The sequence below is a fragment of the Microcoleus sp. Pol8_D6 genome (assembly GCF_036700965.1).
Classification (GTDB): Bacteria; Cyanobacteriota; Cyanobacteriia; order Cyanobacteriales; family Microcoleaceae; genus Microcoleus.
Window position 1 is genome coordinate 1 of sequence record NZ_JAUBPW010000061.1, and the last position, 43,928, is coordinate 43,928.

The window sequence follows — 43,928 nt, forward strand, 5'->3', positions numbered from 1 at the left end:
ATTTTTGACCCCACCCCAACCCTCCCCTTATCAAGGGGAGGGAGTAAGAAATTCACAAATGATTTAGGATGGCTATACAAGTTAAATACACAACCGCTTAGTCATTAGTCATTAGTTATTAATTGTGTAATTGTTGGTGGTGCGTCGCTTGAAGCTTGGCATTGTTGCCTTCCAGTCTCTACCGCAATTCCCGATCCCCGATGCTCAATTCCCAATTCCCAATTCCTAATTCCCAATTCCCAATTATCAATGTCTCGACCAACATTATATATTGCCATCACGAATCACGGATTCGGCCACGCTGTCCGAGTTGCGTCCGTAGCTGCAAAAGTTCAAGAATTAAATCCAGATATCTTACTAATTATTACAACAACAGCACCTCGCTGGCTGCTAGAATGTTATATTGGTGGCGACTTTATCCACCGTCCCCGCGCTTTTGATGTGGGTGTCGTGCAAGCTGACAGTTTGAATATGGATAAAGACGCAACGCTGGAAAAATTACGGGAAATTCGGAAAAAGCAAAATTCCCTAATTGCGAGCGAAGTTAATTTTATCAATCAAAATCGGGTGGGTTTGGTGCTGGCAGACATTCCTCCTTTGGCAACGCGGATGGCGGCCTCGGCTGGGGTTCCTTGCTGGATGATGAGCAATTTTGGGTGGGATTTTATCTATCGCGATTGGGGCGGGGAATTTCTAGAAATGGCAGATTGGATTGGTGAATGTTTCGGAATGTGCGATCGGCTTTTTCGTCTTCCTTTGCACGAACCGATGGCAGCTTTCCCCAATATTCAAGATGTGGGCTTGACTGGCGGCAATCCTCGCTACAGTAACGACCAGGTTCGGGAAGTATTCGGCATCGAAACACCGCTGGAAAAAACTGTATTGTTGACTTTCGGCGGATTGGGTTTAGAAGAAATTCCTTATCAAAATTTACAGCTATTTAGCGACTGGCAATTTATTACTTTTGATGCGGGAGCTCCCGATTTGCCGAATTTGATTTATGTCAAAAATCAGGAGTTTGCACAATCTTTCCCGATTTTACCGCGTCCGGTTGATATTATGCCTGTCTGCGGGCGCTTAGTTTCTAAACCGGGATACAGCACTTTTGCGGAAGCTTTGCGCTTGGAAATACCTATTGTTTCTATAATGAGAGAAGGTTTTGCAGAAGCTGCGGTGTTGCTGGAAGGGATTCAAAATTATGCGGAACATCAAATCTTGACGGCGACGGAGTTTTTTGAGGGGGATTGGGAGTTTTTGCGACAACCGCTGCATCCGCCCTGTTTGTCGGATAAATTGGATAAAAATGGTACGGAGGCGATCGCCCAAGCTGTTGTAGACTATTTTTCATAAGTGCGATTAGAAATCGATCTTACACAAACAAAGTCTACCTCCGCCGACAGAAGGCTTTTGCATCAGTCTCATCCAAAATCTAAAAGCTAAAATCGAATGAATCACTATCAACAGATACTCAAGATTCAAACTACAGGGAAATCTCTGTGCAAAATCACTCCTAAGATAGAAGATGTGGTGGCGAATTCAGGTATTAAAACGGGACTTTGTAGTTTATTTTTGCGCCATACTTCTGCTAGTTTGGTGATTCAAGAAAATGCTGACCCGGATGTACTTAAGGATTTGGCTAACTTTTTGGCTAAACTGGTACCGGAGGGCGATCGCTACATTCACGATGCGGAAGGCCCAGATGATATGCCAGCCCACATTCGCACTGCGCTGACTCACACTTCCGAACAAATCCCGATCGATCGCGGCAGGTTGCTGTTAGGAACTTGGCAGGGAATTTACCTGTGGGAACACCGCCAGCGGGGTCACATTCGCGAATTAGTTGTTCACGTCAGCGGCACTTGATCGGAATTTGTACCTCGCTGATTTTAGTTGCTTCCGGCGTCATCGGGGAATTGTAAAAAAAGCGGCGCGGCGGCCCGACTATTTCGTATTCGGGATGTTCTTGAAGCCAATCTTTGAGTTTCTGGAGGTTGTTTTCGTAGCTTTCCCAAGTGTAGGCCCCGCGCACGCCGATGCTGACAACTGTCATCGGAGAAGTATCTGTGACTTCTACAGCGGAGTTAACGCTGCTGGGGGCGATATTTGGTTCGGGATAGAGGAACGAAACTTCTGCTTGGGGAACTGCATCGATTTGCCCGGAAGTTTCGGTGTAGCGCGCTTCTACTGGCGTTGTCATCGCAATTTGGTTGTTGCTGATGTGTTGAAATAAGGGATTGAAGGCGATGCCAGTTGCTTGTCGCAAATCGCCCGCGTGGGTGTAGGTGACAGCGCGGTAGTGAGGATATTGCTTAACTTCTATGACCCCAATCTGTGCGGGTTCAGGGAATCCAGTAGGTAATACCATTTGAGATTTAAAAGTTGAGATTTTACATTGAAGAATGGGGAAGACTGACTCCGCAAGGGTTTGGAACTTGCTTGCAGTTGCATTATTTTTGGCAACTGGTATAAATAGGCTGAGATTGTTTGCAGACAATCGTTCAGGTGGCACAATTAGTTTAGCAGTTATTTAAGGCGCTGCTAACTATCGATCGCCTAGAATTAGTTGAGAGATTATTAATTAACCTCGTAATAATACGGACGGCACTGACTAAACAGAGAAACATTAATCTAGTTGTGCTTGAAAAATTAGTTTTTCAGGCGTTTGCTATTTGTATCGGAAAATATTCGGCTGTTGGGCCGATCGAGCTGTGCGTTCTCAGTTATTGCCACGCTGATCGCGTTCAGTAACGCCTATCAATTATGTCGCTTTCAGGGAATGACGTATGAAAAAGATTCTAGTGATTGAGGACGAGCAAGTAATTCGGGAGAATATTCTCAAACTCCTCAAAGCTGAAGGTTTCGACGTGACGGGTGCAGAAAATGGAGCAAAAGGTTTATATGCGGCGGTATCAAATCTTCCCGATGTGATTATTTGCGACGTGATGATGCCAGAACTTGACGGGTATGGGGTGCTGATGGCCTTGCGATCTAATCCTGTTACTGCTACAGTACCTTTTGTTTTTCTCACCGGTAAAGCCGATCGCTCTGAAATGCGGCAAGGTATGGAATTGGGAGCAGATGATTACTTGACTAAACCTTTTAGTAAAGCTGAACTTGTGGGCGCGATATCGAGCCGCTTGAAAAAACAAGAAGCTGTCGCCGAACAGTACAATAGTTTACGCTCGCCAAGCAGCGAATTTAACCAAGATGCCACCGACAAATTAGAGCAGATAAAAACAAGTTTGCGCGACGCACTGGAACGAGAAGAATTCCAAGTTTACTATCAGCCGCAAGTCAATGTCCAGACAGGTAAAATTATGAGCGCAGAAGCTTTAGTGCGCTGGCTACATCCAGAAAAAGGGCTGATTTCACCCGCCGAATTTATTCCCCATGCCGAAGAAACTGGCTTCATTGTAGAGTTAGGCGAGTGGGTTTTGCAGACAGCTTGCAAGCAAATGCAAGTGTGGCAAAATGCTGGTTTTTCGGGGCTGCGGGTAGCGGTGAACCTGTCGCCGCGCCAATTTCACCAACCGGATCTCAGCAGCAGAGTTGCCCAAATTTTAGCAGAAACTGGTTTGCAAGCGAGCAGTTTGGAATTAGAGCTGACAGAAAGTTTGATGGTAGAAGATGCCGAAAGTGCGATCTCCACTTTGCAACACTTGAAAAATTTGGGAGTTTGTATATCTCTTGACGATTTCGGAACGGGGTATTCTTCTTTAAGCTATCTGACGCAATACCCCTTCGATACTTTAAAAATAGACCGCTGTTTTATCAGCAATATCACCGATGGTTGCACCAATGCAGCGATTGTGAAAGCTATTATTGAAATGGCGCACAGTCTCTGTCTTGAGGTAATTGCCGAAGGAGTTGAAACAGAAGCAGAAAAAGATTTTCTCTGGCGCTATAAGTGCGATATAATGCAAGGATATTTGTTCAGTCCTCCTTTGGCGGCAGCGGATTTTGAACAGTTGTTGGTGGCAGGAAAATAAAATATTTATTAAGTCAATATTTGTCCTATAATTAAGTGCGATCGTCGGGGTGGCTTATGGTGGGAGAATCTAGCAGTAACGTTGACTCACTCAAATCAAGCAATAAAAAAAATAAAGATTTTTACCGAGCTGTTCAACTAGCTCTCGTGATAGTTTTTTTAGCTATTTTGTCCAGATTTTTTGTCATTGTCAACGCTGGAGAACGGGGCGTGCTGATGCAGTTTGGCAAAGTGCAAGAACAGGTACTCGAAGAAGGAATTCACGTAATATTTCCCACAGTTTATACTGTAAAAAAGTTGACTGTTAGGGTACAAAAACAGGAAATTTCCGCTGAAGCTTCCTCAAAAGATTTGCAAGATGTTTTCACGGATGTAGCGCTCAATTGGCATATTATACCAGCAGAAGCAAATGCTATTTTTCAACAAATAGGTGACGAAAGAGAAGTTATTGATCGCATTATCGATCCGGCAGTTGAAGAAGTATTAAAAGCAGTTATGGCAAAATACACGGCGGAAGAAATTATTACTAAACGGGGAGAAGTTAAAGCCGCAGTTGATGATTCTTTGACCTTGAGGCTGGTTACATATCACATTGCCGTTGACGATGTTTCTTTAGTACACGTTCACTTTTCTGAGCGGTTTAGCGAGGCAGTGGAGGCGAAACAAATTGCCGAACAGGAGGCAAAAAGAGGGGAGTTTTTAGCGCTGAAAGCAGCAAAACAGGCGGACGCTAAGGTGAATTTAGCCAAGGGAGAAGCCGAAGTGCAAAGGTTGCTGCGGGACAATTTGACTCCGGAACTTTTGGAAAGGCAGGCTATAGAAAAATGGGATGGGAAATTGCCGCTGATTATTGGTGATGGGGGTAAAAATTTATTGGACTTAAGGAAATTGGTTGAGAGATAATTATAATCCTAGATGCAGGGGTTGCCAGAAACCGGGTTTCTTTACGAAAATACAGGGAGTTTAGCTTTTTATGTGGGTAAAAAACCCGCTTTCTTGAGTATTCGTGCGGCAGTCCTGAATTACCAATTACCAGCACCTTAAGTTAATATCTGTTCAAAAGCTTTAGTAATTCTAGTTTGAAAACGCTGTCGGTGCTTCAGTTTTAAAACAGGTTTAATTATTTCCATACCTACATTAGAACTTGGTTGGCTATCTATAATTTTAATCGATCGCAGTGTAGATAGCTGCAATTCTTTTTTTACCATCAATTCAGGAATAGCCGCTGCACCTGTGCCGCTTTCCACCACGGCTTTTACCATTTCGCTGCTATTCAAAACTAAAGTTACATTTAATTCATTTGGATTAATGCCCCAACTTTGCAAAGCTTGTTCCAACATTTGCTGAACTCCAGAACCAGCTTCTCGCATCACCCAATCCGTTTTCGCAATTTCCCCTAAACTCACATATGTTCGTTCAAACCAAGGGTGAGATTTGCCAACTACAATCAGCAAGCGTTCGCTGCCTACAACTTCTTCTTCCAGAGTGATTTTAAGCGAAGCTTTGATGTCTCCCGTCACTAAACCCAAATCAAATGTTCCTGTGGCCGTCCCCGCACAAATTTCTTCGGCATTTGCCAAAGTACAATTCACGCAAATACCAGGATATTTCTGTTTAAACTTGCTAATTTTATCAGGCAACCAATAATTGCCAATTGTCAGACTACAACCCAAGTTTAATTCGCCTCGCTGCAAGTCATTCAACTCCCGCAAACCTCTCTCAGTCAAAGCAACTTGGTCGAGAATTTTCTGAGTTTCAACTTGCAGCAACTTCCCAGCATCTGTGATTTCGATGCGGCGGCCGATGCGGTGAAATAGTTTTACTCCGTATTGCGCCTCTAAGCTTTGGATTGCCGCGCTGACAGCGGGTTGCGTGATGTAAAGTTCTTCCGCTGCGCGGCTGAAGTGCAGGTGTTCCGCGACAGCTAGAAAAACTCGCAGTTGATCAAGCGTCATTCCGGCCATGCTGAGTACCCTTTTACTAAATACAGTTATTTTTTGACATTAAAATCTCTGGCGGCTAAACTTTGACCTGAACTTTTCGATCGAGTCTCTGGTACAGGCTGGAATTCCCCAAAAAGCACGGTTGTCAGCCGCTATTTAAATTTTCCTTTTAACATCAAGGGTTTGGGCTGGTGGCGACAGATAGGTCTCGTCTTCCAACAGTTCTTTTGCCACGGCACTGCATCACTTGTATTTATTAATTCGATAAAAAAGACCATTTGATTCTACCTGTCAAGAGCCTTAAGGTGATACTTAAGCTTTTAACGCAGAGCCCGACGCTGAAGCAGCACCGACAAGTTTAAGCCGATCGCCAAAAGTCGATCGACAAAAAGAGAGAAGATAAATGACCAAGAAAACGCCAAAAAATCACAGTACCCACGGCTTAAAGCCGGACTGCCTATCCTTCGGGGAGGTTTTAGCTCAATCCTTTGCCGTCATTGCACCTACAACTATACCCGCATCTAATATAGGTTTAATCGTCGCTCTTTCGGGTAACGGGGCTTGGCTGAGTTTTGCGATCGGCTTGATCGGCCTAGTATTTGTCAGCATCAATATCAACCAATTTGCCAGCAGATCGGCTTCTGCCGGTTCTCTTTATTCTTATATTGTTAAAGGACTAGGCCCGACGGCCGGCGTAATTTGCGGCTGGAGTTTGGTACTGGCTTATCTATTTACTGCGATGGCCGTTTTGTGTGGTTTTGCCAACTTTACGGGTACTTTCATCGGTCATTTAGGCATCCATCCGTCACCGATTACGCTGTTATCGATTGGGGCCGGGGTTGCTTGGTATGCAGGTTATAAAGATATCCAACTCTCAGCTATGGCGATGCTGTGGCTGGAGGGAGCATCAGTGGCGGCGATCGCACTTTTAGGAATGATCATCTGGGCGCACAAAGGTTTTGCCCTGGATATGTCCCAACTGACTTTGGAAGGCGTAACTCCGGGGAACATAGCGACGGGACTTGTCTTAGTAATGTTTGGTTTCTCTGGCTTTGAAAGTGCGACATCTCTGGGCGACGAAGCGAAAAAACCCTTAAAAAATATCCCCAGGGCTGTCATGGGCAGTGCTGTGATGGCAGGCTTATTCTTCATTTTGATGACCTATATTGAGGTTTTGGGTTTTAGCGGTACTGGAGTTTCTATTACTCATACTGAAGAACCTCTGAGTTTTCTCGCGCAACAAGTGGGCATGGGTTGGCTGGGAGAGTTAGTGGCTTTCGGCGCTTTATTTAGCTTTTTTGCTTGCGTACTCGGCAGCATCAATCCAGCGGCGAGAGTGTTTTTTATGATGGCGAGGCACGGTTTGTTTCACTCTTCATTAGGTGTAGCCCATTCGTCTAATAAAACTCCCCACGTTGCAGTAACGATGTGTACATTTCTGACATTTTTAGTGCCTGCTGTGATGTCTATGTTTAACATCAAACTGTTCGATTGTATGGGTTATTTGGGGGCAATTTGCAGCTACGGATTTTTAACCGTGTACGTCTTAATTTCGATCGCCGCCCCGGTGTACCTGCACAAAATTGGTAAATTGCGTGTGCGAGATGTGCTGTTCTCCGTGGTGGCGATCGCATTTATGATGATTCCGATTGCGGGCAGCGTGGGCATTCCCGGCAGCACTATGTTCCCACCTCCAGAAGCTCCTTACGATGCGTTTCCTTACTTGTTCTTGATGTACTTGGTGGTTACTTGCGGATGGTTTTTCTGGCAGCGCCTGCGTTCTCCTGAACTCGCGGGCTCGATGCAGCAGGGTATTGACGCAATTCATGCCAAGTTCGAGGAAGAAAATGCAATTTACGGCGGTGTTCGATTGAAAGCCGTCCCCTTTGACAGTGAGCGTTTTTGATTAGCAGTTACCCGTTCGCTGTTCGGAGAAAGAGTTTTTAAGCAACTGGGTTTTTACTGAGATATTGCAGAATTGTCAATCAGCATTTCAAGGGCAGTGCTCAGCTCAATAGCTCGCAATAAAATTTAATTTTTGTGGAACGAGCCGGAGAGCCCGTTCCGAAGATACGATCCCAGCAAGTACAACGAAATAAAAAATCTGAGGAGACACAGAAATGAATGAATTACTAACAGCATTTTCTACGGCAATAACAGCTTTTACTGCTACGAATCTAGACGATATTCTGATTCTGCTGCTGTTTTTCTCGCAGGTAAATGCAGTATTTCGGCGCAGGCATATCGTCTTCGGTCAGTTTCTGGGCTTTACTGCACTGGTTTTGGTTAGCCTTCCCGGCTTTTTTGGCAGCTTAATATTTCCGCCAGATTGGATCGGAATGCTGGGTTTGCTGCCAATTGCGATCGGGCTTAGCCGCTTGCTGAATCCAGAAACCGACGATTCCGAAGTTGAGGCAGAAGTAGAGCAATCTGAGAAATCTTTTTTTAGAAGTTTTTTGTCTCCTCAAACTTACAGCGTAGCAGCGGTGACGGTGGCAAATGGGGGCGACAATATCGGGATATATATGCCGCTTTTTGCTAGCAATACTCTAGAAGGTTTGGCGGTGGTTCTCACTGTATTCTTCGGGATGGTGGGCGTTTGGTGCTACGCTGCTTATCGGTTAATTCAGATGCGGGCGATTGCGGATAATTTGACTCGCTACGGCAATCAGCTTGTGCCTTTTGTTTTGATTGGATTGGGAATGGCGATTCTGGTCAAAAGTGGCACTCTGGCTAGTCCAACTTTAAGTATAATATCTTTAGTTGGTTGCTGTTTCTGCTTGATAACTATGAGCAGAAGTAATGCCAGCGAACCTGAAGTTGAGAAAAGTTTAAGGGACAGCACATGAATTGGATTGCAGCAGCGATTATTGCCGGGATGACATCTTTTGCCGCAACCAATATCGACGATATGGTGATTTCGATGCTGTTCTTCGCCCAGGTAAATGATACTTTCCGCCCCCGGCATATCTTTTTCGGTAAGTACCTCGGATTTGCAGCACTCATCGCTGCTAGTTTGCCCGGTTTTTTTGGCGGCTTAATTGTTCCGAAAGCTTGGATTGGCTTGCTGGGTTTGGTTCCGATCGCGATCGGCCTCAGTCACTTAGTCAAGAGAGAAAATGAGGAAAATGACGTACAAGCCGTATCGGGCGAATTTAACCGTCAATCTAACTCATCTGTGCTATCAAAACTAGCAAATCTTTTCAATCCCCAAACTTTGAATGTGGCTGCGGTAACAGTGGCGAACGGGGGAGACAACATCGGCATTTATTTGCCACTGTTTGCTAGCAGCAATTTGCCGAGCTTGATGGTGATTTTGGCGGTTTTCTCGGTGATGGTAGGTGTTTGGTCTTATGCCGCTTACTGGTTAACTCGTCACAGGGCGATCGCCCCTCTTTTGACTCGCTATACCAAGGCTGTTGTCCCTTTTGTATTGATTGGCTTGGGAATATTCATTCTGATTGAAAGCGGTACTTATCGCCTGCTCCCGGCATTTCAATTTAACTAAAAATTAGCTTCGGTTCCGCTACTTACATCCCTCTCTAGGTAGATAACTTTTCCGAGGTTTATAATTTACAACTCATCAGTTTTACCTTACCAATTGTTTTCTTAAAATGGTGTCTAAATTACTTGCCATAGATCACAAAATATGCTAAGTTAATAATGAACTAATTAACCGAGCTAAAAGCAGCTTCAAACTAATTTAGCCTCGAATTTTTACGAAAGTTCAAGCCATTTTGTGAGCTAGCAAGTTGCCAGACTTAGGCAAGAATATACCTGTCATTTCACTAAATCCTGTAGTGGTGAATCCAACTCAGCTAAAAACTTGAGGAGGAATCCTTAAAATATCGCCCGAACACTTTGCCACTACCCCACACCGATCGACTTTGACAATAGGTATAATCCTAAAAAACCCGAATTTTCGATTCTGCAAAATTTGGTTTCTCAGGCCAACCAGTTAAAGAGAGTTCGTTTTTGCCTAAGTCTTAAGATAGCAAGCAAACAGAAAGTTGAAAAAAACCTGACAATCTAGAAAAGGACAAAAATTGTGAAAATCTTCAAATTTGTTTTAGTGCTCTTAGTAATGACCGCCAATTTAGTATTCGTTCCCCCCTCCTGGGCCGACGCTCCAAAAACGCCGAAATATGCGAGCAATCCCGACTACATAGAGGTGACTCAAGCTCTAAACACTCTCAGGACAGCGAAAGATGCACCCGATACCGCCCAGACTTATACCCCTGAGCAACTTCAGCAAAAAATCGCTCAATTGGAGTTTCAAAAATACACTTTAGAAACGGGAAAACCTTGGGGTCAGTGCCGCAACGAGACAGGAAAAACCCTGGCTGTCTACGGCCCGAAAGGCAAAAAAGCTGCTTCTTCTACTTACGAGAATGCCCTTTATTTTCTAGCTGACGGCCAAACAACTGAACATAAATGGGATTGCGATGGAATTTATCTACCCAGCGATATCAAAGCAACCGATTTAAGAACTACCGATCAACCTTCAGAAGAATTGACGGGCGGTATAGCTGTTAAGATAGTTGACGGAACTCAAGTTGTAGCCAGAGCTAATCCCGATACGGGGGCTGTAGAATTCAACGTTCCTACTGCTAAGGTTTTCCAGCCTGGGGATGCGAATTGGTTTGTTCCTGATGTGACTCAGGCTTACATAGATACGCAAGTTCCCAACGCACCAACTGAGGAAAATGATTAGTTTTGATGAAGTTGTAATGCGATCGGCTGTGTAAAGCCTGTTCCAACGCAACAACCCGCCGGGGATAGATCCCCGGCGGATAATCGTCCCAGCGGAAATATATCAGTTTACCTTCATATTTGGAGTTAATCTTAAAAGGCTAATCTATGCTATTAAATTGGAAATCCACGAAAGTAAATACAGAAAAGATTAGGCGACCAAATCCGTCGCGGGTGCGGGATCACTTGGCAAACGAGCGCACTTATTTAGCATGGATGCGGACAGCAATATCGCTGATGGGTTTTGGCGTAGTTATCGTCCGTCTTCGCACCTTCCATGCCCCTCTGCTGCCAACTCCCGGCAATGGTTGGAAGTTGGGTTTGCTTTTTTCAGCAGTGGGTTTGCTGACGGTGTTATTCTCAACTAAGCACTACTTCGGCGTCCGCCACGATATCGATTACGATACTTATGAACCTACGGATCGCTGGGTAATTCTTTTCAGTCTGGCGATCGCCATTTTAGGCGCTGGGGTAATTTATTATATGTTCACCGTTCCTTCTAGCTTAGAAGGTTTGATGGCACCTGAATAATGGTGGCCGTTTAATATGAATATTAAAGAGTTCGATCGCGTGCAATTATCGTTCCAACCGATGCAAGTAGATGATGAGAAACCAAAGCAGCCCAATCTGTCGCGGGTGATCGATCGATCGGCAAATGAGCGCACCTTCTTAGCATGGATGCGGGCCGCAATCGCCCTCATGGCTTTTGGCGTCGTCATCATCCGACTTCGCGTCGTGCAAATGCCCGTACATTACCGTCAGGCGATGGGGTGGAAGTTGGGTTTAATCTTCTCTCTAATAGGTTGGGTGACAGTCTTAATCTCAACTAAGCACTACTTCACCGTTCGCCACCAAATTGACCACGATACCTACAATCCCCCAGACGCCATGGTTTTATTTTTCAGTTCCGCTGTGGGCTTATTGGGAATTGGAGTAATTTATTCAATTTTGGCAACCGCCCTGAGCCCAAGTAGTTTTGTAATACCCGATTGATTGTCAACAGGAGTTAATCATGAATAGCGATATAGTTGCCACGAGTGCTTCCATTCTCATCTTAGGTGCTGCTATTTGGGCCGCATTCGTAGTGCTGGAGACGGTCGCGAAAATAGTCCCTAAATTGCTAGGCGTGACAGTCGCGATCGGGCTTTTGCTCGTTTACCTGCAATTTTACTGGGGTATCGATGTTGCATATCTTTGGCAAACTGTCAAGCATTTGCCTGAAGCTTTCAATTTCTCGATCGCAGCCTAAACTCACACCAGGCAGTATTCTCAACAACCCCTCCCGGATAGATATTTTTCTACCAAAAACAAAGTATATTCAGCCGATCGCCAACAAAATACGGTAAGTCGATTGACTTACTAGACATAACTCAGCTTTGCTGTTAAACTACGGTAAGTCGATCGAGTAATGAGCTATTAAAGTGGAAAACGCTAAAAAAGTCATTGAAGAGTACCAGCTTGCCGGACAACTCACCCAACAGTTGCCAGCAGCTAAGGGCTTGAAGGAAGTCTGGTTTAAAAAAATCCGAGGCGGGTTGCTTCTGGCAATTGGATATTTGCTATCACCGCTGTGTTGGTGGAACGACATATTTTTCAATCTGCCAATTGCCTACGCCTTTGGGTATATCTTTAGTTGGCTTTCCCCAGATTTACTGTTTCCTTGCACAATTGTCGGCTACTGGCTTTCCAATATTGCGGGAATTCTGTTGATGCAGCTAGGAACTTTAGATGTTTTGGCCGACAAACCCAAGGAAAAAAACCTCAAAAAAGAGTTATTGACGGGTTTAGTTTCCTCAACAGTCTTCACTATTGTCATTGTGGCATTGATTCATTTTAATGTTCTCGATACTCCTGATTTATTTGCCGGCAAGCAGTCGGTTAACCTCAGCTCTACTTTACCTATGACGATCGTTACTTCCAGGTAGAAAGTAGAATCTAAACCCTCAATAAATCTAGAATTTTCAATCAGTTACACAGGTAGATTTAAGAAAATCAGGGAGCTTTTACACTACATTTTTTGTAGCTTTATTTATTTGCATTTACTTACGATTGCCAAGAATTTTGTATCTAAACGCGCGTAAAAGTCAAGCGTTAAAAAGCAAAATTTATAGCGGTAAATATTGAAATGCGAGTGATCTTTTGCCTGTGTAGCTGTGTTGCAGGAGCCACCCAAGTTATCTATTTGTTGGTTTCCAGCGCTTAAATACACAGTTTTTGGGCATAACCGTGAACTACTTATTACTATCCTTTCTCAGCTTTTTTGTGGGCATTATCGTTGGTTTGACCGGAGTTGGGGGAGCCTCACTCATCACCCCAATGTTAATTTTTGTTTTCCAAATTCCAGCATCAATTGCTATTAGTTCTGATGTCGTAGCTGCCACATTAATGAAAGTTGTTGGCGGCTTCAAACACTGGCAGCAAAAAACCCTCGACTTGCAAGTAGTTAAGTGGCTGGCTGTGGGCAGCGTGCCGGGTTCGCTGACTGGCGTGTGGATTTTACACTGCATCAAATCCAGCGTAAATCAGGACTTAGACAGCATATTGCTGCGGTTTCTGGGAGTAGCGATCGCCCTAATTGTCGCTTTATCGTTGACCCAATTAGTGGTCAAAACATTTTTCCCTAATTTTAAATTACCTTCGCCCCCTGAATGGGACTTAAATACTAATTATGGTCGTTTTTGTACTGTGGGTGCAGCAGCAATTTTAGGCTGCATAGTGGGAATCACTAGCGTTTCTTCCGGTTCGATGTTTGCACTGCTGCTGATTGCTTTTTTCCGCCTGGATACTTCTAAATTGGTGGGTACAGATATTTCGCAGGCGGCAATTTTGTTGATGTTTACATCTCTGGGACACCTCAGCCTCGGAACAGTAGACTGGAGTTTAGTATTGCCAATTTGGTTGGGTTCGGTGCCGGGAGTTTTAGTAGGAGCTAAATTCTGCCAGATTATGCCTCAACGCCCGCTAAAGTTTGTGATTTACGGAATGTTGGCAATGGCGAGTTGGAAGTTGTATCAAGTCTGAAAATTAGGGGTAGTGCCAAGAATACCTACCCCTAATTTGCAAGGGCAACCACGGGGATTGCCCCTACTACGTATTAATAATTGCTGACTAATGCTTCGAGTTCGCGGACTGAAGGCAATTCTAAATCTTTGAACAAGACTGTGCTGAGGTAGCGTTCGCCATAAGAAGGCTGCACAAAAACTATCAGTTTTCCAGCATTTTCGGGACGCTGGCCGACTTGAATTGCAGCACACAAAGCGGCGCCGGCAGAGATTCCTGACAACAATCCTTCTTCTCTGGCAAGTCGGCGACTGTAGGCGATCGCATCTGCGTCGCTAACTGCGATAACCTCATCAATTAACTCTGGTTTCAAGACTTCTGGGATGAATCCTGCGCCAATCCCTTGAATTTTGTGAGCACCAGATTTACCTCCAGAAAGCACGGGGCTGGTGGCGGGTTCAACTGCGATCGTCCTAAAACTCGACTTTCGCTGTTTAATTACCTCAGCAACTCCAGTAATCGTACCGCCGGTGCCAACTCCAGCAACTAAAAAATCTACTTTACCTTCTGTATCTTCCCAAATTTCCTCGGCCGTGGTTTCCCGGTGAATTTTCGGATTAGCGGGGTTGCGAAACTGTTGCAGCATGAAAGCGTCGGGGGTTTCTTCTACAATTTCTTCCGCACGGGCGATCGCGCTTAACATCCCTTCATGTCCGGGAGTTAATTCTAACTGAGCTCCGTAAGCTTTCAGCATTGATCGGCGCTCTAAACTCATCGTATCCGGCATTGTTAAAATCAGACTGTACCCTTTCGCCGCCGCGATCATTGCCAAAGCAATTCCAGTATTTCCTGAAGTCGGTTCAACTAAAATAGTTTTCCCCGGTTGAATTAACCCTGCATCTTCTGCAGCCTGAATCATGCTCGCTGCAATCCGATCTTTCACCGAAGCAGCCGGATTCATCCCTTCCAATTTGGCCACAATTTGAGCAACTACTCCTTCGGCTTGGGGAATTTTGTTGAGCTGAACTAAAGGAGTTCTGCCAATTATTCCTGTAACATCCTTAGCAATTTTCATGGCTTAATTTTTCTCCAATTAAATGTAGTACATGGGATGTGCTTGTTTGCGAACATCCCGCTGTTCGCACAAATCTTGTAATGTGTATTTGCCCAAAACAGCCCAAGATGCCTGTTGAGCTTCCTGCCAGATTTCTAGCACCGCAGTTTTTTCTATTGTTACAGATTCCGAAACTTTTTGGATCTTGCCGCTCCCTTCGCCTTCGAGACTCGAAAACACCTCTAGCAAAGTAATCTGCCAAGGCTCTTTCGCCAGCAAATAACCGCCTTTAGCACCCCGCAGACTCTGGACAATACTTGCACGCCGCAACACGGCCAGAATTTGGTCTAAATAGCGTTCCGGTATCTCTTGAGAAGCAGTAAGTTCGTTCACTGTTAGGGGCGAATCATTCGGGTGGTGACTCGCCAATTCCAAGAGCGCTAACAGGGCGTATTCTACTCTAGAAGATAGTTCCACATTCCCCACTGGCGATCGAGTTTAAATTGTACATTATATAATAGTACACAATTCCGGTAGATCTACAGGTGTTAGTATATTTTTATTACAAAAACGGTTGGAGAAATCCCGTGAGCAACGTAAATGTAGGTTTAAGCTGTCGGCACTGTCGGTATTACGAGCAGCACGGGCACAGGGGCGGAAACTGCCTGATGCTCGGCGTGGGGGTACAGGGTGGGTGGAAAGCTTGCCCATTCTTGGTTCCACCCTTTGCACCGTCTTGGGAACACCCCGAAGCGGGTAGAGCCCGAAAGTCTCAAATTTTGCAGGGAGCGAGTATTTTACAGGCAATACCGCCCCCTTAAAGTAACTACTAAGTAGGTAGGCGGATATATGCTGTGTCATAGTTAAGTTTATCCAGACTCACCTACTTAACCGCAGTCAACAGGTGCGAGATCTCGCATCTGTTGGCAGTGAGAAGAAAGAAATCAACACAAACAAAAAAGCAAGGGCAAAAATCGCACTTGCTTTTGAACTTATTGACGAGTCGATGAGAAAATTTAATAAACGCACATTCGATACAAATTATCTGTTGCCCAGACCATTCTGAATTTGAGCGAAGATTGCACCGTCACCTTTGAACAGGGACGATTTTAACAGAGCGGCTGATTTAAGAGAAAATACTGGCAAACCAGTTTTTTTCTTAAATGGCTGCAAGACACTATCTGCGAGATGATGATTCCGCATAGATGCTTCTTAGTTCCTCTGGTTTTTCTCAGATCGATTGATCGCATAATTAAGTTTAATGCGCTTGATATAGGGCAAATGCAGCCTGATGAGATTTGCCCGGATAATCTATAAGATTTCGCTGATGTGGCAATTCTTATTAATGGCAACAGTGGCAAGATTGAGAGACTGTTTTGCTAGCAGTTTGGCGATCAATCTTTGAGTGCGATCGCCACCTCTCTCTACTTAATCTAATACATTACACTGTTAAATACTAAATGTTTATAGGAAAATCGTAGTTAATTTTTTAAGGCGCGCTTGGCGGGAAAACGCGACATCTGTAGGGACAAAGGCTTTGCCTTTGTCACTACCCGCAGGTCGATCGCCTATTCATGTTGGAAATTAATTCTCAAGTCGCAAGAGCGATCGCAATTTAATTCCCGCAACGCTGCCCAACAAAGCAGTCGCAATCCACAGCCAACCGTGCAAACTGGTAGAAGCAATACCGCTAAAAAAAGCGCCGACATTGCAGCCAAAAGCCAGCAACGCTCCGTAACCCATCAGGAAACCGCCGCTCAAAACCGCTGTAACTTTGGGTAACGACAGGTTTGTTTTGACGGTGAATTTGCCAGCCAAAGCCGCCGCTAAAACTGCTCCCAAAACAATGCCAAAATTCATCACGGAAGTAACATCAGCAAAAATGCCTTTTTGCAAGGATTCCAACTTGTCGGGAGTATTCCAAAACGGGTTAGTTGCGGGATTCCAGCCGAAAGCACTAGCAAGTTCTGCGGCCCACAAAGTAAACCCCCAAGTCACTCCCCAAGGCCTGCCGTCAATTAACAGTTTTACCCAGTTGAGAAAGGCAAGGGCAAAGGCTCCGGCAGCGAGAGACCAAGGCCCGTAAAGCCATTGATTCTTGATGTGAGATTGAGGAGTTTTAATGATAAAATCTGCTGTTAAGGGTTGCTTGCCATTGGTGCGATTCCACTGCCAGAGGGCGATCGCAATTAACAGAAATACGCTTAGCTGCAAGATGACTGCGGGCATCCATCCCAAAGTTTTTCCTAAAGATATCGGTGGTAGCGAGGGCAAATGCCACAAATGTCTGGTCAAACTTCCTGCAAATGAACCGATGCAAAAAGTCAGCAGCGTTAACAGCATTGACGTGCTGCCGCCACCAATTGTCCAAAGCGTGCCGCAAGCGCAGCCGCTGCCCAATTGCATTCCAATTCCGAATAGAAAAGCGCCGATCGCATTTTGCCAGCCCACAGGCGCAACAACTCCGGCTATTTTGTGTCCGAATGCCTCTCCTGATGCAAGTACGGGAGCAAAAAGTACAGTAGCAATTCCTAACATCAACAAGTGCGCTAAAACACCTGTAATATCGCGATCAGCAAATAATTTGCGGTAAGCAGAAGCAAAGCCAAAACTTGCATGATACAAACTCGCGCCCAGCAAGCCTCCAATCAGAAATAAAACGCTCTGCCGCCAGCCGTAGGCGCTCAAACCGGCCGCACCAGCAGCAAATAGCGTCAGTATCAGAGCTAAAATCGGACGCTGCGATCGGGGCTGCGAAGTTTTTGTCAGCGGTGAAAGAGCAATTTCTGCGGTGTTATTCACAATAAAATACTTGACTCCAAAAACAACTGTAAAGCGAGGCAGAGCCTCCATTTTAGCGCTAAGTTTTTCGCGGCGAAGTCTCCGATTTTTCATCGGGTTGTTCGCTAGGAGTGCAAGCAACGGAATTATCTGCTTGTCTATGCTCAGCTATTGTGGATAAACCAAAGCCAATCGCGCTGATTATTCCGAGTATTGATATCGAGATAATTACTGTTTTCATTCTACATCTTCGGTCAACTTTTAGCCAAAATTGCTGTTAACTACAGATTTATTTTCTACACTGCTTGTTCCGGACCAGTTTCTACAGGTAAATTAGTCTGACTGTATTCAGTCCAAGAACCTTCGTAGATTCTGACTTTCGGATAGTTCAGCAAGTGTTTCAAAACTACATATTGCAGCGTTGCTTCCCGCCCCGTACTGCAAGTAACGATGATGTCGCTGTTGCGATCGATATTTTTAGCTGCCAAAATCTGCTTGATTTCGTCGAGAGACTTCAACTTGTGCGGGTTTTCAGCATCGGTAAAAGTCGGCCAGGGAATGTTGCGAGCGCCGGGAATGTGTCCGTTGCGCGTCCAGATTTTTTCTTCCCCTTGAAATAGTTTTTCCGGTCTGGGATCGATGAATGTGACGCCTGCTTTGCCAATTAAATTTTTGACTTCATCCAGGGTGACACGAATTGATTTGTTGTCGCGCACAGTCAGTGTACCAGCCACGTATTTTGGAAACTCTTTCGTCACAGTTTGAGCTGCTTTGTAACCCGCATAACCTCCGTCGATAACGGCGATATCCGAGTGTCCCAATCGCTCCAATACGTAAGCAACCATTGTCGCGCCTAGAATGTCTCTGCCGTCGGAATAAACTAAGACCCGGCTTTTGTCTGTTACTCCTGCCCGCGACAGTAATTGCCCCAGTTTATCTGGCGTTAGATACTGTACTGGCAAACCGCTGTCCGGCCCGCGCAAGGTGTTGTCGGCGATGTTGACTGCGTTGGGAAGATGCCCGATAAAGTAGTCCATTGGATTGGTGCGGACATCGAGAATTCGCAGGTTGTTGTCGCTGGAGTTTTGGGCAACCCACGCGGGGGAAACGAATTGAATTTTACTTTTTGATTCCGCTGCTTGGGTTGGAAAAAATGGGAACAGAGGAATTGCGATCGCTAGCACTGCTAGGACGGCAATTAATGCCCCTATTTTGTTTCTTTTAAATCGAGCTTTCAGGAATTTAGTTTTCATTTTCTTTCCTCTTGCATTGTCTCTGTCGAAAAGCACAAAAAGCTCCTCGCTCCTAGAGAGCCGATCGCTCCCTCCCGGAATCACCTTAAATTTGATTGACTTACCGTATATTATAGGTATAGCTGTTGATTGTTGCACAGACAGTCTCAGAAAGTCAATAGTTTTTTTTTAGTAGCGAAGGATACAGGAATTTTGGGGCGATTCCCTCCGGAATAGCTTCGCACGCGCGTGCGAATTTGCCCGTGTCAGCAACGGGCTCGCGAGCACGGGGCGAGACATTGATTCTACCCTTAGATTTCGTAGTGCCACACCTCGGAAGGTTGCAGAATAATCCGGTGGAGCGGCAGACGATCTATCAAGCCTTGCTGCTCAAAATGACCGAGGGTGCGAGTGACTGTTACGCGACTTGTGCCGATGATTTCTGCAATGTCCTGATGCGTTAAAATCATATCTATCAGATGTCCTTGCTCTACCTCAGAACCAAACCTCTTAGCCAGCCAAGTTAATAGTTGATAGAGCATAAAATCAACTCTTTTGTAACCTCGCATTACCATAAAAGCTTCAGCCTGCTGAATGTGAGTGAGCAAAATATCTCTATTTAGCCAGCGATCGCCAGATAATAGAATTGCCTCGACTTTAGTGAGGCATTCAATTTGAAAAGGATCGCATTTTGATATCGGTTTGCCGATCGTATCACCAGGCCCCCACAATCCCAAGGTGATAATTGTGCCATCTTCAAGCCACGTTACAGTTCGCACTACTCCAGTTTCAATTCGCCACAAAGCATTGCTTCTGTTCGGCAAGTGCGAGCGGCGAGAGAATATATGTCTGCTCGTTTCATCAAATGTTTTAGTGGAGAGAGAAGCAATAGTCATAGCCAGTTAGTGAATAAATTAAAGTTAGTTTGTACCAGGGTAGCAGGATAGTCTTGTCGGCAAAACTCTATATAAATTAAAATTTAACTAGATTCCTGCACCATCTAAAAAATCTGTAATGAATAAATTAGAATACATAAATAATTCATGTTTTTCTGCCTCTTTTTGCTCTAATCCAGTTGGTGTTAGCGGAGATAATTGAGAGTTCAAAAAAGCAACCTGCTGTTCTAAATTCTTAATTCTATCGAACAAAGCTCGAATCGCTTGAGCTTCCAAATCCGGTAGACCTTGAGAATTTTGAGCATCTTCCACCTGCTTTTTCCGAGAGATGATGCGGCCGGGGATTCCCACAACTGTGCAATCGCTAGGGACATCCCGCAGTACTACCGAACCCGCACCAATCCGAACATTATTGCCAATTTGAATATTGCCTAAAACTTTAGCACCTGCTCCTACCACTACATTTTCTCCCAGCGTTGGATGCCGTTTTCCTATTTCTTTACCCGTGCCGCCAATGGTCGCTCCTTGATAAATTACAGCATAATCTCCAACGATCGCCGTTTCGCCAATGACCACCCCCATACCGTGGTCGATAAACACCCCCCTACCAATTTTTGCTCCTGGGTGAATCTCAATACCTGTTAAAAAGCGACTCAGTTGGGAAATTAAGCGCGGTATAAACGGCAGGCCAGCCGAATAAAGCCAGTGTGCTATCCGGTGCAAAAAAAGTGCTTGCAGTCCCGGATAGCAAAATAATACTTCCAGCCAGTTACGCGCCGCAGGGTCGCGTTCGTAAATAATTTGCAAGTCACTGAACATATTTACTCTCGCCGTGTTTTGGTTATACAGTATCGGCCGTGCCGACGGTTTAAGCTGCTTAAAGCAGTATTGGTTTTGGCATTATTACATATAATACTGTAATCCGACCAAATTACAGTAGTTAATGAGAAAAAAATTTTCCTTTCCCAGCCCCTTCTATGCTGCCTCCGATATTTTCCGCGAAACAAACGGTAGTGCTTGTCTGACTTCTTGTCGCAGCGGAATCTCGATCGAGAATTCCGTCCCCAATCCCGGTGTCGAATCGCAGCGCAGCGTACCTTTGTGCTTTTCTACGACAATTTTATAGCTGATGGACAGTCCCAATCCTGTCCCTTTTCCGACCGGTTTCGTCGTAAAGAAGGGGTCAAACAGCCGTTTTTTGACATTTTCTGCCATACCGGGGCCGTTGTCAGATATCCGCACAATTATTTTGTCGGGGATCGAATATTCTGTGGTTATGGCGATCGCGCTCGGATTGGCTTTCGCTGCTGTGGGCCCGCGATCGAGGTTGTAACTCTCAAGGGCGTCGATCGCATTAGCCAGAATATTCATAAACACCTGATTTAATTGTCCGGCATAGCACTCTACTAAAGGTAAATGGCTGTAGTTTTTAATAATCTCGATCGCCGGGCGATCGGCTGTAGCTTTCAGGCGACTTTGCAGAATTAGCAGAGTGCTGTCAATGCCTTCATGGATATTGACAGGTTTCATTTCGCTTTCGTCTAAGCGAGAGAAATTCCGCAAAGATTGAACAATTTGAACAATGCGATCGGCTCCTATTTTCATCGAAGACAACAGTTGGGGCAAATCTTTGCTGAGAAAGTCAAAGTCAATATTTTGTAAAAATTCTGAAATTTCCGACTGAGGGTATAAAGAGTGTTTTTGGTAAAGTTTTACCAACTCTAACAAATCGCTAGTATATGCCCTGACGTGGTGGATATTGCCATAAATAAAATTTATAGGATTGTTAACTTCGTGCGCGACACCAGCAACTAATAAACCCAAACTCGACATTTTTTCCTGCTGAATCAGTTGAGCTTGAGTTTGTTGCAACTCTTGCAAAGTTTGCTCTAGTTGTTTAGATTTAGCCGTGCGTTCTGCTGCTATTTTTTCAATTTTTTCGGTATAATTTAACAAACTCATTAGATAAAGTGTCGCCACCAAAGTTAAGATAATCCCCAAAATCAAAACAGTCAAAGAACGCCAAAACTTTAGAGGATTAATGTACTCGGGCGTTAGCCGTAATTGCAGCAACCACCTGCGATTTTCAATATTGAGAATTCGGGTGCAACTGCTGCCGTCCGGGCAGTAAGCTCTTTCCCCAATTTGGATGTTATTTTTAATATTTTCATCGGTAATTATCCTTTTTGTCTTGGCTTCATAAAAAGCTAGAAATCTTTCTGCTTCAGGAGCCATAGCATCTTGAAGATAAACGTTAACAAAGTTGAGGTTAGTTTCCTGTAAAGCCGATTTGACAATAGCATCAACCAGCAAAACGCCAAAAGTAAAACCTTTCAAATTTTCTGGTGAGCGAGCAGGTAAATTTGGCTCCAATTCTGCGCCATCTTCAGCAGAATTTTGAGTAAAAATTGGCATGAAGACGAAGACGGTGGGTTGATTTTGGGAAGACCATTTTTGGCGATCAGTCGCGGTAATTTCTTGTCTTTTTGTGGCGTTTTCTAACGCTAGCCGATTGGCATTTAAATCTAAACCTAAATCTATTTCATCTGTTAGGAATTCGGGAGAGTCAGAAACACGGGGCAGCCAAGCGATCGCCTTCAGGCTAGGATGGCGGTAGAGGGCAGGCCCAACAAATGTCTTCACTTCTGGTTTTTTAACGCCGTCAAATACGCTGTAAAATGCTCCAGCAGCCCGAATTATTTCTAAATTACCGCTAACATCTCTCTGAATGTCTGTAGCTATTTTGTCCAGGCGGTCTTGCAGTTCGGCTTGCATGGATTTGTATTCCCAATTGTACGCAACTGAAGAGGCGATTGCAGACAGTCCCAATCCTGCACAAAGTGTTAATCCTGCCTGGATGTAACGGCGATAAGCAAGTAAAGTGCTAGTTGCTAAATTCAAGAATTTGTTAGCAGTCATATTCTTCACCTATCTTGTTTCTAGTTCTCCGTCCCAGGCTCTGCCTGAGATTTCTCTTTTTTCTCGTTTTCTCGTTCCCAGGCTCTGCCTGGGAATGAATTTCAGGAGGCTCTGCCTCCGATTTAGAGCCATGAGACAGCTTTACCAGGCACGAGCCTGGTAACGATGTGGCAGCAGTGTTTTGTAGAAGCTCCCGGATAGTATTTTGAGTAAGATGCAGCCGCTGATTTAAATTGAATAAACAGGGAAAGTCATCGCGTGTTTGGGCTTGACGTAAACCTGCTGATCTCGCGTTAACTGTAGAGAATCGAAGCGCTCGCGACTCACGTAAGCTGTTACTACCTGATCCGATTCTAACACTAACTCGGTTTGTATTTCCCGCCCTAAATGAATGATGCGGCTGACTTTTGCTAATGCAAAACCAGACTGCGGCTTAGTTTGAATTTCCACATCGTGGGGGCGCAAAAACACTACTTCAGAATGAGCTGCTCCGTTCTTGTGAGCCGTTGTGCCGTTGCTGGCGAACAAACCCGCAGCATTCGACAGCACATTGACCGGCCCAATAAAACTCATCACAAAAGCTGATGCCGGTTTGTCATAAATTTCAGCAGGAGTGCCAACTTGTTCGACTCTACCTTTGTTCATCACCACAATTTCATCGGCTACTTCCATAGCTTCTTCTTGGTCGTGAGTCACAAAAACTGTGGTGATATTAACTTCTTTGTGAAGGTTGTGCAGCCACGATCGCAATTCTTTGCGGACTTTAGCATCTAATGCTCCAAAAGGTTCGTCTAGCAGCAGCACTTTCGGTTGAACTGCGAGAGCTCTTGCCAAAGCAACCCGCTGCCGCTGCCCGCCGGAAAGTTGCGAAGGATAGCGATCGCCCAAACCTGTCAACTGCACTAAATCCAAAAGTTCATCAACCCGCCTGCGAATAGAGTCTTTAGGAACTTTGCGAATTTCCATCGCAAAAGCAATATTTTTCCGAATACTCATGTGTTTGAACAAAGCATAGTGCTGAAACACAAAACCAATATGCCGTTCCTGCACCGACTGCTGGGTAGCATCCTCCCCGATCAGGTAAATCTGACCGCTATCCGGCGGTTCGAGTCCCGCAATCATCCTCAGCAGAGTCGATTTCCCCGAACCGGAAGGCCCTAAAAGCGCGACTAGAGAGCCGTTTTTTATTTTCAAACTCACGTTGTCAATGGCGTGGAAGGAGCCGAAGTGTTTCGATACGTTCTCAATTGTAATGCTCATGACTTTGTGTACCTATTTTAGGAGTTGACGATATTAACTCCATATATCTGACCGATTTACAGTAGTATATCCTGAAATTAATATTTGGCAAGGCCTGTAACTTTTTGTATTGTATTTCGAGCTCTGCTGATGGGGACGGCACTGGAAAGTTGACGCTGGCGGGTCGTCCGAGTTAACCCGCGAGGGTTTCCAGATGTGGGATTATCGGTAAATGCGATCGTCGGAGAATAAGCCAATGCTGAAATTACGTAGAAACCGGGTTTGATGGACGAAAATACTGCCTCATAACCTTTAAAACCTTTAATCCCCGTAAAAAACCCGGTTTCTTTGCTGTCGATCTATCTATATTTTACGGCTGCCGACAATTCCCCGACTCCCGGGGATATTAAAGATTTCATGTACAAATTGCTCAATCTGAGGTGCGATCGCACACAATTTAGATCACAATAGTTAATTCAGAAGCGCGCCAGCTTCACCTTTGACAAACTACCAGAATAGTAAATTCTAACCAGAACACCACTATGGGAAAACCAACCGGCTTTATCGAATTCTTGCGCGAATTGCCCTCCGAACTCTCACCAGTCGAGAGAGTCCACAACTGGGACGAATTTCACCTGCCGATGGAAGAGGACAAACTCCGCACCCAAGGCGCGCGCTGCATGGATTGCGGCATTCCGTTTTGCCACACGGGTACAATTATCAGCGGCATGGCAAGCGGCTGCCCGATTAACAACCTCATCCCCGAATGGAACGACCTCGTATATCGGGGACTGTGGAAAGAAGCCCTAGACAGACTCCACAAAACGAACAACTTCCCCGAATTCACCGGCCGCGTCTGTCCCGCACCCTGCGAAGGCGCTTGCGTGCTCGGCATCAACAACCCGCCAGTCACGATTAAAAACATCGAAGCCGCAATTATCGATAAAGGCTGGGATGAGGGCTGGGTTACTGCCGAACCGCCAGCCAAACGCACCGGCAAAAAAATCGCCGTCATCGGTTCTGGCCCTGCCGGTTTGTCCGCCGCCGCGCAACTCAACAAAGCCGGTCATTGGGTAACAGTATACGAAAGAGCCGATCGACCAGGCGGCCTGCTAATGTATGGCATCCCCAACATGAAGCTAGACAAAGAACAAGTCGTAATGCGCCGCCTCAAAGTCCTAGAAGACGAAGGCGTGACATTCGTCTGCAATACCGAAGTCGGCAAAGACTTACCAGCAGAACAACTGCTAAAAGAATACGACTCCGTTGTACTCTGTACCGGTGCCACCAAACCCCGCGACTTGGGCATCCCCGGCCGGGAATTGAAAGGCATCCACTTCGCAATGGACTTCCTGACTGCGAACACCAAAGCAGTTTTAGACAAGAGCACCAACGATAACTTCATCTCCGCCGAAGGCAAAGATATCGTGATTATCGGCGGCGGCGACACCGGCACCGACTGCGTGGGCACCTCCATACGCCACGGCTGCAAAAGCCTGGTACAGCTAGAAATCCTGCCGAAACCGCCCTCGGAACGGGCCGCCAACAATCCCTGGCCGGAATGGCCGAAAGTCTACCGCCTCGACTACGGCCAAGAAGAAGCAGCAGCCAAATTCGGCGACGACCCGCGCGGCTATCTCACCACGGCGACAAAGTTCGAGGGCGACGAAAAGGGCAATGTCAAAGCTGTGCACACCGTTGAGGTGGAGTGGACGAAAAACGAGAAAGGGCAGTTTATTCCGAACCACATCCCGGGCACGGAAAAAGTGTTGCCGGCACAGCTTGTGTTGCTAGCGATGGGCTTCCTCGGCCCGGAACAGCCGTTGCTGGATGACTTGGGATTGGAACGTGACGCGCGCAGCAATGTGAAAGCGGATCATGAAAAATATACAACCAGCATTCCGGGAGTTTTCGCCGCTGGTGACTGTCGCCGGGGACAAAGTTTGGTGGTTTGGGCGATTAATGAAGGGCGCGGCGTGGCCCGGGAGTGCGACCTTTATCTGATGGGGAGCACTGATTTGCCTTAGTTGGTAGGTGTGGGTCGATCGAGATTGTTTGATTTCTGATAATTTATTAGGCTTCTAGGGGCGGGTTTACAATATTTTGATTGAAAAACCAAAAATATTGTAAACCCGCCCTTTGTACCTTGAAATAGGTAGATTGCTATTTACCGTTGGGTGGGGGCGGGTTTACGAGATTATGGATTTTAGGCAAATATTGTTGCTGAAACCCGCCCCCACCCCACCAATCAACCAAAATTTAACGGATCGACATCAATAGTTAAACTAACAGAACGCGGGGTACGATCGCGCAATCCGATCAAATCCGACAAATCCACCGACTCATCCAAAGGCAACTTCAGCAAAATCTGCCACCGATAGCGATTTGCCACCCGCATAATCGCCGCAGGTGCAGGCCCCAACAACTCACATCCCGGTACAGACAATCGCTGAATATACTCGTGACAAACAGACGCTAATTGTACCGCCGTCACCGCCACTTCCGCCGCATCTACACTGCTCAATCGCAACAAAATCAGCCGCCCCGAAGGTGGATAATTCAGCGCCGCTCTTTCTGCTAATTCTGTTTCCACAAAATCTGCATATTCGTGCCGCCTAACTGCTTGAATTACCCGGTGTTCGGGAGTGTAAGTTTGAATAATTACCCGCCCCGGATCGTCGCCTCTACCCGCACGGCCCGCGACTTGAGTTAATGTTTGAAAAGCTCGTTCGCTTGCGCGATAATCCGATAAGTTCAGCAACCCATCAGCAGACACAACTCCCACCAAGGTAACTCCAGCTAAATCTAACCCTTTCGTCAGCATTTGCGTACCCAACAAAATATCAGCTTCCCCATTAGCAAATTGCGTTAACAATCTGCGGTGATCGCCCTTATTTCTAGTTGTATCGCTGTCAAATCGAATTGCCCGCAATTCGGGAAATAATCTCGTTAATTCCTGTTCGACTCGCTGAGTGCCACTACCAAAGTTTTTGAAGTAAGGAGAACGGCATTCGGGGCAGTTTTGGGGGTGTCGTTCCGTGTGGTTGCAGTAGTGACAGCGCAAGATTTCTGCTGTTGCTTCGCCTACGTGGTGATAAGACAGGGAAACATCGCAATTCGGGCATTCCATCACATAGCCGCAACTCCGGCAAGACACAAAGGTACTGTGTCCTCTTCTGTGAATAAACAGGATACCTTGCTGTTGTCTGGCTTGCAATTGTTCCAGGGCATTTTGCAGGGAAGCACTAAAAATTGAGCGATTCCCTTGTCGCAATTCTTGGCGCATATCGACTATTTCCACAGGCGGCATCGGACGGGAATAAATGCGATCGGGCAATGATAAATAATGGATATTTGGTAACGAGTAATAATCTCGGCGCGTCCCCACCCAAGTCTCTAATGCTGGCGTTGCAGAACCTAAAATTAAGGGACAATTTTCTAATTCGGCGCGCCATTTGGCAACGGTGCGGGTGTGGTAGCAGGGGGCTGGTTGGTCTTGTTTGAAGCTGCTGTCGTGTTCTTCATCGAGGATAATTAAGCCGAGGTGAGGTAAAGGTGCGAAAATGGCCGATCGCGTGCCAATGACAATTTGCGGGGTTCCAGTCAGCATCTGACGCCATGTATCGTAACGTTCGCCGTCGGATAGGGCGCTGTGGTAGACGCAAATTTGCTCGCCAAAACGGGCGCGGAATCTGTCTGTAAGTTGCGGTGTAAGGCCTATTTCGGGAACGAGTACAAGGGCGGATTTGCCGCTGGCTAAGATGGGGGCGATCGCCTGCAAATACACTTCGGTTTTCCCGGAACCTGTAACGCCGTGCAGCAGCACTTGACGGAATCCCGAAAAAGAGTTAATAAACGCTAAGGCTTGAGCTTGAAAATGAGTTAAAGTTTTTGGTGCATCGGGCAATTGAGAAATTCCGCGATCGCCCCTGAGAACTTCCCTTTGGTCAATTACCACGCTACCTTTTTGCTCCAAAGCTTTGACAACTGAAGAACTCGCGCTGCAAATTCTCAACAAATCATTCAGCCACATTTCACCGCCACCGCGCCGCAAAACTTCCAATACTTCTTGTTGCCGCTTGGTTAAATCTGTGACAAATGCACTAACAATTAATGTCACTGCCGGTTTGAGTTGTGGTTTGGGAGGATTGGGCGGTTCTAAATAACTTTCTACCCAACCGCGTTTCAATAAATCTTTCAATCCCCGATAACTTCCCTTCACTTGGCGCTGGAGGTATTGCCAAGTGTAATCGCCGTTTTTTTGAGCTTGCAGCAATTGCAAGATTTGACTAGCGGCGGGATTGAGAAATGTTTCGGCATTCGGAGAAATTGCCTCCTTAATTAAGCGAATTCGGCGCACAGAACGGCTTAACAAACCGGGCGGCAGCGAGGTTCTAATTACTTGAATTAATGGTGTACAATAATAGGTGGCAGTGCGATCGAGCAATTCCCAGTAAGTCGGTGGGAAAAAACCAGCACTGACAACATCTTCGACCTCTTTAACCCTTGTGGGATCTAAGTCGGGCGGCAGTTGAGAAATGAACCGAATCGCGATCGCGCCTACCTGTTGACTGCCAAAGGGTACACTCAAAATATCCCCTGGTTGCACGGTAAGTTCCGCAGGTAAACGATACGTAAATAACTTATTTTCCTCCCCAGGCGAGTCCCCCGCAACCCTGAAAGGAGAGTCCACCAATACCTCGATCCACTCTGCCCGCACTGTGGGGCGCTGTGGCGGTTCGCTGCTGCCGTAGGATGCCCCGGCCTCTGCCGCTATAGGGGTTGACAAACCAAAAGTGACAGTAGACATAGGGTTGCACATCAAACTAGGAGGAGCCGCGGTCAAAGGGAGTTTTCATTATCCCTCAGTTTAGCTCGATCGAGCGATCTTAGCTGCGGGATTTGGCGATCGGAATCTCGATCACCAATTCAGTCCCTTCTCCAATTGCGGAGATACACTCCAACCTCCCGCCGTGTTTGTCCACAATAATTTGATAGCTAATTGACAGTCCCAAACCCGTCCCGTGACCAACTGGTTTGGTGGTAAAAAATGGATCGAAAATTTTCGATTTTACAGCTTCATTCATCCCGATACCATTATCTTTGATGCTAACTTTTGCCCAACTTTCGCCAATAATAGAAGTAGTAATGGTCATCTGGATAGGGTTGGCTTCTATCTCGTCCAGTGAAGACTTTTGCTCTCGCTCCCGCAGGGCATCAACAGCATTATTAATTATGTTCATAAACACTTGATTTAATTCCCCAGCATAACACTCTACCTTGGGCAAAAAACCATAATTTTTAATGAATTTTATAGCGGAACTACCGGGTTTTTCTTTAGTTAAGTGCTGCAAAATTAACAAGGTACTCTCGATGCCTTCGTGAATATTAACTGGTTTTTTTTCAGCTTCATCTACCCGCGCAAAGTTGCGTAAAGTTAGCACAATTTCGCGGATACGCTCGGAGCCAACTTTCATTGACGAAATAGTTTTTAACAAATCTTCGCGCAGAAAGTCGATGTCAATTTTTTCCAAAAAATATTCAATCTCTGCATCTGTTTCGGGATACCGATCCTGGTACATTGCGAGCAATTTTAAAATGTCGCCTGCGTAGTCATTGACATAGGTAATATTGCCGTAGATGAAGTTAACTGGATTGTTGATTTCGTGGGCGATACCAGCTACCAAAATGCCCAAAGCCGACATTTTTTCGGCTTCGATTAATTTGAGCTGCATAGTTCGCTGGTTGTTCAGAGCTTTTTCTAGTGTAGATATTCTTGCTTTTAATTTTTTTTCGGAATCTCTCGAATCCTCATTGAGTATTTTTAACAAAGATTCTTTTTTGTTATTAAGGGCTTCTGATTGGCTGCGTTCGGCTTCCAAATTTTCTAGTTTTTTCCGCAAAATTAGATTTTCATTTTCCAGCTTTTTGATTGTTTTTTCCCAGTCTGTTGGTTCCATAGGCTATTATTTTGAGAAAAAAATAGTGTAAGAGCGTTTTTATTACAGAATTTAGTTGTCACCTTTACTTAGTTATAAAATCGTCGCACATAGACTCTGCATTGTTGTCAAGCAAAATTAACATTTCATTTGTATTGGTGGATTGAAAAATTTTATCTAAGATACATTCAAAATGTCAAGTTATTAATAACAAATCTGGTTAAAACCGATCGCTACTTTTATTCCATGCTCTCGCATTGGCGGGGTTTTTATCGGATTATTGATAAATAAGCAGGCCGATCGCAAACTTATAAAGGTCGGCCCAGCGCGAAAAATTGCCCGATTCAGACAACCTTTGTACAAAACCCGCTGGCAATGCAAAGCGAAAATATAAAATGTGAGTGCGATCGACCGGGGGCGATGGAAAAAGTGCGATCGACTGGGCGCGCGATCGCCCACAAGCAATCTCAAGTACCAAGCCACTTGCGAGTTCCCAGAACGCCATCACACTATACCATTCCTCCGAAATCTCACTTTAATGTGTCGATCGTACTCACGCACCCGCACCATTTTGTGTTAAGAACTACTACTTGTGACAACATCGACACAGCAGTTTATATTTGGAGAGTAATTGATGTCAGGTAGCGAAGTTCGTGCAGACTTTTGGATGAGCGAGTACATTACCCCCTGGGATATTTACGTTCACGGCGTCATCGCGGTGCTTGCTTACAAGAAAACAGCCTATCAAGAAATGTACGTAGTTCAGACCGGTACTTACGGCAAAGGCTTAGTTTTGGACGGTAAGTGGCAATCTTGTACAGGCGACGAGTTTCTGTACCACGAACCCTTGGTACACCCAGCCATGATTTGTCACGGTTCCCCCAAAAAAGTTCTCGTTCTCGGCGGCGGAGAAGGAGCTACAATTAGAGAAGTGCTGCGCTGGAAAACAGTTGAAAAAGTCGTAATGATCGACATTGACGGCGAAGTAGTAGAAGCTTGCCGCGAACACCTCCCAGAAATGCACCAAAACGCCTTTGACGACCCCCGCTGCGAAGTAGTAATCGGCGATGCTTTGGACTATTTAGATAAAACTGACAATGATTGGGATATTGTCATTTCTGACTTGTCCGATCCCATTGAAGAAGGCCCATCTTTCCAGTTGTTTACCAAGGAGTATTTTGAGAAAGTTCGCAGCGTAATGTCGCCTAACGGCTATTTCGTAGTGCAAGCGGGCCCCGTTTCTCCGGCAGAAATGAAAATGCACGCTCGCATCGTAAATACCCTGAAATCTGTTTTCTCCAATGTTCAATCTTGCACCAGCTTTATTTCTACTTACGGAGCTCCTTGGGGTTTCGCCATAGCTTCTAATCAAGAAATAAATACGCGACCCGAACCAGAAGTTACTGACAAATTACTCGCCGAGAAAACAACTGGCGGGTTGCGGATGTTCGACGGAATTACACTATTGGGGTTGATGCAGCTTCCCGGTCACTTGCGGCAGGTAATCGCCGCTGAAACCGAAGTTTACACTATGGCAGCACCGCCTAAGTTTTTCGGGAAAGGTTCGGTTAGTCAGTGAAGTTAAATTGGAAGAGAAAACTCGTTTGGAGTAACTGAGATGAGCAATTTAATTCGCATACTCGCTGCAATTTTTGTTCCCCCTCTGGGCGTATTTTTGACTGTAGGCCTCGGTACTGATTTTTGGATCAACCTGCTTCTAACCTGTTTTTTCTGGTTTCCGGGTATGATCCACGCTATTTGGATAATTGCCAAGCACGATCGCGGTTAACTTGAAAGCAAATCCGGTTTTGGGATAATAAACAGGCAAGAGAAAATAAACTTTCTTTTGCCTGTTTTGACTAATTAATCTGGATTAAATCTGCGTTCATCCGCGTTCCTCTGCGGTTAAAAATAAAAAATCTAATTCTTATCAGAATTTGATTGCACCTCAATTTCTTGACAAACCAATTCAGCAATTTTTTTCGCCGCCCCCGATTCTCCTCGAACCGCACGCAAACGATCGCCAATCTGTGCTAATTTTTCAGGATGGCTCAGATAGTCGATCGCCAATTGAGCAATTACTTCCGGTTCCAGCTTCCCAATAAACTCCGGCACAATCTCCTCCTGTTCCCAAATATTCGGCCAAGCATAAAGCTTTCCCTTCCCCAATTGCCAGATTAGCCAATTAATCGCCGTAGCAAAAACTGAACCGACTAACGGCAAATTTGCCAGCAATCCCGGCAATCCATCCCAAGCTTTCATCGCATCCAATTGCTGCGTCGGAATCAAAACAATCATCGGTACAGCTAACGAACCCAATTCGGCAGTATTCGCTCCCACAGTAGTTAAACACAGGCTGCATTCTGATAGCAAATCGTAGGCTGGCGTCTGCGTCCAAAGTTCTATTTGTAAGCCATTTGCTGTCTGCAAAAACGGCGGTTCTGTTAACTGAAGTTCGGCGCTAGCGTTCTCAAATAAATGCAGGCAAGGATTTTGTTTGGGGTCGGCAAAACGTGCTAGAGTTTGCACATCTATGGTAGGAGCAACAGGAATTACAAAGCGAGTTTCAGGGCGGAGGCGATGGATGGATTGGGCGATCGACAAACATAACGGTACACCTAAAGCTAATTTTGCGGCTTTAGAACCGGGCAACAATCCAATTAATTCTATTTTCCGTAGGGGCGGTGTTCCCGTGTCCGCCCTGCCCGATTTCCCGTTCCCTACTTCGGCGATCAAATCTCCGACAACTGTAAATTTCTTAGCATATTTTTGGGGAATTTTAGCAAAAACTTCTGGTTTCATCGCCGCAAATTTATCAATCCAGCGATACCACCGGGCGTCCCATTCAGCATAAATAACAGTGCGATATTTGAGCCTTTTGCCAATAACAACCGTAAAAAATTGATCGCCACCTAAAAATAAAACAATTCCTGTTTCGTGCCAATCCCAATTTTCAGCAGTTTTGCCCGACAATAAGAATGGAAAAAAATGCTCCGGTGCTTGCACTCTGTCAACTTCTGGGTAGGAAGATGCGATTTGCGCTTCTTTCCCTGTGGCGTGGGGACAGGGGGACAGCACCACAGAGATGCGGGCTTGAGTCCCCGCGTTTGGCAATTTCTCGCGCAAAGCTTGCACGGCCGGACGCACCCAAGTTGCCAATTCTCCGGGGCCGTTGGAGAGGATTAAAATATCTACTGCCATAGGATTTAAGATTTGAAAGGATGCAACGGAGATTTTATGACAGATTTAATTAAGGCCGTCAAGACGGGTGATGTTGCGGCTGTAGAAAGTGCGATCGAACAGCGTGCAGATATCAATGCCAAAGATGAGGAAGGTGCGACTGCTTTGACGGCTGCGGCTGAAGCTGGCAATTCGGTGATCGTCAACAAATTGCTGGGGGCTGGTGCGGATGTCAACAGTCACGATAATGACGGGTGGACACCGTTAATGAGTGCCGCTGCTGCCGGACATACGGAGATTGTACAGCTTTTGCTGGAGGCGGGGGCGGATGTGAATGCTAAAACTAATTTTGGTTTGACGGCTTTGATGAGTGCAGCAGGTAGCGGGCGCACTCAAGTTGTGGAATTTTTAATCGATAAAGGAGCTGATATCAAAGCTAAGGATAATAATACTTGGACTGCGTTAATTTGGGCCTCTTCGGAGGGTCACAAAGATGCGGTTGAGGTTTTGAAGCTAGCGCGCGATCGCCATTAAAGACTTAGAAGCCGGGTTTATTCTAGAAACCCGGTTTCTGGAGGGTACAATTAATTATCCCACCGAAAGCAGCAATCAGGCAAATCCCGAATAGCTGCGATATTTCTATCCAAGTAAAAGTGTCCCAAAAGAAGATTCTGGTAATAAATTCAACTTGAGATTTCCGCCACCTTCAATAACTGCGATCGTGTCACCGTGGCTGGTTGGGCTAACTCCATTTTGAGCGAAGGGCAAGCCGTTCGTTTGGATTGCTAAATCTCGATTATTGTTGGTGGGAACCAGAATGTAGCTATTTAAGGAAGAGTCACTGATTTCGATTCTATCCTGACCTTGGGTAAAGTTCCCAATTGTAGCAAAACCCGGCCCAATGTAGAAAGTTTTAAATCCACGAAAAAACGCTCTACTGCCTATTAAAGGTTCCCCGAACACGAATGTATCGCGACCCGTACCGCCAATCAGAGTATCGAATTCGTTGCTGCCGTCACTTTCACTCGCCCCGGAGCCTACTTCAACTCCCATTAATCGGACATTCCCCACACCAACGCCTGTGAGGATATCATTACCCCGGCTTCCGACAAAAGTAGCGGAGCGCCTCTGCTCAAATTGCCCAAATTTGAAATAATGTTCTCGACCAGTTTTTAAGGCTCCTGACTCAACAAACGGTGCGATGTCGGGGTTTTCGATTAAGTATTTCGGTTCCCAAAAAGAAGTCGCAAATCTGCCCTCTTTATTTCCGAATTTGATGAAGTGCTGGTAGCCATTTTTGAAAGTTCCGTTCTGAACAAGTGGTAGCAGTTCTGGGTTATTTGCTAAATAAAAATCTTCGTTGTAGTTAGGCGATACGCGAGTGCGGCCTTCTTCGTAGCCAAACTGAATAAATTGGTCTAAACCAGACGCAAAAGGCGCGTTTTGATTATTTGTGGTGCGAACAAAGGGAGCAAGATCTAGATTTTGAGCTAGATAGGTTTCTTCGTCAAAATAACGCGATACTTTGGTGAGACCGCGGGCTTGACCGAACTTTTCAAAGTGTTCTCTGCCGGATTTTATAATTCCTGAATCAATGGCTGGTTTGACCCAATGATATTGCGCCAGATAGTATTGTTCGTCAAAAATGTCATAATTTGTCATAATTATTTCTCCAAACTTAGTTTGCTTACTCGTCGGTTAAACTTGACGCACTATAACGCTAATTTACTAACTCACTATGTCATGTTAATTATTGTTAACCCTGTTTGATTATTTTTATGGCAAACACAAAAGTACGATCGCACTTTTTTTGAAAGAGCGATCGTACTCCCCAGCAGCAATCAGGCAAATCCCCAATAGCTTAGAGATTTCTAGCTAAGTAAAGGTAGATTAGCTCTAGATTCTGGTAATAAATTCAACTTGAGATTTCCGCCACCTTCAATAACCGCGATCGTGTCAAAGCTACTAATTCCAGAAGTTCCATCTGGAAAGTAAACGAACAAGCCGTTCGTTTGGATAGCTAAATCTCGATTGTTATTGATGGGAAATATCAAGAATTTATCTAAAGAAGGTTGGATATCGCTTGTTGCTAGCTGAATGCTATCCTGACCTTGGGTAAAGTTCCGAATTGTAGCAAAACCAGACCCGATATATAACTTTGTTGGGGAACTGTATCCCTTACCACCAGTACCTTGTACAACGTCTCCGAGTACGAATTTATCGCGGCCGCTACCGCCAGTGAGAGTATCGAATTCATTACTACCCTCACTTTCATAATTTCTGCCGGGGATGGAAAAAGCACCACCTGTACCTAAACCTACTTCAACTCCAATTAATTCGGTATTACCCACCCCAGCACCGGTAATGATGTCATTCCCGGAACTTCCGATAAAAGTCGCAGAGCGGCTTGGATCGTTTTTGCCGAAATTGAAGTAGTGCTCCCGACCAGTTTTCAACGCTCCCGATTCGACAAACGACTGAACATCGGAGTATTTGTTTAAGTATTCTTTTTCAAAAAAAGAAGTCCCAAACTGACCGTCTTTGATGCCGAATTGAACGAAATGCTGGTAGCCGTTTTTAAAAGTTCCATTCTGAATAAATGGCTGCAACTGTCGGTTATTTGCTACATAAAATGCTTCGTCATACTCAGGCGATACGCGAGTGCGACCTTCTTCGTAACCATATTGGATAAAGTGGTCTAGGCCGGTCGCAAAAGGTGCATTTGGGTTGTTGGGGGTGCGGACTAAGGCAGCGATATCTGGGTTGCCAGCGAGGTAAGTAGCTTCGTCAAAATACCGCGATACTTTGGTTAAGCCACCGACTTGACCGAATTTTTCAAAGTGTTCTCTTCCAGATTTAATGACTCCTGCATCAATGGCTGGCTTGACCCAAGGATATTGAGCAAGGTAGTATTTTTCGTCAAAAATTGCGTAACTAGCCATGTTTTCCTACTGCGGCTTTAATGAGCTGTTTATGCAATTTATCAATAATCTGAAACTGAGACAATTACCTGATCGGGTGATTTTTTCCAAGTGTCAGTCAAATCTCATTTAAGCTCTCTAAAGATGTCGTAATTCATCGTTGTTTATTGGAGAACGTAAAGTGCGATCGCGGAATGCGAGTTGTTGGTATAGGAAAGTGCGATCGCACCGACAGCATCCCAAAGAAAATTATGAATAGATTCGATATTTCTACCCAAGGAAAGATCTAATAACACTCGATCCTGGTAATAGATTCAAATTGAGATTGCCGCCACCTTCAACAACAGCGATTGTGTCAAAGCGACTGGTTATGAAAACTCCATTTTCAACGACGGGAAAGCCATTCGTTTGGATAGCTAAATCTCGATTATTGTTGATTGAAAACACCAATAGTTGATCTAAGGGAATCCCTATCTGGATGATATCCTGACCTTGAGTAAAGTTCCGAATAGTAGCAAAACCTGGGCCGATGTAGAACTGTCTGGATGAGAGGGTTCCTCCCCTGAAGCCAACAATGTCACCTAGCACGAATGTATCGCGGCCGCTACCGCCCGTGAGAGTATCGAATTCATTGCTGCCGTCACTTTCATAATTTCGGGGGCCGGGATAGGTAACACCTACTTCAACTCCAATTAATTCGACCTTCCCTACCCCTACACCAGTGAGGATGTCATTACCGGAAGTTCCGACAAAAGTTGCCTCGCGGCTTGGCTCGAATTGCCCAAACTTGAAGTAATGTTCCCGACCAGTTTTTAAGGTTCCAGAGCTGATAGCCTCAAACACATTGAATAAGTATCCCGGTTCAAAGAAAGATGTTCCAAAACGACCTTCTTTTACCCCGAATTGAATGAAATGCTGGTAGCCATTTTTAAAAGTTCCATTCTGAATAAACGGCTGCAAATCTCGGTTAGTTGCTACATAAAACGCTTCGTCATACTCAGGCGATACGCGAGTGCGACCCTCTTCGTAACCGTATTGGATAAAGTGATCTAACCCTGTAGCAAACGGCGCGTTTGGATTGACTGTGCGGACAAAGGGTTTAAGGTCTGGATTTCCTTCAAGGTAAGTATCTTCGTCAAAATACCGCGATATTTTTGTGAGACCGGCGGCTTGACCAAATTTTTCAAAGTGTTCTCTTCCTGATTTGATGATTCCTGAATAAATGGCTGGTTTGAGCCACGGATATTGCGAAAGGTAGTATTGTTCGTCGAAGATATCGTAATTCATAGTTTGCTGTTTAAAGTAAAGTACGATAAAAAAAAAGTCATCAATCATCAGTATTAACTAATGACCAATGACCGATGACTAATGACTAATGACCAATGACTAACCAATCAAGAAAGTACCGTTACCGTTAGATTCTTGGAAACTCAAATTCAAACTTGCTCCTCCTTCAATCACGCCCAGCACATCTCCAAAACGCTGGATTGACAAATTGTTGCCAACCGGAGTTAGGCTGTAGCCGTTTAAAGAAGTTCCTTGCAGTTGGATAAAATCGCTTTCTATGTCGAAGTTGCGAATGGTAGCTTGACCGTTACCCAAATACAGCGGTGTCGGGCTAAAATTCCCAGATGTAGCAGGAACTCCCAGTACGAATGTATTGGTTCCCGGAGCACCAATCAAGACATCGAATTCATTGGTGCCAAAGCTTTCATACTGTCGGTTGCGTTGCGAATCTAGACCTACTTCCACTCCCACAAGTTCGACATCCCCGACGCCAACACCAGTTAAAACATCGTTGCTGCGGCTGCCGACAAAAGTTGCGTCGCGGGCAGGCTCAAATTGTCCAAAATTGAAGAAGTGTTCCCGGCCTGTTCTCAAGTTTCCAGAGTTGACAAACGGCACAATATCGGGGTTTTCTTTTAAGTATTCCGGTTCAAAAAATGAAGTCCCAAACCGACCGTCTCTGATTCCGAATTGAGTGAAATGGTCGAAGCCTGATTTGAAAGTTCCGTTCTGAACGAACGGTGCGACATCTGAGTTGTTTGCTAAATAAAAATTTTCGTTGTACTCAGGGGATACTTGGGTGCGGCGCTGTCCTTCATCGTAACCGAACTGGATAAAGTGATCGAGGCCGGTCGCAAAAGGTGCGTTTGGGTTGACTGTGCGGACGAAGGGTGCTAGGTCTGGATTCCCAGCAAGGTAAGCATTTTCGTCAAAATAACGCGATACTTTAGTTAGACCGCCGGCTTGACCAAATTTTTCAAAGTGTTCTCTCCCGGATTTGATTACTCCTGCATCAATCGCTGGTTTGATCCAAGGATATGAGGCCAGGTAGAATTGTTCGTCGAAAATTGCGTAGTTAGCCATGTTTCCCCCTTAAGGTTGGGATGAGTTTGAGAGTTTATAACAATTAGCTTTCCATGAACTCGATCGCCGATCAGGAATTTACACCAAACGGACGTTATGAAATGGTTTTAAGTTCCTGGTATAATATCACTTTTTGTGACTCAGCAATTATCCGAAGGCTACATTCTGCCCTCAGAAATTATACCTTTTTCCCCTCAGTTAATTGCTCTATCGCAAGTGTGATCAATTCTACAAAACTTGGAACTTTTTTCAGGATTTTTTTCTCAAATGTTGGTTAATTTTTAATTATTTTTATCCTACCAATTAATCGTATACATATTTTTGTTAATATGTCAAGTAAATTATTGTAAACAAAATATGGAGTATTTGCTCAAGGAATTTATAAAAAAATGTAACGAAAATTTGACCTAAATTTGTCGAATTGTGTCATGTGCAGGCTCAAATCGCCTAATGGCAAGCGTTTTCTGGTAAAAATGCTTATGGGATAAAAAAATTCCCGATTCCCGAAAACAGCATCTTAAAGGAGCCTAACCGGATGTTCACTCACGTCAAGCCCACCATTCGCCACGTTGTGCCGGAAAACTTGCAGGGGCGATCGCTCATGAAGGTGGTCTATGTCGTACTGGAACCGCAGTATCAAAGCGCCCTGTCCGCAGCGGTTCGATCGATAAACCAGAAAAATCCGAATTTGGCAATAGAAATCAGCGGCTACCTGATCGAGGAACTCCGCAGCCCGGAAAATTACGAAGCCTTCAAGCGGGATGTGGCAGATGCCAATGTATTTATTGCTTCTCTAATTTTCATCGAAGATTTGGCAGAAAAAGTTGTAGCGGCGGTGGAACCGCTGCGCGACAGCTTGGATGTCGCCGTCGTCTTCCCGTCAATGCCAGGGGTGATGCGCCTCAATAAAATGGGCAGTTTCTCGATGGCACAGTTGGGACAAAGCAAAAGTGCGATCGGCGAATTCATGAAAAAACGGAAGGAAAAATCCGGGAGTTCCTTCCAAGACGGAATGCTGAAACTGCTGCAAACTTTGCCGAAAGTGCTGAAATATTTGCCGATCGACAAAGCCCAAGATGCGCGCAACTTCATGCTGAGTTTCCAGTATTGGCTGGGCGGTTCCCAAGAAAATTTGGAAAACTTCCTGCTGATGCTGTCCCATAAATATGTCTTCAAAGGCCAGTCACAGCCAACTTTCCAAGAACCTGTTGTCTACCCCGACATGGGAATTTGGCATCCTTTGGCACCGTCGATGTTTGAAGATGTAAAAGCATATCTGACCTGGTTTAATGCCCGTACAGATATTTCTGCCGATCTCAAAGATCCCCTCGCACCTTGCATTGGTTTAGTGTTGCAACGCACTCACTTAGTCACAGGAGATGACGCGCACTATGTAGCAATGGTGCAGGAATTGGAGGCAATGGGCGCGCGGGTTGTGCCGATTTTTGCCGGCGGTTTGGACTTCTCTAAACCTGTGGAAACTTTTTTCTTGGAAGTCGGGGCAAAAGGTGTGACACCTCTGCCGATCGTTGATGCGGTGGTTTCTCTGACTGGTTTTGCTTTGGTGGGCGGCCCGGCGAAACAAGATCACCCGAAGGCGATCGAATCTTTGAAAAAATTAAATTGCCCTTACATGGTGGCTTTGCCCCTGGTTTTCCAAACGACAGAAGAATGGGAAAATAGCGATTTAGGCTTGCACCCGATTCAAGTTGCGTTGCAAGTTGCGATTCCTGAGTTGGATGGTGCGATCGAACCGATTATTGTGTCGGGACGCGATGGTGCAACTGGAAAGGCGATCGCCCTACAAGACCGGATCGAAGCAATTTCCCAGCGCGCTATGAAGTGGGCAATGCTGCGCCGCAAACCAAAATTAGATAAGAAAGTTGCGATCACAGTTTTCAGTTTTCCTCCCGATAAAGGCAACGTCGGAACAGCCGCTTACTTGGACGTTTTCGGCTCGATTTACGAAGTATTGAAAGCCTTAAAAGGTAACGGTTACGACTTGCCAGAATTGCCGGATTCCGCCGAGAAACTGATGCAAGAAGTCATTCATGACGCAACAGCCCAATACCAAAGTCCCGAATTAAATATTGCTTACCGGATGTCCGTAGCTGAATACGAAGAATTCACTCCTTACTCGGAACGGTTGCAAGAAAATTGGGGCCCGCCTCCGGGACATTTGAACAGCGACGGACAAAATTTGCTGATTTTTGGCAAACATTTTGGCAATGTGTTTATCGGAGTACAACCTACTTTTGGATACGAAGGCGATCCGATGCGGTTGTTATTCTCTCGTTCTGCTAGCCCCCACCACGGTTTTGCTGCGTACTACACTTATTTGGAGCGCATTTGGGGTGCGGATGCGGTGCTGCACTTTGGCACTCACGGTTCCCTGGAATTCATGCCAGGTAAGCAGATGGGGATGTCTGTTGATTGTTATCCTGACAGTTTGATCGGCAAGATTCCTAACCTCTATTATTACGCCGCTAATAATCCTAGTGAGGCAACAATTGCTAAGCGCCGCAGTTATGCTGAAACAATCAGTTATCTGACTCCTCCGGCTGAAAATGCTGGGTTGTACAAAGGTTTGCAGGAACTCAGCGAGTTAATTGCTTCTTATCAAACTTTGAAAGAGACTGGGCGCGGTGTGCCGATTGTGGATGCGATCGTTGAAAAATGCCGTTTGGTGAATTTGGATAAGGATATCGCGTTACCTCCCGAACAAGAACGAGGGGTTGCTGCGGATATGACTGCGGAGGAACGGGACAATTTAGTTGGCTTGGTTTACCGCAAGTTGATGGAGATTGAGTCGCGGTTGTTACCTTGCGGTTTGCACGTGATCGGTAAGCCACCGACTGCTGAAGAGGCGATCGCAACTTTGGTTAACATTGCCAATTTAGACCGGGAAGAAGACGGATTAATCAGTTTGTCGCGGATTATTGCTCAAAGTCTCGATCGCAATATTGACGAGATCTACACCAACAACGACAAAGGCATTTTAGCAGATGTTGAATTGCTGCAAAACATCACCTTAGCCTGTCGGGATGCTGTTAGCGCTTTGGTGAAGGAACAAACCGATGCTGAGGGTAGAGTTTCCCTTGTTTCTAAGTTGAATTTCTTCAACATGGGCAAGAAAACACCTTGGATTGAAGCCTTGCACGCAGCCGGTTATAAAAAGGTCGATCCAGAACTGATTAAACCGCTGTTTGAGTATCTGGAATTCTGCTTGCAGCAAGTTTGTGCCGACAACGAATTGGGCGCATTATTGCGCGCGCTAGAGGGCGAATACATTATCCCCGGCCCTGGTGGCGATCCGATTCGCAACCCGGATGTTTTGCCGACTGGCAAGAATATGCACGCTTTGGACCCGCAGTCAATCCCTACCACGGGGGCGATCAAGTCTGCTAAGGTTGTAGTCGATCGGCTGTTAGAAAGACAGCGCGTTGATAACGGCGGAAATTATCCAGAAACCATCGCCGTTGTGTTGTGGGGAACCGACAACATCAAGACTTACGGCGAATCCCTCGCCCAAGTAATGTGGATGGTGGGAGTGAAGCCAGTTCCCGACGCTTTGGGCCGGGTAAACAAACTCGAATTGCTTTCTTTAGAAGAGTTGGGACGCCCTCGGATTGACGTAGTAATTAACTGTTCCGGCGTATTCCGCGACTTGTTCATCAACCAAATGAATTTGTTAGATAAAGCCGTGAAAATGGCAGCGGAAGCCGACGAACCCTTAGAGATGAACTTCGTCCGCAAACACGCCCTGAAGCAAGCGGAAGAAATGGGAATCAACCTGCGACAAGCAGCAACCCGCGTATTTTCCAATGCTTCTGGTTCCTATTCATCTAACGTCAACTTGGCGGTGGAAAACAGCACTTGGGAAAGCGAAGCCGAGTTGCAGGAAATGTACTTAACTCGCAAATCCTTCGCCTTTTCTTCCGACAATCCCGGAACAATGGAACAAGACCGGAAGATTTTTGAATCATCCTTGAAAACTGCGGAAGTCACCTTCCAGAACTTGGATTCTGCCGAGATTTCCCTAACCGACGTGTCGCACTATTTCGACTCTGATCCGACTAAATTGATCGGCAGTTTGCGCGCAGATGGGAAGAAACCAGCATCCTTTGTTGCTGATACAACGACAGCCAACGCGCAGGTGCGGACGCTATCAGAAACCGTGCGCTTAGATTCGCGCACAAAGCTGCTGAATCCGAAGTGGTACGAGGGGATGTTGTCGCACGGTTATGAAGGCGTGCGGGAGATTTCTAAGCGTCTGGTGAATACGACTGGATGGAGTGCGACGGCGGGCGCTGTGGATAATTGGGTGTATGAAGATGTCAACACTACGTTTATCCAAGATGAGGAGATGCAGAAGCGTTTGCTTAACTTAAATCCTCATTCGTTCCGCAAGATTGTCAGCACTTTGCTTGAGGTGAATGGCCGGGGTTATTGGGAGACTTCGGAGAACAATTTGGATCGCTTGCGTGAGTTGTATCAGGAGGTGGAAGACCGGATTGAGGGGGTAGAATAGGATAGTTTGGGGCAGGCTTTTTGGCCTGCCTCTACATTCTGGATAACTTGCTACTATTTTTCAAAACCCCATACTCGCCTAGCTAAGTTAATGAGCATTTCTTGACGCTTGTCTATGGCTTTGGAATCCCAAACATCAAACTGATCGAGATTAAGGTGATTTACAGTGCGGTTTAATTGCGTGTTATTCCCCACAGCAGGCTTTTCAACTAGCGAACGAGTGAGCAAAAGCTGTGACTGCTTATAACCGCTTTTCTTAGCATCATACATCGAGTCAGAGAGAGAACTATTGATTGTCTTTTCTAAAAGAACTAAGTTACCAAGCTTTTCAACATAAGAACCATACTCATTCGGTTTATCAAATTTACTTCTCGACTCAGGCTTGACAGATTTAGGTAATATGTGTTCAATAGTTATCGATTTATCTAAGTATCGATCTAACTGGCTAGTATTACTGTAAGCTTGGTTATCCACAAATTGAGTTATTTTAGCTAGTACATAGCGAATACGATATGTAGCTATTTTAGATTCTGTTAATTCACGGAAAGCAGAATTAAACTCATTAGATAAAGATGCCAACTTTTCTGTAAAATACAATTCAATAAAAGCTTCAAAATCTTCTCGTTTTCTTACTTCCAGGAGGTTTTGACTCCACTGGGAAAAATCACGAATCATATTGATGTCCTTACGAGTCGAACGAGTAATAGTGTAAGTAAATAAAAGATTTTCAATCTGACAGCATAATTCTATGAATAAATCCTTGGGCATTTCTCTTGCTGCAAGAAGTAAGATGAAGTGCTGGCTATATCTTCCTTGTAGCTTTTTAATATTCTTCAAGGATTGATTGTCTGAACCATCAACATTTTTACATCTAGTAAAGTTGCTGAAGTCTTCACTTGCTTTGATCAAAGTATCCACGAACTTCAAAGGATATTTATCTATTTTATATCTGCTACCTTCGTTAGTAAACCAATCATATATAGCTTCTTCTGGAAAGTTATTCTGCAAATTAACTTGATAGTGAGACATAATATAATAACGCAAGAATCGCATAGGATCTTCCTTGCAATCATGAATAATATTAATCATTTTATCCCATCGCTTTTTGGTAGTGGCCAAGAAGTAATGATGGTAAGATAGTAGCCTTGATAAGTTTTTTGTGAACTATGCCGAATTGTCCCGTT

General features: G+C 45.2%; 38 protein-coding genes. 20 read left to right on the forward strand and 18 right to left on the reverse strand.

Annotation, left to right across the window (positions count from 1 at the left end; genetic code table 11):
- Positions 1–249 precede the first annotated feature (249 nt).
- A complete protein-coding gene (locus tag QUA10_RS21670) occupies positions 250–1,350 on the forward strand; it encodes a glycosyl transferase (RefSeq protein WP_333083977.1) in 1,101 nt (366 codons plus the stop codon).
- 96 nt (positions 1,351–1,446) lie between these two features.
- A complete protein-coding gene (locus QUA10_RS21675) occupies positions 1,447–1,863 on the forward strand; it encodes a secondary thiamine-phosphate synthase enzyme YjbQ (protein WP_333062634.1) in 417 nt (138 codons plus the stop codon).
- Here the strand turns inward: QUA10_RS21675 and QUA10_RS21680 are convergent.
- Positions 1,850–2,365, reverse strand: a complete 516-nt coding sequence (locus tag QUA10_RS21680; RefSeq protein WP_333083975.1) for a heme-binding protein — start codon at positions 2,363–2,365, stop codon at positions 1,850–1,852. The two genes, QUA10_RS21675 and QUA10_RS21680, sit on opposite strands and share 14 nt — an antisense overlap.
- 418 nt (positions 2,366–2,783) lie before the next feature.
- Between QUA10_RS21680 and QUA10_RS21685 the strand changes: the two genes are divergently transcribed.
- On the forward strand, positions 2,784–3,989 hold the full coding sequence (locus tag QUA10_RS21685) for an EAL domain-containing response regulator (protein ID WP_333083974.1): 1,206 nt from the start codon (positions 2,784–2,786) through the stop codon (positions 3,987–3,989).
- Between the two features lie 56 nt (positions 3,990–4,045).
- Positions 4,046–4,891 (forward strand): prohibitin family protein, encoded by an 846-nt coding sequence (locus QUA10_RS21690; RefSeq protein WP_333083973.1) that lies wholly within the window; start codon positions 4,046–4,048, stop codon positions 4,889–4,891.
- 137 nt (positions 4,892–5,028) lie between these two features.
- Here the strand turns inward: QUA10_RS21690 and QUA10_RS21695 are convergent, their stop codons facing one another.
- Positions 5,029–5,943 carry a LysR family transcriptional regulator gene (locus tag QUA10_RS21695; RefSeq protein ID WP_333083972.1) on the reverse strand — a complete coding sequence of 305 codons (915 nt, stop codon included), beginning with the start codon at positions 5,941–5,943 and terminating at the stop codon, positions 5,029–5,031.
- A 391-nt stretch (positions 5,944–6,334) separates the two neighbouring features.
- Between QUA10_RS21695 and QUA10_RS21700 the strand changes: the two genes are divergently transcribed.
- From QUA10_RS21700 to QUA10_RS21740, 9 genes are all read left to right on the forward strand, one after another.
- The gene (locus QUA10_RS21700) at positions 6,335–7,837 is read left to right on the forward strand and encodes an APC family permease (protein WP_333083971.1); all 1,503 of its coding nucleotides are present in this window, start codon (positions 6,335–6,337) and stop codon (positions 7,835–7,837) included.
- Positions 7,838–8,051: 214 nt separating this feature from the next.
- Positions 8,052–8,780 (forward strand): cadmium resistance transporter, encoded by a 729-nt coding sequence (locus tag QUA10_RS21705; RefSeq protein ID WP_333083970.1) that lies wholly within the window; start codon positions 8,052–8,054, stop codon positions 8,778–8,780.
- A complete protein-coding gene (locus tag QUA10_RS21710; protein WP_333083969.1) occupies positions 8,777–9,439 on the forward strand; it encodes a cadmium resistance transporter in 663 nt (220 codons plus the stop codon). Before QUA10_RS21705 ends, QUA10_RS21710 begins: the two co-directional genes overlap by 4 nt.
- Positions 9,440–9,979: 540 nt before the next feature.
- Positions 9,980–10,645 carry a hypothetical protein gene (locus QUA10_RS21715; protein WP_333083968.1) on the forward strand — a complete coding sequence of 222 codons (666 nt, stop codon included), beginning with the start codon at positions 9,980–9,982 and terminating at the stop codon, positions 10,643–10,645.
- Positions 10,646–10,791: 146 nt separating this feature from the next.
- The gene (locus tag QUA10_RS21720; RefSeq protein ID WP_333083967.1) at positions 10,792–11,214 is read left to right on the forward strand and encodes a YidH family protein; all 423 of its coding nucleotides are present in this window, start codon (positions 10,792–10,794) and stop codon (positions 11,212–11,214) included.
- 15 nt (positions 11,215–11,229) lie between these two features.
- Positions 11,230–11,676, forward strand: coding sequence for a DUF202 domain-containing protein (locus QUA10_RS21725; RefSeq protein WP_333083966.1), 447 nt, complete (start codon positions 11,230–11,232; stop codon positions 11,674–11,676).
- Between the two features lie 19 nt (positions 11,677–11,695).
- The gene (locus QUA10_RS21730) at positions 11,696–11,932 is read left to right on the forward strand and encodes a hypothetical protein (protein ID WP_333083965.1); all 237 of its coding nucleotides are present in this window, start codon (positions 11,696–11,698) and stop codon (positions 11,930–11,932) included.
- Positions 11,933–12,104: 172 nt separating this feature from the next.
- Positions 12,105–12,608 carry a hypothetical protein gene (locus tag QUA10_RS21735; RefSeq protein WP_333083964.1) on the forward strand — a complete coding sequence of 168 codons (504 nt, stop codon included), beginning with the start codon at positions 12,105–12,107 and terminating at the stop codon, positions 12,606–12,608.
- Positions 12,609–12,909: 301 nt separating this feature from the next.
- Complete coding sequence (locus tag QUA10_RS21740) at positions 12,910–13,704, forward strand: sulfite exporter TauE/SafE family protein (RefSeq protein WP_333083963.1); 795 nt, start codon at positions 12,910–12,912, stop codon at positions 13,702–13,704.
- Positions 13,705–13,777: 73 nt separating this feature from the next.
- Here QUA10_RS21740 and cysK read toward each other — a convergent pair whose 3' ends face one another.
- On the reverse strand, positions 13,778–14,758 hold the full coding sequence (cysK, locus tag QUA10_RS21745; protein WP_333083962.1) for a cysteine synthase A: 981 nt from the start codon (positions 14,756–14,758) through the stop codon (positions 13,778–13,780).
- A gap of 18 nt (positions 14,759–14,776) precedes the next feature.
- The gene (locus QUA10_RS21750; RefSeq protein ID WP_333083961.1) at positions 14,777–15,214 is read right to left on the reverse strand and encodes an Rrf2 family transcriptional regulator; all 438 of its coding nucleotides are present in this window, start codon (positions 15,212–15,214) and stop codon (positions 14,777–14,779) included.
- 110 nt (positions 15,215–15,324) lie between these two features.
- Between QUA10_RS21750 and QUA10_RS21755 the strand changes: the two genes are divergently transcribed.
- Complete coding sequence (locus tag QUA10_RS21755; protein ID WP_333083960.1) at positions 15,325–15,558, forward strand: hypothetical protein; 234 nt, start codon at positions 15,325–15,327, stop codon at positions 15,556–15,558.
- 763 nt (positions 15,559–16,321) lie between these two features.
- Here the strand turns inward: QUA10_RS21755 and QUA10_RS21760 are convergent.
- The 6 genes from QUA10_RS21760 to QUA10_RS21785 form a co-directional block, all read right to left on the reverse strand.
- Complete coding sequence (locus QUA10_RS21760) at positions 16,322–17,632, reverse strand: YeeE/YedE family protein (protein WP_333083959.1); 1,311 nt, start codon at positions 17,630–17,632, stop codon at positions 16,322–16,324.
- A 182-nt stretch (positions 17,633–17,814) separates the two neighbouring features.
- The gene (locus QUA10_RS21765) at positions 17,815–18,771 is read right to left on the reverse strand and encodes a sulfurtransferase (RefSeq protein WP_333083958.1); all 957 of its coding nucleotides are present in this window, start codon (positions 18,769–18,771) and stop codon (positions 17,815–17,817) included.
- Between the two features lie 290 nt (positions 18,772–19,061).
- Entirely contained in the window at positions 19,062–19,646 is a 585-nt protein-coding gene (locus QUA10_RS21770) for a Crp/Fnr family transcriptional regulator (RefSeq protein WP_333083957.1), read from the reverse strand.
- A gap of 87 nt (positions 19,647–19,733) precedes the next feature.
- Positions 19,734–20,465, reverse strand: a complete 732-nt coding sequence (cysE, locus tag QUA10_RS21775; RefSeq protein ID WP_333083955.1) for a serine O-acetyltransferase — start codon at positions 20,463–20,465, stop codon at positions 19,734–19,736.
- 156 nt (positions 20,466–20,621) lie between these two features.
- On the reverse strand, positions 20,622–22,565 hold the full coding sequence (locus QUA10_RS21780; protein WP_333083954.1) for an ATP-binding protein: 1,944 nt from the start codon (positions 22,563–22,565) through the stop codon (positions 20,622–20,624).
- Positions 22,566–22,793: 228 nt separating this feature from the next.
- Positions 22,794–23,825, reverse strand: coding sequence for a sulfate ABC transporter ATP-binding protein (locus QUA10_RS21785; protein ID WP_333083953.1), 1,032 nt, complete (start codon positions 23,823–23,825; stop codon positions 22,794–22,796).
- Between the two features lie 521 nt (positions 23,826–24,346).
- On the opposite strand from QUA10_RS21785, the gene gltD reads away from it, so the two are divergent.
- Positions 24,347–25,831, forward strand: coding sequence for a glutamate synthase small subunit (gene gltD / locus QUA10_RS21790; protein ID WP_333083952.1), 1,485 nt, complete (start codon positions 24,347–24,349; stop codon positions 25,829–25,831).
- Between the two features lie 221 nt (positions 25,832–26,052).
- Here the strand turns inward: gltD and priA are convergent, their stop codons facing one another.
- Positions 26,053–28,614, reverse strand: coding sequence for a primosomal protein N' (gene priA / locus QUA10_RS21795; protein ID WP_333083951.1), 2,562 nt, complete (start codon positions 28,612–28,614; stop codon positions 26,053–26,055).
- Positions 28,615–28,693: 79 nt separating this feature from the next.
- Positions 28,694–29,764, reverse strand: coding sequence for an ATP-binding protein (locus QUA10_RS21800; RefSeq protein ID WP_333083949.1), 1,071 nt, complete (start codon positions 29,762–29,764; stop codon positions 28,694–28,696).
- Between the two features lie 354 nt (positions 29,765–30,118).
- Between QUA10_RS21800 and QUA10_RS21805 the strand changes: the two genes are divergently transcribed.
- Genes QUA10_RS21805 through QUA10_RS21815 form a run of 3 tightly spaced genes read left to right on the forward strand, consistent with a single transcriptional unit; the run spans position 30,119 to position 31,532 of the window.
- Positions 30,119–30,388, forward strand: a complete 270-nt coding sequence (locus QUA10_RS21805; RefSeq protein WP_333083948.1) for a hypothetical protein — start codon at positions 30,119–30,121, stop codon at positions 30,386–30,388.
- Positions 30,378–31,322: a fused MFS/spermidine synthase gene (locus QUA10_RS21810; RefSeq protein WP_333083947.1), complete on the forward strand. Its 945-nt coding sequence runs from the start codon at positions 30,378–30,380 to the stop codon at positions 31,320–31,322. The genes QUA10_RS21805 and QUA10_RS21810 overlap by 11 nt, the downstream gene beginning before the upstream one ends.
- A gap of 39 nt (positions 31,323–31,361) precedes the next feature.
- Entirely contained in the window at positions 31,362–31,532 is a 171-nt protein-coding gene (locus QUA10_RS21815; RefSeq protein ID WP_333083946.1) for a YqaE/Pmp3 family membrane protein, read from the forward strand.
- A 131-nt stretch (positions 31,533–31,663) separates the two neighbouring features.
- On the opposite strand, the gene QUA10_RS21820 is transcribed toward QUA10_RS21815, so the two are convergent.
- Positions 31,664–32,944, reverse strand: a complete 1,281-nt coding sequence (locus QUA10_RS21820; RefSeq protein ID WP_333083945.1) for a lipid-A-disaccharide synthase — start codon at positions 32,942–32,944, stop codon at positions 31,664–31,666.
- Between the two features lie 36 nt (positions 32,945–32,980).
- On the opposite strand from QUA10_RS21820, the gene QUA10_RS21825 reads away from it, so the two are divergent.
- Positions 32,981–33,457 (forward strand): ankyrin repeat domain-containing protein, encoded by a 477-nt coding sequence (locus QUA10_RS21825; RefSeq protein ID WP_333083943.1) that lies wholly within the window; start codon positions 32,981–32,983, stop codon positions 33,455–33,457.
- A 105-nt stretch (positions 33,458–33,562) separates the two neighbouring features.
- Here the strand turns inward: QUA10_RS21825 and QUA10_RS21830 are convergent, their stop codons facing one another.
- The 4 genes from QUA10_RS21830 to QUA10_RS21845 all read right to left on the reverse strand — a co-directional run bounded on the left by QUA10_RS21830 (position 33,563) and on the right by QUA10_RS21845 (position 38,214).
- Entirely contained in the window at positions 33,563–34,585 is a 1,023-nt protein-coding gene (locus tag QUA10_RS21830) for a calcium-binding protein (RefSeq protein WP_333083942.1), read from the reverse strand.
- Positions 34,586–34,794: 209 nt separating this feature from the next.
- Entirely contained in the window at positions 34,795–35,865 is a 1,071-nt protein-coding gene (locus QUA10_RS21835) for a calcium-binding protein (RefSeq protein WP_333083940.1), read from the reverse strand.
- A gap of 249 nt (positions 35,866–36,114) precedes the next feature.
- A complete protein-coding gene (locus QUA10_RS21840; protein WP_333086368.1) occupies positions 36,115–37,131 on the reverse strand; it encodes a calcium-binding protein in 1,017 nt (338 codons plus the stop codon).
- A 99-nt stretch (positions 37,132–37,230) separates the two neighbouring features.
- A complete protein-coding gene (locus QUA10_RS21845) occupies positions 37,231–38,214 on the reverse strand; it encodes a calcium-binding protein (RefSeq protein WP_333083936.1) in 984 nt (327 codons plus the stop codon).
- Positions 38,215–38,749: 535 nt separating this feature from the next.
- On the opposite strand from QUA10_RS21845, the gene QUA10_RS21850 reads away from it, so the two are divergent.
- The gene (locus tag QUA10_RS21850; protein WP_333083935.1) at positions 38,750–42,745 is read left to right on the forward strand and encodes a magnesium chelatase subunit H; all 3,996 of its coding nucleotides are present in this window, start codon (positions 38,750–38,752) and stop codon (positions 42,743–42,745) included.
- A gap of 53 nt (positions 42,746–42,798) precedes the next feature.
- Here the strand turns inward: QUA10_RS21850 and QUA10_RS21855 are convergent, their stop codons facing one another.
- Positions 42,799–43,833 carry an HNH endonuclease family protein gene (locus tag QUA10_RS21855; protein WP_333083934.1) on the reverse strand — a complete coding sequence of 345 codons (1,035 nt, stop codon included), beginning with the start codon at positions 43,831–43,833 and terminating at the stop codon, positions 42,799–42,801.
- Positions 43,834–43,928: the final 95 nt, after the last annotated feature.

Coding starts and splice junctions, on each gene's coding strand:
- QUA10_RS21670 (WP_333083977.1), top strand. CDS start 250: ATGTCTCGACCAACATTATATATTGCCATCACGAATCACGGATTCGGC.
- QUA10_RS21675 (WP_333062634.1), top strand. CDS start 1,447: ATGAATCACTATCAACAGATACTCAAGATTCAAACTACAGGGAAATCT.
- QUA10_RS21680 (WP_333083975.1), bottom strand. CDS start 2,365: ATGGTATTACCTACTGGATTCCCTGAACCCGCACAGATTGGGGTCATA.
- QUA10_RS21685 (WP_333083974.1), top strand. CDS start 2,784: ATGAAAAAGATTCTAGTGATTGAGGACGAGCAAGTAATTCGGGAGAAT.
- QUA10_RS21690 (WP_333083973.1), top strand. CDS start 4,046: ATGGTGGGAGAATCTAGCAGTAACGTTGACTCACTCAAATCAAGCAAT.
- QUA10_RS21695 (WP_333083972.1), bottom strand. CDS start 5,943: ATGACGCTTGATCAACTGCGAGTTTTTCTAGCTGTCGCGGAACACCTG.
- QUA10_RS21700 (WP_333083971.1), top strand. CDS start 6,335: ATGACCAAGAAAACGCCAAAAAATCACAGTACCCACGGCTTAAAGCCG.
- QUA10_RS21705 (WP_333083970.1), top strand. CDS start 8,052: ATGAATGAATTACTAACAGCATTTTCTACGGCAATAACAGCTTTTACT.
- QUA10_RS21710 (WP_333083969.1), top strand. CDS start 8,777: ATGAATTGGATTGCAGCAGCGATTATTGCCGGGATGACATCTTTTGCC.
- QUA10_RS21720 (WP_333083967.1), top strand. CDS start 10,792: ATGCTATTAAATTGGAAATCCACGAAAGTAAATACAGAAAAGATTAGG.
- QUA10_RS21725 (WP_333083966.1), top strand. CDS start 11,230: ATGAATATTAAAGAGTTCGATCGCGTGCAATTATCGTTCCAACCGATG.
- QUA10_RS21730 (WP_333083965.1), top strand. CDS start 11,696: ATGAATAGCGATATAGTTGCCACGAGTGCTTCCATTCTCATCTTAGGT.
- cysK (WP_333083962.1), bottom strand. CDS start 14,758: ATGAAAATTGCTAAGGATGTTACAGGAATAATTGGCAGAACTCCTTTA.
- QUA10_RS21760 (WP_333083959.1), bottom strand. CDS start 17,632: ATGAAAAATCGGAGACTTCGCCGCGAAAAACTTAGCGCTAAAATGGAG.
- QUA10_RS21765 (WP_333083958.1), bottom strand. CDS start 18,771: ATGAAAACTAAATTCCTGAAAGCTCGATTTAAAAGAAACAAAATAGGG.
- QUA10_RS21770 (WP_333083957.1), bottom strand. CDS start 19,646: ATGACTATTGCTTCTCTCTCCACTAAAACATTTGATGAAACGAGCAGA.
- cysE (WP_333083955.1), bottom strand. CDS start 20,465: ATGTTCAGTGACTTGCAAATTATTTACGAACGCGACCCTGCGGCGCGT.
- QUA10_RS21780 (WP_333083954.1), bottom strand. CDS start 22,565: ATGACTGCTAACAAATTCTTGAATTTAGCAACTAGCACTTTACTTGCT.
- QUA10_RS21785 (WP_333083953.1), bottom strand. CDS start 23,825: ATGAGCATTACAATTGAGAACGTATCGAAACACTTCGGCTCCTTCCAC.
- gltD (WP_333083952.1), top strand. CDS start 24,347: ATGGGAAAACCAACCGGCTTTATCGAATTCTTGCGCGAATTGCCCTCC.
- priA (WP_333083951.1), bottom strand. CDS start 28,614: ATGTCTACTGTCACTTTTGGTTTGTCAACCCCTATAGCGGCAGAGGCC.
- QUA10_RS21800 (WP_333083949.1), bottom strand. CDS start 29,764: ATGGAACCAACAGACTGGGAAAAAACAATCAAAAAGCTGGAAAATGAA.
- QUA10_RS21805 (WP_333083948.1), top strand. CDS start 30,119: ATGCAAAGCGAAAATATAAAATGTGAGTGCGATCGACCGGGGGCGATG.
- QUA10_RS21810 (WP_333083947.1), top strand. CDS start 30,378: ATGTCAGGTAGCGAAGTTCGTGCAGACTTTTGGATGAGCGAGTACATT.
- QUA10_RS21815 (WP_333083946.1), top strand. CDS start 31,362: ATGAGCAATTTAATTCGCATACTCGCTGCAATTTTTGTTCCCCCTCTG.
- QUA10_RS21820 (WP_333083945.1), bottom strand. CDS start 32,944: ATGGCAGTAGATATTTTAATCCTCTCCAACGGCCCCGGAGAATTGGCA.
- QUA10_RS21825 (WP_333083943.1), top strand. CDS start 32,981: ATGACAGATTTAATTAAGGCCGTCAAGACGGGTGATGTTGCGGCTGTA.
- QUA10_RS21830 (WP_333083942.1), bottom strand. CDS start 34,585: ATGACAAATTATGACATTTTTGACGAACAATACTATCTGGCGCAATAT.
- QUA10_RS21835 (WP_333083940.1), bottom strand. CDS start 35,865: ATGGCTAGTTACGCAATTTTTGACGAAAAATACTACCTTGCTCAATAT.
- QUA10_RS21840 (WP_333086368.1), bottom strand. CDS start 37,131: ATGAATTACGATATCTTCGACGAACAATACTACCTTTCGCAATATCCG.
- QUA10_RS21845 (WP_333083936.1), bottom strand. CDS start 38,214: ATGGCTAACTACGCAATTTTCGACGAACAATTCTACCTGGCCTCATAT.
- QUA10_RS21850 (WP_333083935.1), top strand. CDS start 38,750: ATGTTCACTCACGTCAAGCCCACCATTCGCCACGTTGTGCCGGAAAAC.
- QUA10_RS21855 (WP_333083934.1), bottom strand. CDS start 43,833: ATGATTAATATTATTCATGATTGCAAGGAAGATCCTATGCGATTCTTG.